55 protein-coding genes, 1 tRNA gene, 1 pseudogene and 2 riboswitches (1 of these 59 cut by a window edge) are annotated in these 56,821 nt (G+C 70.5%); of the genes and pseudogenes, 21 read left to right on the forward strand and 36 right to left on the reverse strand.

The window, feature by feature from the left end; genetic code table 11:
- Window positions 1-358: 358 nt before the first annotated feature.
- The 15 genes from ABT352_RS37540 to ABT352_RS37610 form a co-directional block, all read right to left on the reverse strand.
- Entirely contained in the window at window positions 359-1,306 is a 948-nt protein-coding gene (locus ABT352_RS37540) for a sigma-70 family RNA polymerase sigma factor (RefSeq protein WP_350949804.1), read from the reverse strand.
- A gap of 211 nt (window positions 1,307-1,517) precedes the next feature.
- Complete coding sequence (gene hutI, locus ABT352_RS37545; protein WP_350949805.1) at window positions 1,518-2,690, reverse strand: imidazolonepropionase; 1,173 nt, start codon at window positions 2,688-2,690, stop codon at window positions 1,518-1,520.
- Window positions 2,687-4,060 (reverse strand): formimidoylglutamate deiminase, encoded by a 1,374-nt coding sequence (locus ABT352_RS37550; protein WP_350949806.1) that lies wholly within the window; start codon window positions 4,058-4,060, stop codon window positions 2,687-2,689. The genes hutI and ABT352_RS37550 overlap by 4 nt, the downstream gene beginning before the upstream one ends.
- Window positions 4,048-5,211: an allantoate amidohydrolase gene (locus ABT352_RS37555; RefSeq protein WP_350949857.1), complete on the reverse strand. Its 1,164-nt coding sequence runs from the start codon at window positions 5,209-5,211 to the stop codon at window positions 4,048-4,050. Before ABT352_RS37555 ends, ABT352_RS37550 begins: the two co-directional genes overlap by 13 nt.
- Before the next feature lie 105 nt (window positions 5,212-5,316).
- The gene (locus tag ABT352_RS37560; protein WP_350949807.1) at window positions 5,317-6,003 is read right to left on the reverse strand and encodes an SDR family oxidoreductase; all 687 of its coding nucleotides are present in this window, start codon (window positions 6,001-6,003) and stop codon (window positions 5,317-5,319) included.
- A 126-nt stretch (window positions 6,004-6,129) separates the two neighbouring features.
- Window positions 6,130-6,954, reverse strand: coding sequence for a MurR/RpiR family transcriptional regulator (locus ABT352_RS37565; RefSeq protein ID WP_350949808.1), 825 nt, complete (start codon window positions 6,952-6,954; stop codon window positions 6,130-6,132).
- A 180-nt stretch (window positions 6,955-7,134) separates the two neighbouring features.
- A complete protein-coding gene (gene hutU, locus ABT352_RS37570) occupies window positions 7,135-8,790 on the reverse strand; it encodes a urocanate hydratase (RefSeq protein ID WP_350949809.1) in 1,656 nt (551 codons plus the stop codon).
- A gap of 367 nt (window positions 8,791-9,157) precedes the next feature.
- Complete coding sequence (locus ABT352_RS37575; protein ID WP_350949810.1) at window positions 9,158-10,978, reverse strand: ABC transporter ATP-binding protein; 1,821 nt, start codon at window positions 10,976-10,978, stop codon at window positions 9,158-9,160.
- Between the two features lie 225 nt (window positions 10,979-11,203).
- Complete coding sequence (locus tag ABT352_RS37580; RefSeq protein ID WP_350949811.1) at window positions 11,204-11,401, reverse strand: hypothetical protein; 198 nt, start codon at window positions 11,399-11,401, stop codon at window positions 11,204-11,206.
- 135 nt (window positions 11,402-11,536) lie between these two features.
- A complete protein-coding gene (locus tag ABT352_RS37585) occupies window positions 11,537-11,941 on the reverse strand; it encodes a hypothetical protein (protein WP_350949812.1) in 405 nt (134 codons plus the stop codon).
- A gap of 41 nt (window positions 11,942-11,982) precedes the next feature.
- Entirely contained in the window at window positions 11,983-12,225 is a 243-nt protein-coding gene (locus tag ABT352_RS37590; RefSeq protein WP_350949813.1) for a hypothetical protein, read from the reverse strand.
- A 51-nt stretch (window positions 12,226-12,276) separates the two neighbouring features.
- Window positions 12,277-12,963: a nucleotidyl transferase AbiEii/AbiGii toxin family protein gene (locus ABT352_RS37595; RefSeq protein WP_350949814.1), complete on the reverse strand. Its 687-nt coding sequence runs from the start codon at window positions 12,961-12,963 to the stop codon at window positions 12,277-12,279.
- A complete protein-coding gene (locus ABT352_RS37600; RefSeq protein ID WP_350949815.1) occupies window positions 12,960-13,355 on the reverse strand; it encodes a hypothetical protein in 396 nt (131 codons plus the stop codon). The genes ABT352_RS37595 and ABT352_RS37600 overlap by 4 nt, the downstream gene beginning before the upstream one ends.
- A gap of 105 nt (window positions 13,356-13,460) precedes the next feature.
- Window positions 13,461-14,240, reverse strand: a complete 780-nt coding sequence (locus ABT352_RS37605; protein WP_350949816.1) for a hypothetical protein — start codon at window positions 14,238-14,240, stop codon at window positions 13,461-13,463.
- Window positions 14,241-14,375: 135 nt separating this feature from the next.
- A complete protein-coding gene (locus tag ABT352_RS37610; RefSeq protein ID WP_350949817.1) occupies window positions 14,376-15,098 on the reverse strand; it encodes a FadR/GntR family transcriptional regulator in 723 nt (240 codons plus the stop codon).
- Window positions 15,099-15,161: 63 nt separating this feature from the next.
- Here ABT352_RS37610 and ABT352_RS37615 point away from each other — a divergent pair, with 63 nt between their 5' ends.
- The 8 genes from ABT352_RS37615 (at window position 15,162) to ABT352_RS37650 (ending at window position 25,053) form a co-directional block, all read left to right on the forward strand.
- A complete protein-coding gene (locus ABT352_RS37615; protein WP_502992940.1) occupies window positions 15,162-16,529 on the forward strand; it encodes a glutamine synthetase family protein in 1,368 nt (455 codons plus the stop codon).
- 2 nt (window positions 16,530-16,531) lie between these two features.
- A complete protein-coding gene (locus tag ABT352_RS37620; RefSeq protein WP_350949819.1) occupies window positions 16,532-17,878 on the forward strand; it encodes an aldehyde dehydrogenase family protein in 1,347 nt (448 codons plus the stop codon).
- A gap of 5 nt (window positions 17,879-17,883) precedes the next feature.
- Window positions 17,884-18,660, forward strand: coding sequence for a 3-oxoacyl-ACP reductase (locus tag ABT352_RS37625; protein WP_502992937.1), 777 nt, complete (start codon window positions 17,884-17,886; stop codon window positions 18,658-18,660).
- Between the two features lie 136 nt (window positions 18,661-18,796).
- Window positions 18,797-19,492, forward strand: a complete 696-nt coding sequence (locus ABT352_RS37630) for a gamma-glutamyl-gamma-aminobutyrate hydrolase family protein (protein ID WP_350949820.1) — start codon at window positions 18,797-18,799, stop codon at window positions 19,490-19,492.
- Between the two features lie 73 nt (window positions 19,493-19,565).
- A riboswitch (glycine riboswitch) is annotated at window positions 19,566-19,664 on the forward strand.
- Window positions 19,665-19,759: riboswitch (glycine riboswitch) on the forward strand. It abuts the riboswitch before it with no gap.
- Between the two features lie 33 nt (window positions 19,760-19,792).
- Window positions 19,793-20,884, forward strand: a complete 1,092-nt coding sequence (gene gcvT / locus ABT352_RS37635) for a glycine cleavage system aminomethyltransferase GcvT (RefSeq protein WP_350949821.1) — start codon at window positions 19,793-19,795, stop codon at window positions 20,882-20,884.
- Window positions 20,881-21,270: a glycine cleavage system protein GcvH gene (gene gcvH / locus ABT352_RS37640; protein WP_350949822.1), complete on the forward strand. Its 390-nt coding sequence runs from the start codon at window positions 20,881-20,883 to the stop codon at window positions 21,268-21,270. Before gcvT ends, gcvH begins: the two co-directional genes overlap by 4 nt.
- A gap of 72 nt (window positions 21,271-21,342) precedes the next feature.
- A complete protein-coding gene (locus ABT352_RS37645) occupies window positions 21,343-22,719 on the forward strand; it encodes an L-serine ammonia-lyase (RefSeq protein WP_350949823.1) in 1,377 nt (458 codons plus the stop codon).
- A gap of 141 nt (window positions 22,720-22,860) precedes the next feature.
- Window positions 22,861-25,053, forward strand: coding sequence for a hypothetical protein (locus tag ABT352_RS37650; RefSeq protein WP_350949824.1), 2,193 nt, complete (start codon window positions 22,861-22,863; stop codon window positions 25,051-25,053).
- 227 nt (window positions 25,054-25,280) lie between these two features.
- On the opposite strand, the gene ABT352_RS37655 is transcribed toward ABT352_RS37650, so the two are convergent.
- Window positions 25,281-25,937, reverse strand: coding sequence for a DUF6286 domain-containing protein (locus ABT352_RS37655; RefSeq protein WP_350949825.1), 657 nt, complete (start codon window positions 25,935-25,937; stop codon window positions 25,281-25,283).
- 149 nt (window positions 25,938-26,086) lie between these two features.
- Between ABT352_RS37655 and ABT352_RS37660 the strand changes: the two genes are divergently transcribed.
- Complete coding sequence (locus ABT352_RS37660; protein WP_350949826.1) at window positions 26,087-27,280, forward strand: amino acid deaminase/aldolase; 1,194 nt, start codon at window positions 26,087-26,089, stop codon at window positions 27,278-27,280.
- A gap of 236 nt (window positions 27,281-27,516) precedes the next feature.
- Here ABT352_RS37660 and ABT352_RS37665 read toward each other — a convergent pair whose 3' ends face one another.
- Window positions 27,517-28,023 carry a hypothetical protein gene (locus ABT352_RS37665; protein ID WP_350949827.1) on the reverse strand — a complete coding sequence of 169 codons (507 nt, stop codon included), beginning with the start codon at window positions 28,021-28,023 and terminating at the stop codon, window positions 27,517-27,519.
- 151 nt (window positions 28,024-28,174) lie between these two features.
- Window positions 28,175-28,507 (reverse strand): DUF3618 domain-containing protein, encoded by a 333-nt coding sequence (locus ABT352_RS37670; protein ID WP_350949828.1) that lies wholly within the window; start codon window positions 28,505-28,507, stop codon window positions 28,175-28,177.
- Between the two features lie 111 nt (window positions 28,508-28,618).
- On the opposite strand from ABT352_RS37670, the gene bcp reads away from it, so the two are divergent.
- The 8 genes and pseudogenes from bcp to ABT352_RS37710 all read left to right on the forward strand — a co-directional run bounded on the left by bcp (window position 28,619) and on the right by ABT352_RS37710 (window position 36,619).
- Window positions 28,619-29,083 carry a thioredoxin-dependent thiol peroxidase gene (gene bcp / locus ABT352_RS37675; RefSeq protein ID WP_350949829.1) on the forward strand — a complete coding sequence of 155 codons (465 nt, stop codon included), beginning with the start codon at window positions 28,619-28,621 and terminating at the stop codon, window positions 29,081-29,083.
- Window positions 29,084-29,454: 371 nt separating this feature from the next.
- Window positions 29,455-29,595, forward strand: a pseudogene (locus tag ABT352_RS37680) (HNH endonuclease); the annotation flags it as partial.
- A 28-nt stretch (window positions 29,596-29,623) separates the two neighbouring features.
- Window positions 29,624-29,696, forward strand: a tRNA-Leu gene (locus ABT352_RS37685).
- Between the two features lie 755 nt (window positions 29,697-30,451).
- The gene (locus ABT352_RS37690) at window positions 30,452-31,651 is read left to right on the forward strand and encodes a sensor histidine kinase (RefSeq protein WP_350949830.1); all 1,200 of its coding nucleotides are present in this window, start codon (window positions 30,452-30,454) and stop codon (window positions 31,649-31,651) included.
- Window positions 31,652-31,674: 23 nt separating this feature from the next.
- A complete protein-coding gene (locus ABT352_RS37695) occupies window positions 31,675-32,337 on the forward strand; it encodes a response regulator (RefSeq protein WP_350949859.1) in 663 nt (220 codons plus the stop codon).
- Window positions 32,338-32,346: 9 nt separating this feature from the next.
- Window positions 32,347-32,934 (forward strand): DUF1707 SHOCT-like domain-containing protein, encoded by a 588-nt coding sequence (locus tag ABT352_RS37700; protein WP_350949831.1) that lies wholly within the window; start codon window positions 32,347-32,349, stop codon window positions 32,932-32,934.
- A 396-nt stretch (window positions 32,935-33,330) separates the two neighbouring features.
- Window positions 33,331-34,101: an ABC transporter ATP-binding protein gene (locus ABT352_RS37705; RefSeq protein ID WP_350949832.1), complete on the forward strand. Its 771-nt coding sequence runs from the start codon at window positions 33,331-33,333 to the stop codon at window positions 34,099-34,101.
- 1 nt (window position 34,102) lies between these two features.
- Window positions 34,103-36,619, forward strand: coding sequence for an ABC transporter permease (locus ABT352_RS37710; RefSeq protein ID WP_350949833.1), 2,517 nt, complete (start codon window positions 34,103-34,105; stop codon window positions 36,617-36,619).
- A gap of 23 nt (window positions 36,620-36,642) precedes the next feature.
- Here the strand turns inward: ABT352_RS37710 and ABT352_RS37715 are convergent, their stop codons facing one another.
- The 8 genes from ABT352_RS37715 to ABT352_RS37750 all read right to left on the reverse strand — a co-directional run bounded on the left by ABT352_RS37715 (window position 36,643) and on the right by ABT352_RS37750 (window position 43,704).
- A complete protein-coding gene (locus ABT352_RS37715) occupies window positions 36,643-36,912 on the reverse strand; it encodes an SUKH-4 family immunity protein (protein ID WP_350949834.1) in 270 nt (89 codons plus the stop codon).
- Window positions 36,909-37,664: a toxin glutamine deamidase domain-containing protein gene (locus ABT352_RS37720; RefSeq protein ID WP_350949835.1), complete on the reverse strand. Its 756-nt coding sequence runs from the start codon at window positions 37,662-37,664 to the stop codon at window positions 36,909-36,911. Before ABT352_RS37720 ends, ABT352_RS37715 begins: the two co-directional genes overlap by 4 nt.
- A 158-nt stretch (window positions 37,665-37,822) precedes the next feature.
- Window positions 37,823-39,559: a molybdopterin-dependent oxidoreductase gene (locus ABT352_RS37725; RefSeq protein WP_350949836.1), complete on the reverse strand. Its 1,737-nt coding sequence runs from the start codon at window positions 39,557-39,559 to the stop codon at window positions 37,823-37,825.
- A gap of 105 nt (window positions 39,560-39,664) precedes the next feature.
- On the reverse strand, window positions 39,665-40,318 hold the full coding sequence (locus ABT352_RS37730; RefSeq protein ID WP_350949837.1) for an XTP/dITP diphosphatase: 654 nt from the start codon (window positions 40,316-40,318) through the stop codon (window positions 39,665-39,667).
- Between the two features lie 43 nt (window positions 40,319-40,361).
- Complete coding sequence (gene rph / locus ABT352_RS37735; protein WP_350949838.1) at window positions 40,362-41,078, reverse strand: ribonuclease PH; 717 nt, start codon at window positions 41,076-41,078, stop codon at window positions 40,362-40,364.
- Window positions 41,079-41,083: 5 nt separating this feature from the next.
- Window positions 41,084-41,836 (reverse strand): MBL fold metallo-hydrolase, encoded by a 753-nt coding sequence (locus tag ABT352_RS37740; RefSeq protein ID WP_350949839.1) that lies wholly within the window; start codon window positions 41,834-41,836, stop codon window positions 41,084-41,086.
- 120 nt (window positions 41,837-41,956) lie between these two features.
- Window positions 41,957-42,778 carry a glutamate racemase gene (gene murI, locus ABT352_RS37745; RefSeq protein WP_350949840.1) on the reverse strand — a complete coding sequence of 274 codons (822 nt, stop codon included), beginning with the start codon at window positions 42,776-42,778 and terminating at the stop codon, window positions 41,957-41,959.
- A gap of 134 nt (window positions 42,779-42,912) precedes the next feature.
- Window positions 42,913-43,704, reverse strand: a complete 792-nt coding sequence (locus ABT352_RS37750; RefSeq protein ID WP_350949841.1) for a thioesterase family protein — start codon at window positions 43,702-43,704, stop codon at window positions 42,913-42,915.
- Window positions 43,705-44,021: 317 nt separating this feature from the next.
- On the opposite strand from ABT352_RS37750, the gene ABT352_RS37755 reads away from it, so the two are divergent.
- Complete coding sequence (locus tag ABT352_RS37755; protein WP_350949842.1) at window positions 44,022-45,878, forward strand: DUF3352 domain-containing protein; 1,857 nt, start codon at window positions 44,022-44,024, stop codon at window positions 45,876-45,878.
- Window positions 45,879-45,987: 109 nt separating this feature from the next.
- Here the strand turns inward: ABT352_RS37755 and ABT352_RS37760 are convergent, their stop codons facing one another.
- The 6 genes from ABT352_RS37760 to clpS all read right to left on the reverse strand — a co-directional run bounded on the left by ABT352_RS37760 (window position 45,988) and on the right by clpS (window position 49,125).
- Entirely contained in the window at window positions 45,988-46,935 is a 948-nt protein-coding gene (locus tag ABT352_RS37760; RefSeq protein WP_350949843.1) for a PLP-dependent cysteine synthase family protein, read from the reverse strand.
- Between the two features lie 156 nt (window positions 46,936-47,091).
- On the reverse strand, window positions 47,092-47,370 hold the full coding sequence (locus ABT352_RS37765) for a MoaD/ThiS family protein (protein WP_350949844.1): 279 nt from the start codon (window positions 47,368-47,370) through the stop codon (window positions 47,092-47,094).
- An 89-nt stretch (window positions 47,371-47,459) separates the two neighbouring features.
- The gene (locus ABT352_RS37770; protein ID WP_350949845.1) at window positions 47,460-47,624 is read right to left on the reverse strand and encodes a hypothetical protein; all 165 of its coding nucleotides are present in this window, start codon (window positions 47,622-47,624) and stop codon (window positions 47,460-47,462) included.
- 144 nt (window positions 47,625-47,768) lie between these two features.
- On the reverse strand, window positions 47,769-48,185 hold the full coding sequence (locus ABT352_RS37775) for a M67 family metallopeptidase (RefSeq protein WP_350949846.1): 417 nt from the start codon (window positions 48,183-48,185) through the stop codon (window positions 47,769-47,771).
- Between the two features lie 9 nt (window positions 48,186-48,194).
- Complete coding sequence (locus ABT352_RS37780; protein WP_350949847.1) at window positions 48,195-48,719, reverse strand: DUF2017 domain-containing protein; 525 nt, start codon at window positions 48,717-48,719, stop codon at window positions 48,195-48,197.
- A gap of 118 nt (window positions 48,720-48,837) precedes the next feature.
- The gene (gene clpS / locus ABT352_RS37785; protein ID WP_329091067.1) at window positions 48,838-49,125 is read right to left on the reverse strand and encodes an ATP-dependent Clp protease adapter ClpS; all 288 of its coding nucleotides are present in this window, start codon (window positions 49,123-49,125) and stop codon (window positions 48,838-48,840) included.
- Window positions 49,126-49,165: 40 nt separating this feature from the next.
- Between clpS and ABT352_RS37790 the strand changes: the two genes are divergently transcribed.
- Together ABT352_RS37790 and ABT352_RS37795 are read left to right on the forward strand one after the other, a co-directional pair.
- Window positions 49,166-50,455: a nicotinate phosphoribosyltransferase gene (locus ABT352_RS37790; protein ID WP_350949848.1), complete on the forward strand. Its 1,290-nt coding sequence runs from the start codon at window positions 49,166-49,168 to the stop codon at window positions 50,453-50,455.
- A gap of 4 nt (window positions 50,456-50,459) precedes the next feature.
- Complete coding sequence (locus ABT352_RS37795) at window positions 50,460-51,035, forward strand: isochorismatase family protein (RefSeq protein WP_350949849.1); 576 nt, start codon at window positions 50,460-50,462, stop codon at window positions 51,033-51,035.
- Between the two features lie 7 nt (window positions 51,036-51,042).
- Here the strand turns inward: ABT352_RS37795 and ABT352_RS37800 are convergent, their stop codons facing one another.
- Window positions 51,043-51,720, reverse strand: coding sequence for a hypothetical protein (locus tag ABT352_RS37800; protein ID WP_350949850.1), 678 nt, complete (start codon window positions 51,718-51,720; stop codon window positions 51,043-51,045).
- Window positions 51,721-51,918: 198 nt separating this feature from the next.
- Here ABT352_RS37800 and ABT352_RS37805 point away from each other — a divergent pair, with 198 nt between their 5' ends.
- Window positions 51,919-52,692 (forward strand): hypothetical protein, encoded by a 774-nt coding sequence (locus ABT352_RS37805; protein ID WP_350949851.1) that lies wholly within the window; start codon window positions 51,919-51,921, stop codon window positions 52,690-52,692.
- A 231-nt stretch (window positions 52,693-52,923) separates the two neighbouring features.
- On the opposite strand, the gene ABT352_RS37810 is transcribed toward ABT352_RS37805, so the two are convergent.
- From ABT352_RS37810 to ABT352_RS37820, 3 genes are all read right to left on the reverse strand, one after another.
- On the reverse strand, window positions 52,924-54,675 hold the full coding sequence (locus ABT352_RS37810; protein WP_350949852.1) for a DEAD/DEAH box helicase: 1,752 nt from the start codon (window positions 54,673-54,675) through the stop codon (window positions 52,924-52,926).
- Between the two features lie 166 nt (window positions 54,676-54,841).
- Complete coding sequence (locus ABT352_RS37815) at window positions 54,842-55,708, reverse strand: hypothetical protein (RefSeq protein WP_350949853.1); 867 nt, start codon at window positions 55,706-55,708, stop codon at window positions 54,842-54,844.
- A 99-nt stretch (window positions 55,709-55,807) separates the two neighbouring features.
- Window positions 55,808-56,821 carry the 3' portion of an MFS transporter gene (locus tag ABT352_RS37820; RefSeq protein WP_350949854.1) on the reverse strand. 372 nt of this gene lie beyond the right edge of the window, so the window shows 1,014 of its 1,386 coding nt (coding positions 373-1,386); its start codon lies beyond the right edge, outside the window; the stop codon is at window positions 55,808-55,810.

The following is a 56,821-nucleotide window of genomic DNA, read 5'->3' on the forward strand; positions in this document are numbered from 1 at the left end:
GCAGCGGAGGTGGGCGGGTGTTCCGGCCGGCTTGAAAAGAGCCCGCAACCACCGCGCCCGAGCAGGCCGGAGGCCTGAACCACCAGAGCGCAACTGAGACGGCCGGCCGGAACACCCGCCCACCGCAGCGTGAACGGCGAAGAAACCGGCGACGCACCACAGCCCGAACAAGTATGAGCGGCATCACCGGCCGCCGGCCCCTGATGACATACCGCCGGTGTCCGGACTACGGGGAGGCTCAAGCGATGGAACTCACCACAGCCTGAACGACACGGAACCGCCACAGCGACAGGTCACCGTAAAAGCCGAACCCCACGATCCGGCACGGTCCAAACGAGACCGTGCCGGATCACGAGGCTCAGGCCGCCGTCGCCATCTTCCGCAGCCGGGCCAGAGCGTCACGCTCGATCCGGCGGGCGCGGTCGCGGCCGATGCCGTACCGCTCGCCGACCTCGGTCAGCGTGTGCTCGCGGCCGTCCATCAGGCCGTAGCGCCAGCGGAGCATCTCACGGGTCTGCCCCTCAAGCCCGGTCAGCCACACCTCAAGGCGCTCGCGCTCCAGGATGTCCATCGCCTGCTGCTCGGGGTCGGCCCACGTGTCATCGGCGATCATGTCGCCGAGCTCGGTCTCGTCCTCGTCACCCACGCCCAGTTGCAGGGAGACGGGGTCGGAGGCCCAGCGGCGGAGCTCACGGACCCGCTCGATGGGGAGTTCGAGCACCGTGGCCAGATCGGCGTCGGTCGGCTCGACGTCGAACTCGGCCAGCATGTCGCGGCGGACCCGCATCAGCCTGGTCATCTGCTCGCCCGCGTGGGTGGGCAGTCGCACCGGCCTGGCCTGCTCGTGGATGGCGCGTCCCACCGACTGCCTGATCCACCACGTGGCGTATGTGGAGAACTTGTAACCGCGCCGGTAGTCGAACTTCTCGACCGCGCGGACCAGCCCCAGGTTTCCCTCCTGGACCAGATCGATCAGCGGCATTCCCCGCCCGGAATATTTACGCGCGACGGCCACCACAAGACGTAGATTGGCCTGGATGAATTCATCCTTGGCCCTCTGTCCGGAAACGGCCAGTCGTTCAAGCTCCTCATCGGCCGCGTCACCGATCCGCGGCTCCGTCAATCCGCCCAACCCACCGTCCAGCAACTGCTCAGCGAAGAGACCCGCCTCGATCCGCTTGGCGAGCTCGACCTCTTCCTCCGCGGTGAGCAGGGGCACCCGTCCAATCTCTGCCAGGTAGGTCCCGAGCAGGTCTCGATCAGAGACATGCTGATCCTGCGTCCGATTCCCCGTCGGCCTTGCCATCCGATGGCACCTCGCTCCGCGTGCTTATGACGTGTCCGACCGCTCGCTCAAGGCCCCGTGCGCTCAGACACATCGCTTGTCTTTTCAACGGACGGATCAGGGCAAAGATTCCCTCAAGAAGTACGCCTGGAGAATGGTTTTGGATTTCCTCCTCAAGGAGGATGTTTCCCTGCGCCGCAACGAGGGCCACCACTAACCCCAGCAAAGGGGCTCAAACCAGGCGGCGCCCCTCCTTCCAGACCTGCCTTACCAGCGGTACCCCCGGCCGGTAGGCGAGGTGGACGTAGGTGGGTGTGTCGAGAATCACCAGATCCCCCCTGCTGCCCGCCCGCAGCGTGCCGACGTCCCCGCGGCGCAGCGCCCTCGCCCCGCCGTACGTGGCGGCCCTGATCGCCTCCAGCGGTGTCATCCGCATCTCACGGACCGCCAGTGCCACGCAGAACGGCATGGAGGAGGTGAAGGAGGAGCCGGGGTTGCAGTCGGTGGCGAGCGCGACGGTCACCCCGGCGTCCAGCAGGCGGCGGGCGTCGGGGTAGGGCGAGCGGGTGGAGAACTCCGCGCCGGGCAGCAGGGTCGCCACCACCCCCGACGACGACAGCGCCGAGACGTCGTCGTCGCTCAGATGGGTGCAGTGGTCGGCGGAGGCCGCGCCCACCTCGGCGGCGATCCGCACCCCCGGCCCCTCACCCAGCTGGTTGGCGTGGATCCGCGGCAGCAGTCCCGCCTTCACCCCGGCGAGGAGGATCTCCCTGCTCTGGTCGGCGTCGAAGGCTCCGCGCTCGCAGAACACGTCGATCCACCGGGCGTGCGGCGCGCACGCCTCCAGCATCTCCCCGGTGACGGTGCGGACGTACTCGTCGGCCGAGGAGGCGTCGGGGGGGACGACGTGCGCGCCCAGGTAGGTGGTCTCCTCGGTGAACCTCCGCGCGATCTCCAGTGACCGGCGCTCGTCCTCGACCGTGAGACCGTAGCCGCTCTTGATCTCGACCGTGGTCGTCCCCTGGGCGAGCATCTCGGCGACCAGGGCGGCGGTACGCGCCGCGAGTTCGGCGTCGGAGGCGGCGCGGGTGGCCGACACCGTCGTACGGATGCCTCCCGCCGTGTACGGGCGCCCAGCCATGCGGGCGGCGAACTCGGCGCTGCGGTCGCCCGCGAAGACGAGGTGGGCGTGGCTGTCGACGAAACCGGGGATGACGCAGCGCCCCTCCACGTCCACCCGTTCGTCGGCGTGCGGAGCCCCCTCGGCGGGACCCGCCCACACCACCTCGCCGCCCTCGACCACCAGCGCCGCGTTCTCGATCTCCTCCCGCGCCGGGTCGCCCGTGTAGAGCAGGCCGATGCCGTCGAAAAGGGTGCTCGTCACCGGACGGTCCTCGCTCGTCATACCGACCTCTCCTCCCGCGCCTCGGCGAGTGCCTCGCCGACCGCTTGCGCGAGCATCGCGCCCACGTCGCCGAGTACGTGCCCGCCGTCGACGACCACGTGACGCCCGCCCGACACCACGGAGTGCACGTCGGCGGCGGTCGCGGCGAAGACCACGGTCTCCGCCAGGTGCGCCGGGGATGCTCCGGCCGTACGGACCGAGTCCAGGCGCACCGACACCAGGTCCGCCCAGGCACCGGGGACGAGCATGCCCGCGTCGGCGAAGCCGAGCGAGTCGTGCCCCGCGGCCGTGGCCGCGTTCAGGAGTTCGGCGGCCGACCAGTGACCGCGCCGCTCGGTCGCGAGCCGCTCGTCCAGCTCGACCGCGCGGGCCTCCTCGAACAGGTCGATCACCGCGTGGCTGTCCGAGCCGAGCGTGATGGGCGAGCCCGCCTCGAACAGCCTCCTCGCCGGCCCGATGCCGTCGGCGAGGTCGCGCTCGGTCGTCGGGCACATGCACACGCGCGTGCCGGAGGCGCCGAGCAGCGCGACGTCCACGTCCGACAGGTGCGTGGCGTGCACGGCGGTCGAGCGGGGACCGAGCGCGCCGTGCGCGTCCAGCAGCTGGACCGGGGTCGCGGCGTAGGCGTCCACGCAGGCGGCGTTCTCGGCCCGCTGCTCGGAGACGTGGGCGTGCAGCGGGACCGCGTGGTGCCGGGAGAACTCGGCGACCACGGGGATCTGCTCGGCCCGCACCGCGCGGACCGAGTGCACGGCCATGCCGATCTCCACGTCCCGATCCTCCCGGTATCCGGCCACGAGCGCCTCGGCCCGCGCGGCCCACCCGTCGGCGTCCCCGTCGCCGAAGCGCCGCTGCGCACCGCTCAGCGGGGTGCCGACGCCGCCGGTCAGGTAGCAGGCGTCCAGGAGCGCGATGCGCAGTCCCGCCTCCCGCGCGGCCTGGACGAGCGCGTGTCCCATCGCGTTCGAGTCGTCGTACGGCCTGCCGTCCGGCCCGTGGTGCAGGTAGTGGAACTCCCCCACGCAGGTGATCCCGGCCAGCGACATCTCGGCGAAAGTGGCCCTGGCGAGCCTGAGGTAGGAGTCGGGGTCGAGCGTTCCCGCCACGCCGTACATCCGCTCGCGCCAGGTCCAGAAGCTGCCCTTCTCGCGCTGCGTCACCCCGCGCAGGGCGCGGTGGAAAGCGTGGGAGTGCGCGTTGGCGAGCCCGGGAAGGGTGAGGCCCGCGAGCCGGACGGCTCCGCCGGGCGGGGTCGTCACGCCGGTGACGATCTCGGCGATCAGGGTGTCCCTGACCTTGACGAGTACTCCCGCGACGGCCTCGCCCGGCGGCAGCCAGGCCAGCTCGCACCAGTAGTTCAGCTCCCGCACAGGTCCTCCACGACGGCGGCGAGGGCGGTGACCCCGGCGTGACAGTCGGCCCGGTCCGCGTGTTCCTCAGGAGAGTGCGAGATTCCCGTTGGATTGCGGACGAACACCATCGCGCTGGGCACGCCCGCGGAGGCGAGGATGCCCGCGTCGTGTCCGGCGCCGGTCGGCAGGACGGGTGCGCCGCCCGCGGCCTCGGCGACCCGTTCCCGCAGGGCCGCGTCGAAGTCGACGACCGGGGTCCACGACTCGACCGTGACCTCGGCACCGGAGAAGTCGGTGAGTTCGGCGACGAGCTCCCTCACCGCGTCCTCGTCGCCGCCCCTGGCGTCCAGCCAGGCGCTGACCAGGCCGGGGATGGCGTTGGCGTTGTTGGGCGACACGCGCGTCCTGCCGAAGGTGGCGACCACGCCGCCGCGCTGGGCGGCCTGGCGGGCGTGCAGGACGGTACGGGCGAAGGGCAGCATGGGGTCGTCGCGGTCGGCCAGGCGGGTGGTGCCCGCGTGGTTGGCCTGGCCGTGGAAGTCGAACCGCCAGCGGCCGTGCGGCCAGATGGCCGAGGCGACGCCGACCTCGGCGCCGGTGTGGACGAGGTCCTGTCCCTGCTCGACGTGGAGTTCGACGAAGACGCCGATGTGCCGCAGGGTCTCCTCGTCCCTGCCCAGAGCGCCGGGGTCGCGCCCCGTCGCACGCAGCACCTCGGCGAGCGAGTCGCCTTCGTCGTCCTTCAGGGCGCGGGCCCTGTCGGGGTCGAGGATGCCGGTCAGCAGGCGGGAGCCGACGCACGGGACGCCGAACCTGGCGCCCTCCTCGTCGGTGAAGCAGGCGATTCCCACGGGGCGCGCGGGCCGGAAGTCCTTCGCCCGCAGCAGGTCGAGGGCGGCGAAGGCCGACACGACGCCGAGGGGGCCGTCGAAGGCGCCGCCCTGGCGCACCGAGTCGAGATGACTGCCGGTGACCACGCCGGGCCGGTCCGAGGGGTCACCCCACCAGGCCCACAGGTTGCCGTTGCGGTCCTCCCTCAGGTCGAGGCCGCGTCTGTCGGCCTCCTGCCCGAACCATCGCCGGAGTTCCAGATCCGCGGGCGACCACGCGTCTCGCAGGTAGCCCCGGGTCCGGCCGTCACGTCCGAGGTGCTCTATGGCACCCCACATCTCGTCGAACACCCTCCCATTATGTGAATGAGACCATTCATTGGCGAGCCCGCCGCGCCCTCGGCCCGGCGCCCTCCCAACCTGAGGCGCCTTCGGTTACCGTGCTCAGTTCGAGGGCTTGCCGGTGGGACGGATGGTGATCTCGGTGATGTTGGCGTCCGGGGACGCGGTCAGAGCGGTCAGCACCACCCTGGCCACCGAGTTCGCGTCGAGGTGATCCTCCTGCCGGTAGGGGCCGCCCTCCTGTGCCCGTACCTCGCGCTGCATGTCGGTCGCGACCCGCCCCGGGTAGATCGTGGTGACCTGGAGCTCGGGCTCCTCCAGGCGGAGCCCGTCGGCGAAGGCGCGCAGCGCGTACTTGCTCGCCGCGTAGGAGACCCAGCTCGGGTTCGCCCGCAGCCCGGAACCGGAGTTGATCAGCACCACGTGGCCGTGCGCCGCGCGCAGGGCGGGCAGCAGCAGCCGGGTGAGCTCGGCCACCGCGACCACGTTGATCTCCATCGTGCGCCGCCACACCTCGGCGGGGGTCTCCTCGACACGGCCCAGGTGCACCACGCCCGCGCTGTGCACCAGCACGTCGAGCCGGTCGATGTCGGCGACGTCGGCCTCGGTGACGGCGGTGAGCTCCACCGGCCAAGGCCGCGCGCCGGGCAGCTCGGCGACCATCCCGGACAGTGCCTCGGCGTCGCGTCCGCCGAGCAGCAGGTCGTGCGTGGGGGCCAGGGCACGGGCGATCGCGGCGCCGATCCCTTTGGAGGCGCCGGTGATCAGCGCGGTAGGTCGTTCTGACATGGCGATCACCTTACCCATGGCGAAAACGATCACCACAAGCCCTCAGCGGGACAGTCGAGACGTCGGTCAGTCGGTGGTCGGAGCCACCGCAGCGTCACCGTGACCGTCATCTGACCGTCATCGCCGTCAGTCGAGTTGCTCGGTGAAGACCCCGGCCTGGTCGGTCATCCGCTCGTACTCCTCAAGCCTGGCCTGGGTGCGCAGCGGCGCCGCGTCGGCCATCGCCTCCACCAGCACCATGGCCAGGGCGAGAGGGCCCGCGTGCGAGTCGAAGACGAGCCGCTCGCCGACGGGGGCGGCCAGGACCACGTCCGCCGCGAAGGGCACGTCCCGCCGGTCGGTGATCACCGCCGTACGCAGGCCGAGGTGGCGGGCGTCCCGCAGGGCCTGCACGGCCTCGGCCGGGTAGCGGGGCAGGACGACGGCGACGAGCCAGGCCGCTCCCGCCCTGCGCGCGGCGTACAGGCCGTCGGCCAGCTCGGAGCCGCCGTGGGTGAGCAGGCGGACATCGGGGTGGATCCGCCGCGCGAAGTAGGCGAACGTGGTGGCGAGCCCGCTCGACACCCGCAGGCCGAGCACCGGCAGGGGCTCGCATCCCGCCAGGTTGGCGCCCAGCTCGGAGAGGTCGGAGGGGTCGCTCAGGGCGTCGCGCACGCTCCGCAGGTTGTCGATCTCCACGTCGATCGCGGTCTGCAGGTCGTTGGCCCGCGACGGCCTCCTGCCGCCCACGACCAGGGGGCGCAGCGCCTGCCGCAGCTCGGGATATCCCCCGAAGCCGAGCACCATCGCGAACCTCGTCACCGACGGCTGGCTCACCCCGGCCCGGTCGGCGAGCTCCACGCTGGACAGGAAGACGGCCTCGGACAGGTGGTCGCCCAGGTAACGCGCGATCCGCCGCTGCACGGGCGACAGTCTCCGCCCCTCCAGAAGCCGATCGAGTCCGTCACCCACGCCCCCTCCAACCGCTCGAACCCCCACGAGCATTCCCCTCCCGTCCCGCCCCGCTGTCGTTCATACACCCGCGGAGACGAAAACGAGCGGCACCGGGGGAATTCGCGCACCGCGATCGGGACGCGGCACGCGAATCGGCACCCGTACGTTCCTGCGGGGACCCGGTCGCGGCGCGTCCGGTCAGGACTCGCGCATCGGGACGCGCACACCCCGCTCCTCGGCCACGGTGACGGCCTCGTCGTACCCGGCGTCGACGTGGCGGATGACGCCCGTGCCCGGGTCGTTGGTGAGGACCCGGTTGAGCTTCTCGGCCCCCAGCCTGGTGCCGTCGGCCACGGTGACCTGCCCCGAGTGGATGGAACGGCCGATGCCGACACCGCCGCCGTGGTGGATGGAGACCCACGCGGCGCCGGAGGCGACGTTGAGCATCGCGTTCAGCAGCGGCCAGTCGGCGATCGCGTCGGAGCCGTCCGCCATGCCCTCGGTCTCCCGGTACGGGCTCGCGACGCTGCCGCAGTCGAGGTGGTCACGGCCGATCACCAGCGGGGCCTCGATCTCCCCCGAGGCGACCATGTCGTTGAACCGCTCCCCCGCCAGGTGACGCTCGCCGTACCCGAGCCAGCAGATGCGGGCGGGCAGCCCCTGGAAGTGGACCTTCTCCCCGGCCATCCGGATCCACCTGGCGAGCGGCTCGTTGTCGGGGAACAACTCCAGGATCGCGCGGTCGGTCTTGGCGATGTCGGAGGCGGCGCCGGACAGCGCGGCCCAGCGGAACGGGCCCTTGCCCTCGCAGAACAGCGGCCGGATGTAGGCGGGCACGAAGCCGGGGAAGTCGAACGCGCGGGTGTAGCCCGCGAGCAGCGCCTCGCCCCGGATCGAGTTGCCGTAGTCGAAGACCTCGGCCCCGGCGTCCTGGAAACCGACCATCGCCTCCACGTGGGCGGCCATGGACTCGCGGGCCCTGCGGGTGAAGCCCGCCGGGTCCTTCTCGCGCTCGCCGGCCATGTCCTCGAAGGCCACGCCGACCGGCAGGTACATCAGCGGGTCGTGGGCGGACGTCTGGTCGGTGACGACGTCGATCTCGGCGCCCCTGCGCAGCAGTTCCGGCACGACCTCGGCCGCGTTGCCCTCGACCCCGATGCTCAGCGGCTCGCGCCGGTCGCGGGCCTCGTACGCCAGGCGCAGCGCCTCGTCGAGGTCGGCGGCGCGGACGTCCAGGTAGCGGTGCTCGATGCGCCGGTCGATCGACCTGGGGTCGCAGTCGACGCAGATCACCACGCCGCCGTTCATCGTCACGGCGAGCGGCTGGGCGCCGCCCATGCCACCGAGCCCGGCGGTCAACGTGATCGTCCCGGCGAGGCTCCCGCCGAACCGCTTGGCGGCCACGGCCCCGAAGGTCTCGTAGGTGCCCTGCAGGATGCCCTGGGTGCCGATGTAGATCCAGGAGCCGGCCGTCATCTGCCCGTACATGGTGAGCCCGGCGGCCTCCAGACGCCGGAACTCCTCCCAGTTGGCCCAGTCGGGCACCAGGTTGGAGTTGGCGATGAGCACCCGGGGCGCCCACTCGTGGGTGCGGAACACTCCGACGGGGCGGCCCGACTGCACCAGCAGCGTCTCGTCGCCCTCCAGGGTGGTCAGCGTACGGGTGATCGCGTCGAAGGAGCGCCAGTCGCGGGCGGCCTTGCCCGAGCCGCCGTAGACGACGAGCTGCTCGGGATGCTCGGCGACCTCGGGATCGAGATTGTTCTGGATCATGCGGAGCGCCGCCTCCTGCGGCCACCCCTTGGCGGTGAGCGTGGTGCCGCGCGGCGCGCGCACGATCCGGCTGCCGGACATGCCCGACCTCCCCCTCAAGAATGAATGAACGTATTCATACTTGGTCACCCGGAGGCCACCGGTCAACCCGGCAAAAGGGGTGCCGCGGGCAGCACGCCCGTGGCACCCCCTGATGTAGCCGTAACGATCGCCACGCCCCGGCTCCTCCGTCCCGCACGGACGGGACCGGGTGATCGAATGCGGCGCGCGCCCGATGGGCGCTCCGATGCGAAGGAGAGGCTCCGCACAGGCGGGGATGCCCGGTTCACCGGACGGCGAATCAGCCCCTCGACTCAGCGTCCGAATTATTCCTTTATGAACGATATGAATTTACGCAACCAAGCCGATCCCCGCAGGACCAGGTGGGAAAGGGAACGGGCAGGCGGCCTCAGCCGGGCAGCAGGAACTGGGTGGTGGCCAGCTCGCGGTAGAGGGCGTCGTCGGCGAGCAGCTCGTCGTGGGTGCCCACGGCCCTCACCCGGCCCGCCTCCATCACCACGATCCGGTCGGCCCCCGCCACGGTGGAGAGGCGGTGGGCGATCACCAGCACGGTCGTCTCCGCCGCCACCTCCGCGACCACCTCCCGGAGCCTCAGCTCGTTGACCGCGTCGAGCTGGGAGGTGGCCTCGTCGAGCAACAGGAGCCGAGGACTGCGCAGCAGTGCGCGGGCGATGGCGACCCGCTGGCGCTCGCCGCCGGAGAGCATGATCCCTCGATGGCCGACCCGGGTCTCCAGGCCCTCGGGGAGCCGGGAGACCAGATCCTCCAGCCGGGTACGGGCGAGCACCCGCCAGATGTCGGCCTCGGCCACACCCGGCGCGGCGAAGACGAGGTTCTCCCTGAGCGTGCCGTCCAGCACCGGCGCGTCCTGCTCGACGTAGCCGAGGCAGGCGCGCAACTCGGCGAGCGGCCAGTCCGCGATGTCGCGACCGTCGATCGTGATCGTCCCCGCCTGCCGCTCGTAGAAGCGCTCCAGCAGTGCGAAGACCGTGGACTTGCCCGCTCCGGAGGGGCCCACCAGGGCGGTCAGGCCGCCCGCGGGCACCTCGAAGGAGACGTCGTCGTGGACGACCGGTCTGTCGTCGCCGTAGCGGAAGGCGACGTTCTCGAAGACGACCCCGGCGGGGGCCCTGCCGACCTCGTACGCCGCACCGTCCGCTCTCTCGGCGGGAAGCTCCTCGATCTCGCGGATCCTCTTCACCGCGGCCAGGCCGTTCTGCACCTGCGTGAAGCCCTGAACCAGCTGGCCGATGGGGGCGACCAGATAGAACAGGTACAGCAGGAAGGCGATCAGCGAGGAGACCTCCAGCACGCCGGAGGTGACCCGCGCGCCGCCCACGCCGAGCACGGCCACGAACGCCAGTTGCGCGGAGACCCACGCCGAGACGCCGGCGATCGACGTCAGCCAGGCGACGGCGATCCCCCGGTCACGCGCCTCGCGGGCCGCCTCGCCCACCGCGGCGATCTCCCGCTCCTCCGCGCCGCTCGCCTTCACGGTACGGAACGCCTGGAGCACCCGGTCGAGGACCGCGCCCATCTCGCCCACCGCGACCTGCGCCTGCATCGAGGCCCGCTGGATGCGGGGCATGATCAGGCTGACGAACCCGCCGACCACGACCATCACTCCCAGCGTGATGAGCAGCAACATCCCGTCGATGATCGCCATCATCACCACGGCGCCCACGAGCATGAACAGTGAGCCGACCGTCTCGACCACGCCGTTGGTGAACACCGCCCGCAGCAGCGTGGTGTCCGAGGTCACCCTGGACATCAGGTCACCCGGCTTGAGCCGATCGACCTCGGAGACCCGCAGCCGCAGCATCCGGTCGACGAGGGTACGGCGGGCGGAGAAGACGATGCCCTCGCCCATCCGTTCCAGCACGTAGTTACCCAGCGCGCCGATGACCGCGCCCAGGAGCACGGCGGCGGTCAGGCCGAGCACCGGACCGAGCAGGGAGCGCTGCTCGCCGAAGGCGTCGATGACCGTCTTGGCCAGGAGTGGCATCGCCAGCCCCGCCAGCGAGCCGACCAGACTGAGCACCCCGCCCAGCAGCAGGGCCCTTCTGTGGGGCCGTATGTAGGCGACCAGCAACCGCCAGGAGGCGGACTCCGGCACGGTGTTGCCGAATTCCCCCGGTTTCCCCGGTTCGCCGGGCTCTTCGGGGTTTCCCGCGTCGTTTCCCGCGTCCCGCAATACGACCCCCGCCAACGTGTCCCCCTCAGAAACGACGCGATCGGCCTTCGGCCGCTTTTCCTGTCTACCGCGCACGAATCCATCTCGGGCGGCTCGCCCTGGTCGGAGATGAAAACGATGACGTCAATGTAGGTTGACACTCTCGAGAATGTCAACCTACATTGACGTCATGCGGCGGGAAAGGCGCCGGAAAACCGATCGGAAGGGAGTTGGCGAGCGGCAGGACACCCGGGGCGGGAGTCAGCGGCGGCGGACGCCGTACTCCCTGCGCATCTCCGCGACGGTGTCCAGGATCTCGTCCTTGGTCTTCAGAAGCCTCGCCTCGGCCTCCTCCGTCCTCGCCTCGGCCACCTTGCGGCGGTCACCCACCCGACCGGCCAGTTTCAGCTTGGCCTTGGCCTTCATTTCACGCAGGTTGAGCTTCTCCATAAGACCCATGATCAGCACCCTTCGGCAGAGAGGACCCCCACCTGCCCCGCGAGGGGCCGAGTATGCGTCACAGGAACCCCCTCCCCCCCTCGGGTCCCCGGCCTCACCGTCGGCCCGATCCCGGCGCCTTCCGGATCAGGGGCGTCAGAGGGGAACCCAGCCCAGCGGAGAAGTCCGCCTGAGCTTGGCGGCCGCGATCAGTTTGGGCACGTGTGAGGCGTCACCGGACGTCACCTTCGCCGGCCCGCTTCCGGTCGCGGCGGTCGCGACCACGAGGGCGTCGACCACACATTCGCGCCCGTCCAGGCCGGCGTCCTCAAGCAGCAGGGCGGCGAGGTCGGCGACCGCCTCGGAGGCGGGGATCACCGTGAGGCGGGATCGCTGCCAGGCCAGACGTCTTCCCACCTGGCCGGTACGGCGTACCTCCGCCAGGGTCACAGTGCTGATGGCGGGGACGAATCCTTCCTGCCGGGCGATCGCGATACGTGCCACGATCCTGGGATCGTCCTCGGCGAGAAGCGAGAAGGGCTGGGCGTCGAGAACGAACAAAGGTGTGGGAAAAGCGACCTCCGGTGGCGTGTTCCGTCCTCTCACTCTCCGTGCCACGCGCGCCTGGCCTCTTCCAGATCCGCCTCGGACAGCGGGGCGATCCTGGTCTCGTGATCCTCCACGATCTCCTGGGCCTTCAACAGCGCGAGCCCGTACTCGACCGACTGGTCGACGAAGTGCGAGAAGCCCCGAGGGCCCGTTCTGGACTCCACCTCCTCGGCGACGGATCGACGCAGGGTGACCGACTTCTTGACCGTTGGATCCACGGGCTGGGGCATCGCCATACACCAACTATGCCACTCATGGTGGCATAGCCGGTGTCCTTTCCGGTCTTCTCAGTCGGGGTCGGGAACGTCGTCGTAGTCGACGTCACCCTCCTCGGCGCGGCGGAGACCGATGTCCTCCACCCAGGCGCGGGCGAACCGGCGGATCTCCGTGATCCGCTCGTCGTCCACGCCGTAGGCCTCGAAGTCCTCGTCCGCGATCAGGTCGACGAACTCCAGCCTCATCACCAGCTCGGCGAGCTCGAACTCCTCGTTGTGCAGGCGGGCCAGGTGTTCGAGCTCGCGGAAGCCGTACAGGTGGGAGATCGAGGCGATGTCGATGACGTCGCGGGCGAGGCTGCGCTCGTGCAGCGCCCGCATCTTCAGGCCGACCGCGTCGTCCAGGGAGACGACGGAGATGTCGCCGACGATCACGGGCTGCTGCTGGAACGCCTCCCTGAGCAGGTCGAATTCGCAGCTCTGCTCGGTCACCGGGTCGCTCACCACGAGGCGGCCCATCCGGGGCGTCACCTCCGTCATGGTGACCTCCAGCCCGGCCTTCCTGAACGCCTCGGCCATCCCCTCCGCGACCTCGGGCAGCGGCGTCTCGGCGGCGGTGGCGAAGTCGAGGTCGTCGCTCGGGCGTTCGGTGAAGCCATGGGCGTTCATCGCGTAACCGCCCGCCAGGACAAGCCCGAACCGGGTGCAGGCGGGTAGCGCGGCCTCCAGCATCCGCTGCTGGAACGGAGGCAGGATCACCGTTCCCACCCCGGCGCCGCGGTGCCCGCCTCGGCGTCACGGTCGCCCGGCCCGCTGTCGCGGCCCGTCCCTGTCCCCCACCCCAGGGCGGTGATCTTGGTTTCCCAGGCCCTCCGGTAACTCGGCCCGATGCCCCGGCGCAGGGTCGGCCAGTCGGCGACGAGATGCTCGGCGTTCAGATACGACTCGGCGTCGGAGCGGCCACCGCCGGTGATGACCGTGCGGTAGAGGCTCATCCGTAGCAGCGGGTTCACCAGATCGAACTCGGTGAGCCCGGACCAGCCGAGGTGGACGGGCAGGGCGACCGTCCCCGTCGCCGGGCCGCGCAGGTCGGCCAGCGATTCCGGGACGCGCCGCTCCACGCCGTCCCATCGGGAAGGAAGCGTACTCACGTCCCCCAGTATGCCCGCCGTTCGCCCGAGGTCCACGGGGCGCGCGGGCCCACGACGGACTCAGCGGCGGGCTCAGGACGGGCTCAGGACGGGCTCAGGACGGGCTCAGTGACGGGAACGAAGGCGGGTGGAGGGGAGGTCGTGGCGGCCGGAGAGGAACTCCTGGAAGGCGATCTTCCCGCGGATCACCGGGCGACGCCAGCGCTCCTCGCGGCCCTCCGCCCTCGCCATCTTGCGGGGCTGCGGACGCCGGGAGCCGGGCGCGAAGAACCAGTGGGCCCAGGGCGATCCCGGGCGGGCGAGCCGTATCGCACCGACCACCAGGAGGATCGGGACGAACAACCCGACGAGCCCCGTCCAGATCTTGCCCTTGAGCAACGTGATCACGGCGAGCACAAGGTTGGTCACGATGAAACCGATCGTGAGCCACAGGCCCTGGGACTCGCCGGCGTAGTCCTCCCAGCCGAGGGGACGCAGGCCGATCAGGAGCAGGGCGGTGACCGCGACGGCGACGAACACGGCGTCGACCGAGGCTCTGCCCTCCTCCTCCCAGTAGACGTCGTGCAGGTGCAGGATGAGCGCGAACTCGTCCAGGATCAGGGCGGCCCCGGCGCCGAAGACGGCCGCCGTCACCGCGTACCAGCCTTCCGAGACCCCCGAGACGATGAGGCCGGCCACCCCGCCGAGCAGGGTGAGCACCACGCCGAACACCACGTGGTGGATGTGCATCTCGCCGACGTTGACGTTGCCGAACCAGCCGATCCTGGCGCGGATGAGCCGGACGTTGATCCTGGTGAGCAGGAAGACGACGATCAGCGCGACGAAGAAACAGAACAGCGGCAGCCGCCCTGTGTCCATGATCCGCTCTCGGAACAAATCCCCCACCGTCCCCCAGGCTATGCGAGGAACACCGCCGGATCGGCGCGGGAGTCACCCGGCGTCACGACGGCACGGCGGTCTCCCCGGCGCCCGCGAGGCGCCGTACGAAGCACAGGTCGCCCGTACGAGGCGCGCCGCGCTTCAGGCGAGGAACCCCCGCAGCAGCGCCGCGGTCCCCTCAAGGTGCTCGGCCACGGCGCGGCGCGCGGCCTCGGGGTCCCCGGCCAGGATGGCCGTCACGATCGCCTGGTGCTGGAGGGCGGCGTGCTCGATGTTGCGCTGGAGCACCGGGATCGCGTTGAGCAGGTCGGTGACCCGGAGCCTGGCGTCGGCGCAGGCCCCGGCGAGCAGGGCGGAGCCGGTGAGCTCGGCGATGGCGAGGTGGAAGGCCGTGTCGAGGCGGCGGTAGTCCTCGGGGCCCGCCGAGTTGACCTCGCGCAGCCTCTCGCGCAGGGTTTCGCGCCGCTCCGGGGTGAGGGGGGTGGTGGCGAGCACCTGGGCCGCGCCGCACTCGACCGCCATCCTGAAGGTGAGGGCGTCGGACAGGTCGTCGGTGCCCATGTCGGCCACGGCCCGGCGCAGGTCGTCCCGATGCGGCTGCGGCGGGACGTTGTGGGTGAGGAAGGCGCCGCCGTACCGGCCGCGGCGCACCTCCAGATAGCCCGCCTCCTGCAGCTCGCGGATGGCCTCGCGCAGGGTGACCCTGCTGATGCCGAGCTGGGCGGCGAGCTCCCGCTCGGGCGGCAGTTTCTCCGACACCAGCCCCAGCTTGATGACCTGGAGCAGACGCTCCACCGTCTCCTCGAACGCGTTGCCGGCCCGCACCGGCCGCAACACGGCCGTCAACCGCGACAGCTCGTCCAATTATCTCCTCCGGCCCTTGACAACGCTCCCCCCGCTGCACGTCAATGGTCTAACACTAGCCCAATAAGACCCCGACGAGGAGGGCGTGTGGACGTCACCGAGCTTCATGACGAGGTGCGGGCGGGGCGGATCGACACCGTGCTGCTGGCGGTCGTCGACATGCAGGGTCGTCTCCAGGGCAAACGCCTGTCGGGGCGCTACTTCCTGGAGGAGGTGCTGCGGCACGCCTCCGAGGGCTGCAACTACCTGCTCGCGGTCGACGTCGACATGAACACGGTCGACGGCTACGCCATGTCGTCCTGGGAGCGCGGATACGGCGACTTTGTCATGAAACCCGATATGTCCACCCTGCGCCGCGTGCCGTGGCAGGAGGGGACGGCCCTGGTGATGGCCGACCTGGTGTGGGAGGACGGCTCCGACGTGACCGCCTCGCCGCGCCAGATCCTGCGCAGGCAGCTCGCCAGGCTGGACGAGCGGGGCTGGGGCGCATTCGTCGGCACCGAGCTGGAGTTCGTCGTCTTCGGCGACACCTACGAGGACGCCTGGCGCCGCGGCTACCGCGACCTGACCCCCGCCAACCTCTACAACGTCGACTACTCCCTCCTCGGCACCGCGAGGGTCGAGCCGCTGCTGCGCAGGATCAGGCTCGGCATGGAGGGCGCGGGCATGTACGTCGAGTCGGCCAAGGGCGAGTGCAACCTCGGCCAGCACGAGATCGCCTTCCGCTTCGCCGAGGCCCTGTCCAGCTGCGACAACCACTCGATCTACAAGAACGGCGCCAAGGAGATCGCCTCCCAGGAGGGCATGGCGATCACCTTCATGGCCAAGCCGAACCAGCGCGAGGGCAACTCCTGCCACATCCACATCTCGCTCAGGGACGCGGGCGGGGAGCCGGTGATGGCCGGTTCCGGGCCGCACGGGCTGTCGGCGACAGGAGCGCACTTCATCGCCGGGCAGATCGCGCTGATGCGCGAGCTCACCCTGCTGTACGCGCCGAACATCAACTCCTACAAGCGGTACGTGCAGGGCAGCTTCGCCCCCACCGCGGTCAAGTGGGGCGTGGACAACAGGACGTGCGCGTTGCGCCTGGTCGGCCACGGCCCCTCGCTGCGGATCGAGAACCGGGTGCCCGGCGGCGACGTGAACCCCTACCTGGCGGTCTCGGCGCTGATCGCGGCCGGCCTGCACGGCGTCGAGAACGAGCTGCCGCTTGAGGACGCCTTCACGGGGAACGCCTACTCCTCGGGCGCGGAGACCGTGCCGAGCACGCTGCGCGACGCGCTGGAGCTCTGGGAGACCTCCGAGTTCGCGGCGGCCGCCTTCGGTGAGGACGTCGTGGCGCACTACGCGAACAACGCCCGGGTCGAGCTCACCGCCTTCGACGCGGCGGTGACCGACTGGGAGCTTTTCCGGGGATTCGAACGGATGTGAATGTGAAGATCATCAATCCGGCGACGGAAGAGGCGGTCGCCGAGATCGAGATGGCCGACGCCGCCGAGATCGACAGGGCCGTGGAGCGTGCCCGGCGCGCCTTCGCGCACTGGAGGAACGTCGCACCGGGAGACCGTGCCCGGCTGCTGCGCCGTTTCGCCTCGCTGGTGCGCGAGCACGCCGAGGAGCTCGCCCTGCTGGAGGTCGCCAACGCCGGGCACACGATCGGCAACGCCCGCTGGGAGGCGGGCAACGTCGCCGACGTGCTCGACTTCTACGCGGGGGCGCCCGAGCGCGATCACGGCCTGCAGATCCCGGTGCCCGGCGGGCTCGACGTCACCTTCAAGGAGCCGCTGGGCGTCGTCGGCGTGATCGTGCCGTGGAACTTCCCGATGGTCATCATGACCTGGGGGGCGGCCCCCGCACTGGCCGCGGGCAACACCGTGATCGTCAAGCCCGCCGAGTGGACGCCGCTCACCGCCCTGCGGGTGGCCGAGCTGGCCCTGGCCGCCGGCCTGCCCGAGGGGGTGTTGCAGGTCCTGCCGGGGGCCGGGGAGGTCGCGGGTGCCCGGCTGGTCGAGCACCCGGGGGTGGCGAAGATCGTGTTCACCGGCTCGACCGAGGTCGGCAAACAGATCGCCGCCACCTGCGCCGGACAGGTCAAGCGGCTCACCCTGGAACTGGGCGGCAAGAGCGCCAACGTGGTCTTCGCCGACGCCGACCTGGAGAAGGCCGCGGCGACCGCGCCGTACGCGGTGTTCGACAACGCGGGCCAGGACTGCTGCGCGCGCTCCCGGATCCTGGTCGAGCGCTCGGTCCACGACGAGTTCCTCGCGCGGTTCGGCGAGGCGGTGCTGAACGTCCGAGTCGGCGACCCCCGCGACGAGGCCACCGAGATGGGCCCGCTGATCAGCGCCGAGCACAGGGAACGGGTGGCCTCCTTCGTCACCGAGCCGCCCCACCTGCGGGGCGTGTGCCCGTCGGGGCCGGGGTTCTGGTTCCCGCCGACGGTCCTGACGCCCCGGTCGGCCGGCGACCGGGCGTTCACCGAGGAGATCTTCGGCCCCGTGGTGTCGGTGGTGCCGTTCGACGACGAGGCGGACGCCGTACGGATCGCCAACGACACCCCGTACGGCCTGAGCGGGTCCATCTGGACCCGCGACGTCGGCCGGGCACTCCGGGTCGCCAGAGCGGTGGAGGCGGGCAACCTCAGCGTCAACTCGCATTCGAGCGTCCGCTACTGGACCCCGTTCGGCGGCTTCAAGCAGTCGGGCCTCGGCCGCGAGCTGGGTCCCGACGCCCTGTCAGCGTTCACCGAGACCAAGAACGTCTTCATTTCCGAGGAGTAGAAGCGATGCTGCGTTTGCAGGAACGTTTGCAGGACAGGGTCGCCGTCATCACCGGCGCCGGAAGCGGGATCGGCCTCGCCACCGCGCGCCGGTTCGCCGCGGAAGGCGCCCGCGTCGTGTGCGTGGACCTGGACGAGACGACCGGTCCGGCGGCCGCCGAGGAGGTCGGAGGGTTGTTCGTGCGGGCCGACGTGACCGACGAGGACGACGTCGCCCGGGTGTTCCAGACCGCGTTCGACACCTACGGCAGCGTGGACATCGCGTTCAACAACGCGGGCATCTCGCCGCCCGAGGACGACTCGATCCTGGAGACCGGCATCGACGCCTGGCGCCGGGTCCAGGAGGTGAACCTCACCTCGGTCTACCTGTGCTGCAAGCACGCCATCCCGTACATGCGGCGGCAGGGCAAGGGGTCGATCATCAACACCGCGTCGTTCGTCGCCGTGATGGGGTCGGCGACGAGCCAGATCTCCTACACCGCCTCCAAGGGCGGGGTGCTCGCCATGTCCCGCGAGCTGGGCGTGCAGTTCGCCCGCGAGGGGATCCGGGTGAACGCGCTGTGCCCGGGGCCGGTGAACACGCCGCTGCTGCAGGAACTGTTCGCCAAGGACCCCGAGCGGGCGCAGCGCCGGCTCGTCCACATCCCGGTGGGCCGCTTCGCCGAGGCGTCCGAGATCGCCGCCGCGGTGGCGTTCCTCGCCTCGGACGACGCGAGCTTCATCACCGGCTCCGAGTTCCTGGTGGACGGCGGCATCTCCGGCGCGTACGTCACCCCGCTGTAGACCCGCTGCAGACCTCGCCCCGCCACCTTCGCGACCGGCGGTGGCGGGATTTGCCCAGGCCATACCCCGGCCCCGATAACGTGCGAGGACGTGGGCCCATCTCCCATGTCCCCGGCGTCCGCGTGAGAAAGAGATCATGTCCCGTCCCGTCATCGGCATCACCTGCTACGTCGAGCCCGCGCGCTTCACCGTCTGGGAGACGACCACCGCGCTCCTGCCGTACGACTACGTCGACCACGTGGCCCGCGCGGGCGGGCAGCCGGTGATCCTGCCCCCGGCGGGCGACCCCTCGGCGCTGGTGGAACGCCTGGACGGGCTCATCCTCGCCGGAGGCGGCGACGTCGGCCCCGAGCGGTACGGGCAGGAGTCACACGAGCGGACCGGCTACGTCCGGCCGTTCCGCGACGACGCCGAGCTGGGACTGGTCGAGGCGGCGCTGGAGCGGGGCACCCCCTTCCTGGGGATCTGCCGGGGCATGCAGATCCTGAACGTCTCGCTGGGCGGCAGCCTCCACCAGCACCTGCCCGACGTGGTCGGCCACGCCGGGCACGCCCCGGCCCCCGGCCACTACGGCAGGATGCCGGTGCGGCTCGCCCCCGGCAGCCACACCTCGAAGATCTTCGGGACCGAGACCGTGGAGGTGGCCCACTACCACCACCAGGCCCTCGACCGGCTCGCCGAGGGCCTGACCGTGACCGCCCACGCCGAGGACGGCACGGTCGAGGCCGTGGAGGTGGACGGCCACCCCTTCGCCGTCGCCGTCCAGTGGCACCCCGAGACCGACGACGAGTCGGCTCTGTTCGAGGCGCTGGTCCGGCACGCCGCCCCCTGACCGGCACGGATCGGGGCCGCGAGGGGATTTCGCTCGGCCGGTGCGGGCGGTTAGGCTGGCCGATGACACCGATGAATCCCGTGCGGGAGAGCGTCCTGACAGCCAGCCCAGGACCCCTGAAGGAGCAAGCCCTCCCCGCGAACCTCTCAAGGCAAAGGACCGTGCGGGTAGGTGCCCTCTGGAAAGCAGGTCCCACGACCTCGCCGAAGGTGAAAGTCCGGTAAAACCCGGATGAAACTCTCAGGCACCCACGACAGAGGGGGAGGATGCTCTCATCTGTCCCTTGTCTGAGGTGCGCACATGTCCCGACCTACGCCGCTGCGCGGCGTGCACGAGTCCCTCGGCGCGACGCTGACCGACTTCGCGGGCTGGCTGATGCCGCTCCGCTACGGCAGCGAGTCGGCCGAGCACAACGCGGTCCGCCAGGCGGCCGGCCTGTTCGACCTCTCCCACATGGGGGAGATCTTCGTGACGGGGCCGCAGGCCGCCGAAGCCCTCGACTACGCGCTGGTCGGCCACCTCTCCGCGCTGGAGCCCGGCCGCGCCCGCTACACGATGATCGTCGACGCCGAGGGCGGCGTGCTGGACGACCTGATCGTCTACCGGCTCGCCCCCGCCGAGTTCATGGTCGTCGCCAACGCCTCCAACTACCCCCGGGTGGCCGCCGAGCTGACCGGCCGCGCCAAGGGCTTCGACGCCGCGGTGGAGGACCGCTCCGAGCGGTACGCGCTGGTCGCGGTCCAGGGTCCGCGCTCCGTGGAGATCCTGGGCTCGCTCACCGACGCCGACCTCGAAGGGCTCAGGTACTACGCCGGTCTGCCCGCCGTCGTCGCCGGTCGCGAGGCCCTCGTCGCCCGTACGGGATACACCGGCGAGGACGGCTTCGAGTTGTTCGTCGCGGCCGAGGACGCCGAGCCGCTCTGGGCCGCCCTCACCGAGGCGGGCGCGCCGCACGGCCTGATCCCCGCAGGCCTGTCCGCCCGCGACACCCTCCGTCTGGAGGCCGGGATGCCGCTGTACGGCAACGAGTTGTCGGCCGCCCTGACCCCGTTCGACGCCGGGCTGGGCCGTGTGGTGAGGTTTGACAAACCGGGCGACTTCGTCGGCCGGGCCGCCCTCGAACCCCTCAAGGACGTCCCGCCGTCCCGCCGCCTGGTCGGCCTCGTCGCGACCGGCCGCAGGGTGCCCCGGCACGGGTATCCGGTGGTGGTCGCCGGTGACGGCGCGGTCGTCGGCGAGGTCACCAGCGGGGCGCCCTCCCAGTCACTGGGCAGGCCCATCGCGATGGCCTACGTGGACAACGGCCTGTCGTCAGGACTGGCCGTCGACATCAGGGGCAGCCACGAGCCGGTCGAGGTCGTCGCACTGCCTTTCTACAGGAGGAAAAAATGAGCAGCATTCCCGAGGACCTGCACTACACCAAGGAACACGAGTGGATCTCCGGCATCGATGACGGCCTCACCCTCACCGTGGGCATCACCGCCTACGCCGCCGAGGCGCTGGGTGACGTGGTCTACGTGCAGGTGCCCGAGGTCGGCGCGACGGTCGCCTCCGGTGACGCCGTCGGCGAGGTCGAGTCGACCAAGTCGGTGAGCGACATCTTCGCGCCGGTCGACGGCGAGGTCGTGGAGGTCAACCAGGCCGTCGTGGACGACCCCTCGCTGGTCAACAGCGACTCCTACGGTGAGGGCTGGCTGTTCCGCGTACGTCTTGAGGGCTCCGCCGACGACCTGCTGTCGCCCGAGGAGTACGCCGCGCTCACCTCGGGTGAGTCCTAAGCCTTTCCCCCCTCGCGTCACGGTCACGCGCGCCGGAGGGCGCGCGTGGCCGTCCACGCTGGAAGGATTCAGATGACGATCAGCGTCTTCGATCTCTTCAAGATCGGAATCGGCCCGTCCAGCTCGCACACCGGCGGCCCGATGGCCGCCGCCCACAAGTTCGCCCGCGGTCTCCACCAGGACGGGCTCCTGGAGAAGACGGCCAGGGTGCGCGCCGTCCTGTACGGCTCGCTGGGCCTGACCGGCAAGGGGCACGGCAGCGACAAGGCCGTGCTGCTCGGCCTGTCCGGTGAGAAGCCCGAGCTCGTCGACGTCGACGCGGTCGAGGGACGGCTCGCCGCCATGCGCGAGTCGGGCACCATCTCCCTGTACGGCTCGCGCGAGATCCCCTTCGTCATCGGCGAGGACCTCGTCTTCGAACGCAAGATCTCGCTCCCCGGCCACCCCAACGGAATGCGCTTCACCGCCCTGTCCGAGTCCGGCGAGACGGTCCGCGAGAAGGTCTACTACTCGGTCGGCGGCGGCTTCGTCGTCGACGAGAACGCCACCGGTGCCGACCGGATCAAAGCCGACGACACCGTCCTGCCCCACCCCTTCACCACGGCCGCCGAACTGCTCGCCCAGTGCGCGGAGACCGGGCTGTCCATCTCCGGGCTGATGCTGGAGAACGAGCAGGCGTTCGGCCGCACCGAGGCCGAGGTTCGCGACCGGTTGCTCGTCCTGTGGCAGGTCATGAGCGAGTGCGTGCGGCGCGGCATCGACAAGGAGGGCATGCTGCCCGGCGGCCTGAAGGTCCGCCGCCGCGCCCACCAGCTCCACCGGCAGCTGCGCAGCGAGTCGGGAGAAAAGGACTCGCTGCAGACGATGGACTGGGTCTCGCTCTTCGCCCTCGCGGTCAACGAGGAGAACGCCGCCGGCGGCCGGATCGTCACCGCGCCCACCAACGGCGCCGCGGGCATCATCCCGGCCGTGCTCACCTACTACGACCGCTTCACGAAGGACGCCGACGACGAGGGCGTGATCCGCTTCCTGCTCACCGCCGGGGCGATCGGCGTGCTGTTCAAGGAGAACGCCTCCATCTCGGGCGCCGAGGTCGGCTGCCAGGGCGAGGTCGGCTCGGCCTGCTCGATGGCCGCCGCCGGGCTCACCGAGGTGATGGGCGGCACCCCCGAGCAGGTCGAGAACGCCGCCGAGATCGGCATCGAGCACAACCTGGGGCTCACCTGCGACCCGATCGGCGGCCTGGTGCAGATCCCGTGCATCGAGCGCAACGCGGTCGCCTCGATCAAGGCCATCGCCGCCGCCAGGATCGCGATGCGCGGCGACGGCCGCCACTTCGTCTCGCTGGACAAGGCCATCAAGACGATGCGCGACACCGGCCGCGACATGCTCGACAAGTACAAGGAGACCAGCCGGGGAGGGCTCGCGGTGAACGTCATCGAGTGCTGACCCCGGGGTTTGGGCGGTGGGGCCTCTGACGGGCGCGCGGGAGACTCGGGACCGCGGAACCTTGACGACATACAACTCGATCGCTACCAAATTTCGCATCACGTGCAGCCTCCTCCGATCCCACGCCTATGCTGGGTGGCCATGCGCGGGATTCGGGAGGTCGCGGTGGTCACGGGAACGCCCCCGGCAAGCCGCTCCCGCCGCTCTCCTGCTCCGGAGACTCCTTCCCGCTCCCTGCGGGCGCTCCGCTTCCTCGGGTCGCACTGGCTCTTCATCACCGCCCTGCTCGCGGGTGGCGGCCTGCGCCTCCTCGCCATGCTCGGCTACCGGCCCGCCCTGTGGTTCTGGGCCGACTCCTTCGTCTACCTGAACGCCGGGCTCGCCCCCCGCCCCCTGGAGTCCCGTCCCGCGGGTTACTCGCTGTTCCTGTGGATCCTCAAGCCGCTGTCCAGCATCCCCGCGGTGGTCGCGGTGCAGCACCTGCTCGGACTGGCCGTGGCCGTCTGCGTCTACCTGCTGCTGCGCAGGCTGGGCGGGCTGCCGGGGTGGGGTGCGACGCTCGCCGCGCTGTCGGTGCTGTTCGACGCCTACCAGATCCAGCTCGAACACCTCGTCATGGCGGACCTGCTCTTCCAGTTCCTCGCGGTGCTCGCGGTCACGCTGCTGCTGTGGCGGCGACGCCCGGCGGCGTGGGTCGCCGCGCTGGCCGGGGCGCTGCTCGCCGCGGCGACCGTCACCCGCACGATCGGGTTGCCGCTCATCGCCGTGGCGCTGGTCTGCATGGTGATCCGCCGAGCCGGGTGGCGGGCGGTCCTCTCCGCGACGCTCGCCGCCGCGATCGGCCTGGGCTCGTACGCGGCCTGGTTCAGGGCCGAGCACGGCAGTTTCGCTCTGACCAGGGGAAACACCTTCCTCTGGGCCCGGACGATGACCTTCGCCGACTGCGCCGCGATCCAGCCGACCGGCCCCGAGGCGGCCCTGTGCCCCGTCGAGCCGCTGGGACAGCGCGCGGCGCCACCCGTCTACATCTGGGACGGCGAGTCGCCGCTGAACAAGGTCAAGGGCAGCTGGGCCGAGCGCGACGCCCTCGCGGGCGCCTTCGCCACCCAGGCGATCATGGCCCAGCCGCTCGACTTCCTGCGGGCGGGCCTGGAGGACGCGGCCCACATCTTCGACTGGACCCGGCGCGTCTACCCGGCTCCCGGCCCGCAGAGCGCCTACGTCTTCCCCGACACCGTGCGGCCCTTCACCTCCGGTGCCGCCTCGCAGGGCAAGACCGCCGAGCAGCTGACCGTGGCCTACCAGGGCTCGTCGGGAGCGCCGACGATGGCCGAACCCTACGCGGGCCTGCTGCGTAACTACCAGGAGTACGGCTTCGTGCGGGGTCCGTACCTCGCGGTGATCCTGCTGGTCGGCCTGGTCGGCGTGCTGATGCGGCTGCGGAGGTTCGGCGGCGCGGTGCTGCTGCCCTGGGCGGCGGGGACGATGCTGCTGATCCTGCCGCCCTTCATCGCGGCCTTCGACCACCGCTACGTCGTCCCCGCCCTCCCGCTGCTCTGCCTGGCCGCCGGACTGGCCTTCGGCGTCAGGCACGAGAAGCACACAGGGAACACAGGGAACGCTGAGAACGCGGCCGAGGTCGCGGCGGGGAGAGCGGACGAGGGGTCTTCGGGCGAGGGACCCGGCGACGAGGCCCCTTCGCGCGGCGCGACGGCCGAGCGACCGGTGTACGCGAGCCCCTTCGACGAGACGGCGCACGGGTCGTACGACGGGCGGGCTCCCGAGGAGAGCACGTCCGTGAGGACCTCGTACGGCGAGGCGGCGGACCGGCCGGGGCACGGCACGACGGGCGAGACACCCGCGTACGGAAACACGGCGGACCGGATGGTGTACGGAGGGACGGGTGAGCGCCCGGCCTACGGGGAGCCGGAGCGACGGCCGGCGTACGGGGCGACGGGCGAACGGCCCGTGTACGGGGGGACAGGCGAACGGTCGGCGTACGAAAGGGCGAGTGAGCGGTCGGCGTACGGAGGCGCGGCAGGCTCGCCGGAGTACGGGGAGTCAGCGGCGGCGAACGTGAAGGCGAACCACCACGCCGAGTTCTACCTCCCCGAGCGCCCGTCGGACCTTCCCCACCGCGTCTCTGTTCAGCCGGGACACGAGTCTGCCGACATCGGTCGCGGGCGCGCAGCCCACCCCGATGCGCAGCCGCTCGTGCCGTACGTACCTGACGCGGACACGAGCGAGCCCTTCGACTTCTTTAAGAGCGACTCCAAGCATGGCGGTCCCCGTCCCGGTCCGCCTGCCCCACCGTCCCCATCCCAGGGCGTGTAGCAGCCACCGCAGCGCCGCGAGAGCGAGCGTCACCAGCAGCAGCGCGACCAGCCAGCCCGGCAACGGATGCGCGGCCAGCCACCCGGGGAACCCTCGGGGCACGAGCCTGGCACCGGGCGCCTGTCCCGGCAGGTCACCGCGTCCCCGCAGGAAGGCGTAGAGCCCGGCGCACACCAGCACCGTCCCCGTGACGGCCAGGCCGATCCGATTGCCCAGGTAGGGCCTCATCAGGCCCCCTTCCTGCGCAGCCGTACGACGACCTCTCCCGCGCACATCGCGCCCAGGCCCCCGAGCCGGTCGCCCACCGCCGCACCCACCCGGCGCAGCACGGGGCCTGTCCGCTCGGCGTCGGTGAACACGGTGACCTCGACGATCCGCGACGTGAGCCGGACCCGTGCCCCGTTCACCTCCTCCACCGACTCGGCGGCCTCCCGCAGCGTGCGGCGGAGTCCGGACCTGGTGATGCCGATCACCATGTGCGGGTCTCCCGCCTCCAGCGGCACCAGCCGTGACCGCCCCGGCAGCACGGCGAGCGCGAGCATCACCAGGCCCATCGCGACGGCGAGCACCGAGGCGGCGAACACGGCGGGATCCGACCAGTTCCACGCGCCGACGCCCTTGACGATCCGCCGGTAGGGCACCCGCGCGAGCGGGGAGTCCATGAGCAGGCCCACCGTCACCGCGGCCGAGGCCGCCAGCACGGCGGACACCGTCAGCGCGGTGGGGACACCCGCGAGGGTCCTGCCCGGCCTGAGCATCCGCACCGACCTGCGCCGGACGTCCTGGAACCGCTCGGCCCCCGCCTTGCCTCCCGAGCCCGGGGTGTTCCCCGCGGCACCGGTGCCTCCCGAGCCCGCCAGGACGTCCTGGAGAGTAGTCGTCATCCGGCCATGTGTACGCGTTCCCGCAGGGCCGGGCCGGGGATCAACCGCCCACTTGCACGATCTTGAGCCCTCCCTGGCGGGAGCATTGATCACCGATACAGCAACATGAACAATGCTCATCTTCTCCGTATCGGGGTTATCCTGCGGACATGGACGACCGCCAGCGCTACGACCGGGCCACAGCGCACCTTGACCCTCCCTTCGCCGTCCTCGACCTGCGGGCCCTGCGCGCCAACGCCGAAGGCATGGCCCGCCGCGCCCGGGGCAAGCCGATCAGGGTCGCCAGCAAGTCCATCAGGTCCCGGGCCGTGCTCGAACGCGTCCTCGCCATGGACGGCTTCACCGGGATCATGGCCTTCACCCTCCCCGAAGCCCTCTGGCTCGTCTCCACCGGGATGCGCGACGTGCTCGTCGCCTACCCCACCGTCGACCGCGCCGCGCTCGCCGAACTCGCCGCCGAGCCGATCGCGGCGCGGGAGATCACGATCATGGTGGACCGGGCCGAGCACCTGGACCTCGTCGAATCCGCCGTCGCCGGAGTCCGCGACCGCCACGAGATCCGGCTCTGCCTGGACGTCGACGCCGGCTACCTCGCCCTCGGCGGCCGGTTCAGGGCGGGCGTCCGCCGCTCCCCCGTCCACGAGGTCGACCAGGCCGCCGACCTCGCCACCGAGATCGCCAAAAGGCCCGGCTTCCGGCTCGTGGGCCTGATGGCGTACGAGGCCCAGATCGCCGGGGTCGGCGACGACCCGCCGGGCAACCCCGCCCTCACCCGGGCCGTCCGCCTGATGCAGGCCAGGTCCCGCCGCGAGCTGATCACCCGCAGGGGCCGGATCGTCCAGGCCGTCCGCCAGGTCACCGACCTGGAGTTCGTCAACGGCGGCGGCACCGGCAGCATCGAGAAGACCACCGAGGAGAGGGCCGTCACCGAGATCGCGGCCGGATCCGGTTTCTTCCATCCCCGCCTGTTCGACTTCTACCGGGGATTCACCGGCCGGCCCGCCGCCCTGTTCGCCCTGCCCGTCGTACGCCGCCCCGCCCCCGGCGTCGTCACCGTCCTCGGCGGCGGCTACCCCGCCTCCGGCGCCCCCGGCGACGACCGCCTGCCCCAGCCCTACCTGCCGTGCGGGCTGCGCTACGACTCCAACGAGGGGGCCGGAGAGGTCCAGACCCCCCTCATCGGGCAGGCGGCGGAAGACCTGCGCGCCGGCGACCGGGTCTGGTTCCGGCACGCCAAGGCGGGCGAGCTCTGCGAGCGCTTCGCGCGCCTGCACCTGATCGACGGGGACGAGGTCGTGGACGAGGTCCCCACCTACCGCGGCGAGGGCCGCACCTTCCTCTGACCCTGCCGTGATCCTGCCGCCAACTGTGCCTCCAGCCGTTGCCCGGTACGCCCCTGACCCCGGGCAGGGCACGCCTTCGATCGGGTCCGGCGCGCCTCCAACCTGGCCCGGCATGCGAAACGGGCACCCGCCGCTCCACGGCGAGTGCCCGTTCCCCCTCACATCTCGACCCCGCCCTCCGGGCACGACGGCCCGCGGTGCTCCCGCGCCCGGAGGTGCCTGACCTCGGAGAGATCTCAGAAGCCCAGGTCGAGTTCCTCCCACCTGCTGCACTTGTAGGTCGACCAGCCGCGGTACTTGACCTGGCAGGTCTTGACCCGCACCTCGCTCACGTCGTGCGCCGTGACGCGGAAGCGCTTGGTGTCGTCGTAGCTGCACAATTTGACGCGCTTGGCGACGTCCCAGTCCTCGTCATCGGACGAGGTGACCTGCACCTCGGCGTAGGCGCAGCGACCACCCTGGCGGAGGGTGCGCCTGTCACCGTCGTACAGATCGCCCCGCAGCCTGAAGGTGTTGTCCTCCTCGTCGTCACCCCTGACCGAGTACACGGCCTCCAGCGTGGCCAGGCCGTTCCTGGACTCCTGCTCGAAGTTGTCGTCGAAGTCTCGCGCAGAGGACGCCGAGGACGCCGAGGACGCAGCCGACGCGGACGTCGGTGTCGCGGCGAAGGCGGCCGGAGCCACGGTCAGCATGACGCTCGTGGTCGCCGCCACCGCGATCGCGGCGCGAATGATGTTTTTCATGGATTTACCCCTCCTTTTTCCTACTCGCGATGGTCCGCGAGCGGGAAAAAGGTCACATGAGTAAACCCCTACTCAATTCCGGGCAGCCGATCGGTCACCGGCGACATTCGCTCCCTCGGCCGGCGACATTCGCTCCCTCGGCCGGCGACGGTCAGCGACGACGGCGCCGCCACAGCATGACCACCGCGCCGAGCGCCAGCGCCGCCCCCACCCCGATCAGGATCGGCGCCAGGTCCGGCCGCTCGTCCGCCCACAGGTCCTCGGGCTCGCCGGCGAGCCTGACCGGCTTCGGCCCCGCCGCGCCCCCCACCAGGTCACCGACCTGAGCGGCGAGATGCTCCGCGTTCGCCCGGACCTTCGCCACACCACGCGCCGCGACCCGCTTGGGGCTCACCCGGTCCGCGATGGCGTCCACCGTCTGGGCCAACTCCGCGCGCGTGCGCTCGATCTGTCGTTCCAACTCCGCGGGATCGGTGTCCGCCATGGCTATCCTCCCCTACTCCTTGACATTGATCAGTCTGTCAGGTCCTACCCACCCACGGCACTTCGGGCAGGCCGGTAAGTTGACCGGGGAACCATTCCTCGGAGGAACACCATGAAACTTGAGCCGGGCGACGCCGCCCCGGACTTCACCCTTCCCGCCGCCGACGGCACCACCGTGTCGCTGGAGAGCCACCGCGGTAAGCGCGTCATCCTCTACTTCTATCCCGCCGCGATGACCCCGGGCTGCACCAAGCAGGCCTGCGACTTCCGCGACAGCCTCGCCTCACTCACCTCGGCCGGATTCGTCGTGCTCGGCGTCTCGAAGGACAGCCCGGCCAAGCTCGCCAAGTTCGTCGAGCACGACGCCCTCACCTTCCCGCTCCTGTCCGACCCCTCCCTTGAGGTCCACAAGGCCTACGACGCGTACGGGGAGAAGACGATGTACGGCAAGACGACCCTCGGGGTCATCCGCTCCACCTTCGTCATCGACGCGGACGGCAAGATCGAGAAGGCCCTCTACAACGTGAAGGCGACCGGCCACGTGGCCCGCCTCCGCCGCGAACTCGGCGTCGACTGACATCCGATTTTCGCCATTTAATATGACATGAGCACGCCCCAAGAATTGTCGGTCCCATTACCTAGGCTTGGGGCGTGCCCACCAAATACAAATACACCCCGGAAATGCTGGCGGAGGCCGCGGCCGCATCCCTCAGCATCGCCGACGTCCTCCGCCGCCTCGGCATCACCGTCGCGGGCGGCAACCACGCCCATATCAGCCGCCAGTTGAAGCGCTTCGAAATCGACACGTCGCACTTTCGCAGGGTCTCCCCCAACAGAGGGAAGCCCTCGCCGCGACGCGGCCGTCCGGAACAGGTTCTCGCCATGCGACCGGAGGGCAGTCCACGCCCAGACCCCGGGCAGCTCAGGCGCTGCCTGATCGAGACCGGGATGCCATACCGCTGCGCGGGATGTAGGATCGAGGGCGCCTGGCGAGGTCAGGCATTGACGCTGCACGTTGACCATATCAATGGCAACTGGCTGGACAACAGAAAAGAAAACCTGCGTTTTCTCTGCCCCAATTGCCATTCACAGACAGAGAATTTCGCAGGAAAGAATAGGGGTCGTAGCCCAACGGTAGAGGCCGCGGTTTTAGGTACCGTCCAGAGCGGGTTCGAATCCCGTCGACCCCACAAAACAATTAAGAATCAATCGATCGACATAAAGTCAACAGACACCAGCGTGACAATATCGGCCCAGGATCTATTTTTCATAGAATACTGTCGGAGCGAAAGACGCTTCGCGTCGAGATCCGCGGTCATACGCAGAGCCATTCAATTACTGCGCGAATCCGTCCTCGCGGAGGACCGTGCCGTCGCGTCTGATCCGGCGGGTTGAGGCCGGGGACCCGGGGGCGCGCGTTCGGCCGGCTTCGCCGTGGGTGGTGGATTCGGCGAGTCGCCCCCGTGAGCCCAGGTCGACCGCCCGCGGGGCCGGCGTCGCCCAGGACCACACGAGACGGCACGATGTTCACCGCCGGAGGGAAGACCCCTGTGGATCCGCGCGGGTAGCGGGTAGGCAGGTGCGCGGGTAAGCCGACGATCCCGGTGAGACCGCCGAAGCGGCCGGGAAGGCCATGAGCGGTATGCGGCGAGGGAGCTCTGTCCGATGTGGCGGCTATCCGTCGCGGCGGGGGGACGGGAGAGAAAACGTCAGGTCGCGCGGCCTGTCTTCCTAGCCGCGCGACCCGGCGTCGTTGTGATTGATCACCACAAACTATCTCCCTTTACTCACCCCGGAGGGCGCTCCCAAAAACCATGGTGCCCCAGAGACCGTAAAGGCTGTGTAAGCCAAGCCGAATGTGCGGCCCGGTGTGCGACCTGAGTCGTACATTGAGCTCCACCTTGAGGGGGAAGGGCGCTGATCTGCGCATACGTATCGTAGTGATGTGTTCGGCAGATTGCGCGCCTGGAGCGTGCGCCATCCCAGGATCACGGACGCCCTGTGGCTGACTCCGTTCCTGCTGGTCTCGCTGCTCAATGTCTGGGCCGTCGGGGTGGTCGACCTGGTGGCCTGGGGGGCGGAGAGGCTGGGGCTGTGGGGGTTCGCGGGGCTGACGCTGCTGTTGTTCGTACCCCTGTTCTGGATGCGCGAGCGTCCGGTCGCGGTCTTCGCGACCGTCTCGTTCGCCTCGTTCCTCCAGTGGCTCGCCGGGGTTCCTCCCCTGTTCTTCAACGTCTCCGTGCTCGTCGCCATGTACGGGGTGGCGTCGCGGCGCCCGCTGCGCTGGGCGGTCGGGGCGGGGCTGGTGGTGGAGCTGGGGTTGTTCCTGGTGTTCGGGCGGGTGCCTCAGGGACTTGACCTGCGTGCCTTCGCCACGGCCTCGGCGTTCGCGGCCGCGATCTGGATGACGGGGATCTACGCGAACACCCGCCGCCGTTATCTGGAGGGTCTGGAGGAGCGGGCCGAGCGAGCGGAACGGGATCGCGATCAGCAGGCCAGGCTGGCGGCGGCCGCGGAGCGGGCCAGGATCGCCCGTGAGCTGCACGACGTGGTCGCGCACAACGTGAGTGTGATCATCGTTCAGGCCGACGGGGCGGGGTACGCGATCGACCGCGACCCTGAGCAGGCGCGCAGGGCGATGGAGGCGGTCTCGGCCACGGGCCGCAGGGCGCTGGCGGAGATGCGGCGGATGGTGGGCGTGTTGCGGGCCGACGGTGTCCAGGAGGAGTACGCTCCGCAGCCGAGCCTGTCGCAGTTGGACGATCTGGTGACGCAGGTGCGGGAGTCGGGTTTGCCGGTGGAGTTGCGGGTGTCCGGTGTTCCCGCGGAGCTTCCCGAGGGGGAGCAGCTCACGGTTTACCGGATCGTTCAGGAGGCGCTCACCAATACCCTCAAACACGGTGGCCCGGAGAGCAGGGCCACGGTGGAGATGGAGTACGGCGTGCGGGAGCTGCTCGTGCGGGTGACCGACGACGGTCGTGGCGCGGCGACGCCGGAGCGTGAGGGTGGGCACGGCCTGGTCGGCATGCGCGAGCGGGTCGCGATGTTCGGCGGGAGTGTGAAGGCGAGCCCCGTTCCCGGTGGCGGGTTCCAGGTGGTGGCGCGGCTGCCGATCGGCGATACCGGGGCGGGGCGGGCGGCTTGACGGAGTACGCGGTGGGTGACCAGGTGATTCGGGTGATGCTGGTCGACGATCAGGAGTTGCTGCGAACCGGTTTCCGCATGGTTCTCGACGCCCATCCCGGCATCGAGGTCGTCGCTGAGGCGGGTAACGGGGCCGCGGCGGTGGAGGCGGTGCGGACGGTCGCCGTGGACGTGGTGCTGATGGACGTGCGGATGCCGGTGATGGACGGGGTGGAGGCGACGCGGCTGATCCGTTCGACGGCCGGTGGGCCTCGGGTGCTGATCCTGACCACGTTCGATCTGGACGAGTACGCGTTCGCGGCGTTGAAGGCGGGCGCGTCGGGGTTCCTGCTGAAGGATGTGCCGCCCGCCGATCTGGTGAGCGCGATCCAGTCGGTGCACAGCGGGGACGCGGTGGTGGCGCCGAGTACGACGCGGCGGCTGCTGGAGCGTTTCGCGGTGCATCTCCCCTCCGCGGTGGCCGAGCCCGCGGTGCTGACCGGGCTGACCGCGCGGGAGCGGGAGGTGCTGGTGTTGGTGGCGAGGGGGTTGTCGAACACGGAGATCGCCGGTCGTCTGGAGCTGGCGGAGGCGACGGTCAAGACGCATCTGGGCCGGATTCTGGCGAAGCTGAGCCTGCGGGATCGAGCACAGGTCGTCGTATATGCCTATGAATCGGGAATCGTAACCCCGCATTCCGCCGATTAGCATCGTCGTATGACGAACCTTGACGGTCGGCTCCGCGCGTCGCACTCCGATCGTGACGCGGTCATCGAGCGGTTGCGCGTGGCCACCGGAGAGGGACGGCTCTCCCTGGAGGAGTTGGAGGAGCGGATCGAGCGGACGCAGGTGGCGAGGACGTACGACGACCTGAGGGCCATCACCGCCGACCTGCCGCGAGACGACGCGGGGCTCGCCATGCTGGGCGTCGGGGGTGCCGGGGGCGTCGGAGGCGCCGGAAGCGGAGTCCTGGAGCTGCGGACGAAGCACGGGGAGGTGCAGCAGAAGGACTACTGGGTGGTGCCCCCGCGCATCGTGGCGAGTTGCAGCTCGGGCACCGTGAAGATCGACTTCACCGAGGCGGTGTGCTCGCACCGCGAGGTGTTGCTGGAGGCGACCTGCGGGATGGGCACCATCCTGGTGACCGTGCCGCGTGGGTGGACCGTGTGGATCGACTCGCTGACGACGAACATGGGCACGATCAAAAACAAGGCCACCGAACCCGGGCACCCTGACGCGCCGGTGCTGCGTGTCACCGGCAAGGTCGGCCTGGGCACCTTGAAGATCAAATACCCGCGGAGGTAATACCGGTTGAGGGCCGGGAACCTTCCCCGCCGGAGACAAGAACCGCGCGAGTCTCCCCATCGGACACGAGAACCGCGCGAGCCTTGACCGAAGGCGAGAGCCTCGGCCGGAGACAGAGCACCGGATCGGAGGCGAGAGCCTCGGGAGAACCCCGCTGGATCGGAAACCCGCGAGCGCCCCGGCCTTCGGGCAGGAATCCCATCGAGGGTGAGGCCCCGTTCGCCTCGCCCGCCTCGTCCGAATGGCCGAGGCCGCACTACGGCGGAGGTCGCGCCCCTCCTTCTCCCGACCCCCTCCGTATCGCCATAAGTCAGGCCTAACGCCTGATGGATCCCTCTTTCCCCATCAATACCGTTTGGTGCGTCATAACATCACACGTTGTTGAGGAGAGCTGTCGTGACCATCACCGGAGAGGTCGGCGCGTGGGACGCGCGGGAAAGCGCGGCGCCGGCCGTGACGGCCAGAGGTCTCACCAAGGTGTACGGCCGGGGGGACACCGCCGTGCACGCGCTGCGAGGAGTGGACGTCTCCTTCGCGACCGGCGCCTTCACCGCGATCATGGGCCCCTCGGGGTCGGGCAAGTCCACGCTGATGCACTGCCTGGCCGGACTGGACACGGTGAGCGGCGGGCAGGTGCGCGTCGGGGACGTGGAGCTGACCGGACTCAACGACAAGAAGCTCACCATGCTCCGCCGCGAGCGGATCGGCTTCGTCTTCCAGGCGTTCAACCTGCTGCCGACGCTCACCGCCGAGCAGAACATCCGGCTCCCGCTGGAGATCGCCGGGCGGCTGGCCGACCCCGCGCTGTTCGACCGGGTCGTGGAGACCGTGGGCCTGCGCGACCGGCTCGGCCACAAGCCCGCGGAACTGTCGGGCGGACAGCAGCAGCGCGTCGCGGTCGCCCGCGCCCTGATCAGCAGGCCGCAGGTCATCTTCGCCGACGAACCCACCGGCAACCTCGACTCGCGCAGCGGCGCCGAGGTGCTCTCCTTCCTGCGGACGTCGGTGCGCGAACTCGACCAGACGATCGTGATGGTCACCCACGACCCGGTGGCGGCCTCGTACGCCGACCGTGTGGTCTTCCTCCGCGACGGCCTGCTGGTGAGCGAGCTGACGGGGCCGACGCCGCAGTCGGTGCTGGACACGCTGATGAAGCTGGAGGCGTGAGGTGCTGAGGACGACGCTGGCCGGGTTGCTCGCGCACCGGCTGCGCCTGATGCTGACGTCCCTCGCGATCGCGCTGGGGGTCGGCTTCATCGCGGGGACGTTCGTGCTGACCGACACCATCGACGCGGGGTTCACCGAGAAGTTCTCCGCGGCGGCCGACAAAATCGACGTCGCCGTACTCCCGGCGTCCGGCGGGAACGGCGACGAGCCTCCGGTCGTCTCCGAGGCCACCTTGGAGAAGGTACGCGCCGTGGACGGGGTGGCCGACGCACAGGGGCTGGTACGGGGCACGTCCGCCCTGATCGGCAAGGACGGCAAGGCCGCCGGTGACTTCCCCACCGCGGGGATCTCCCTGCCCGAGGGCGACCTGAACCGTATGCCGATCGTGAGCGGTACGGCCCCGAAGACCGCGACGCAGGCCGTGCTCGACGAGGGCACCGCCAGGACCAGGGGATTCAAGGTCGGCGACACCATCGCGGTGCTCGACGCGAGCAACGCCAGGCACGAGTTCACCCTGGTGGGCCTGTTCGACGTCGGCCTGGACCAGGAGCTCGGATACTTCGGCGCGGTCGGCTACACCACGGACACGGCCAGGAAGATGACCGGGCAGAAGGGGTATCGGGAGGTCGACGTCGCCGCCGCCGAGGGGGTCACCCAGGAGGCGCTGCGCGGCTCGGTCGCCGCGGTCGTGGGTTCGGGTCACGAGGTCAAGACCGGTGAGCGCTACGCGGCGGACCTCGCCAAGGGCAACGGCGCCAACGGCGACTTCCTGAAGCTGGGCCTGCTGCTGTTCGGCGTGGTGGCGATGTTCGTGGCCGCGCTGGTCATCTACAACACCTTCAACATCCTGGTGGCCCAGCGGACCCGCGAGATGGCGCTGCTGCGATGCGTCGGGGCGACGCGCGGGCAGGTCTTCTCCTCGATCATGCTGGAGTCGGCGGTGGTCGGCCTGCTGTCGTCGGTGTTCGGCCTGCTGCTCGGCTACGGCCTGGGTGCGGGGGCACTCTCCGTGCTGGCGGCGTTCGACGCGCCGCTGCCCACGGCCGCCGCCGCCACCCTGACGCCGACCACCATCGTCCTTGGCCTGGTGATCGGCCTGACGGTCACGGTCGGCGCGGCGCTGCTGCCCGCGCGGGCCGCGACGCGGGTGGCGCCGATCGCGGCGCTGCGCTCGCAGACCGAGGAGCGGACCTTCAGGGCCGGCCTGGTACGAATGATCTTCGCGGGGCTGTTCCTGCTCGCGGGCGTGGGCATCGTGGTGGCGGGGATCTCCACGGATCCCGGCGAGACCGCCTTGGTGACGGTGATGGCCGGATGCTCGTCCGTCTTCCTCGCGGTGCTGATCCTCGGGCCGGTGATCGTCAGGCCGCTCTCCGCCTTCGCGGGGTGGGTGCCGGCCAAGCTCTTCGGCGTACCCGGCAGGCTGGCCGTGGACAACTCCCGGCGCAACCCGAAGCGGTCGGCGACCACCACCGTGGCACTCACCGTGGGGGTGACGCTCATGACGGTCATCTCCGTCGTCACCGGCACCGTTCGGGTGACGTTCACCCAGCAGCTCGACGAGCAGTTCCCCTTCGACTACATGGTGCAGACCCAGGGGCGCGACTCGGGCCTGCCCCGCGCGATCGCCGAGGACCTCCGGAGCCGGTCCGAGCTGGACTCGGTCATCGCCTTCCGTGAGACCGGCGCGAGGCTCGCGACCGGGACCACCCGGTACGACGTGGGAACCTTCACCCCCGTCCCGGGCTTCAAGCCGCCGCTCGACGCGGGCTCGCTCGACCGGCTCGTCCCGGGGACCGCGCTCGTCGCCGACCGCGTCGCCGAGCGGCTCACGCTCGGGGTCGGTGACCGGATCACCGTACGAACGTCGAAGGCGGGCACGGTCGACCTCTCGATCGTGGGCATCTCCAACGTCGACGCGAGCCTCTCCGACGTGACGGTGCCCCAGCGGGAGTTCGACCGCTACTTCGGCGAGGTCGGCGACAGCCGCGTGATGATCAAGCACCGTGACGGCGTCGACCCGGACCGGGCGCTCGCGGCGGTCGAGGCGTCGACGGAGGCGTACCCGACGGCGAAGGTCGCGAGCTCGACGGAGCTGCGGGGCCAGTTCGACGAGGCGCTCGACATGATATTGATGATCATCACGGGGCTGCTCGGTCTGGCGGTGCTCATCTCCCTGCTGGGCATCGCCAACACGCTCTCCCTCTCGGTCCACGAGCGCACCCGCGAGTCCGCGCTGCTGCGTGCCCTCGGCCTGACCCGGCCCCAGCTGCGGCGGATGCTCTCGGTCGAGGCGCTGGTCCTGGGCCTCATCGGCGCGCTGGTCGGTGTGGCGCTGGGGGTCGCGTTCGGCTGGGCGGCCGCGCAGACGATGACCGACGACGTCGTCTTCCAGTTGCCGGTGCCGCAGATCCTGTCGTTCGTCGCCCTGTCGGGCCTCGCCGGGGTGCTCGCGGCCGTCCTGCCCGCCCGGCGCGCGGCCCGCGCCTCGGTCGTGGGCTCACTCGCGAGCGGCTGAGCGTGGTGGCCGGGACGCCTTCGTCATCGGGGGCGGCGTCCCGGCCACTGCTCCGCCACGGTCTCGGGGTTGAGCAGCGGCCGGATCACGATCTCACCGGTGGCCCTGTCGATCACCACGCAGCCGGACCCGACGGTGTCGGGCAGCACGCTGGGATCGTCGGGCTCGGGCTCGTTCGCCCAGGCGACATAGCCCTCCTGAAAGGCATAAATCCTGATCTCGACGGCGGCACCCGCGCCCCGGACCCCGTTGAAGTACTCCTCCGCCACGGCCCTCGCCTGGTCCGGGTTCACAGACGTCGTCCCTCCCTGTCGATCACGACGCAGAACACACCCGTCACCGACTCGTACGGCGGCTCCACCGCCATGTGCCCCCGCTGCGCGTCGATCCAGATCACCTCGCCATCGAAGTTCACCGCGTTCCAGGCGTGACTGCCCCCGGCCGGCCACCGGTTGATGATGAGCGCCGAGGAGCCGTGTCCCCCGGCCAGCAACGCCTGCGCGATCGGCAGGTAGGCGTGGCGCCCCTGCCCCACATAGTGGAAGCGCTGTCCCAGCCACCGCTCCGCCCTCGCCACTCCCCCGGCCTCCCCGGTGAGCAGCGGCCTGCCCACCCGGTCGTACTCGGGTCTGCGCGGCGCGGCCACCGCGGGAGTGCCGTACCAGGTGGAGAGCACCGACAGCGCGCAGTCGATCGCGTTGGTCGCCCGGAACGGATCGTCGGCCGGGCCGCTCCCGTTGATCAGCCTGATCCACATGCCGCGCGGGTCGGGGAAGCGGCGCGGGGTGCCCTGCTCGGTGAGGGGAACGGCCCGCAGCATGTCCTCCTCGGTCTGCGGATCGGGCCTGGCCAACCCGCCCGCCAGCCCGTACGGCCTGCACTGGTCCAGTCGCGCCGGACCCCAGCGCATCCGCTCCCGCTCGCTCTCGCGCGGCGCGGGTGTCACCACCGGCACCTGGACCTCCAGCTCGAAGTCCCGCCACCGCTGCCCGTCCATCGTCACCACGGGGTTGTAGACCCCCGACGCCAAACTCCACTCGCTCACGGCTCCCCCGTCCCCAACCCCCTGGGAGCCAGATAGTAGGACGGCCCACCCACCCGACACGAAGGAGTTGACCGTTTAAAGGCTCAACCCCCACCTGTCGTTCCAGTCCTCGTCACAACGGCATCGAGGTCAGTGATCGCGAAGCGTCACAGCCAGGGTCAGCCGACCCGTACCCGGATGGTGTGCCAGCCGGTGGCGCCGTCCGGGGCGACAGAGGTGCGCTCGGCGGTCTGGGTGTAGCCGGTGGTGTCGGTGGCGCGGACCTCGATGGTGTGCTCGCCGGGGGTGGCGTCCCAGTCGTCGAGGACCCACTGGCGCCAGGTGTCGGCGGTGGGGGCCTCGGCGAGGCGGGCCTGGCGCCACTCGCCCTCATCCACGCGGACCTCGACCGCGTCCACGCCCTTGTGCTGTGCCCAGGCGACCCCCGCGACGACGGTCTTGCCGGCGGGGACGCTCGCGCCGTCCCTGGGCAGGTCGATGCGCGACTGGGTCTTGATCGGCCCCTTCGCGGACCAGCCCCTGGGCGTCCAGTAGGCCTCGTCCTGGTCGAAGCGGGTGACCTTGATGTCGGTGACCCACTTGGTGGCCGAGACGTAGCCGTAGAGCCCGGGGACGACCTGGCGGACCGGGAAGCCGTGGTCGACGGGGAGCACCTCGCCGTTCATGCCGAAGGCGAGCAGGGCGTCGCGGCCGTCCATCACGACGTCGACCGGGGTTCCCGCGGTCCAGCCGTCGGCGGAGGTGCTGAGCAGCATGTCCGCGTCCTTGCGGACGCCCGCGTCGCGGAGCACCGCGGCCAGGCTCACGCCCAGCCAGCGGGCGTTACCGATGTAGGGGCCGCCGACCTCGTTGGAGACGCAGCAGAGCGTGACGTCGGCCTCGACCACGGCGCGTTTCATCAGGTCGGCGAAGGTGAGCTCCACGGGCCGATCGACCATGCCGTGGATCGTGAGGGTCCAGTCGCGCGGGTCGACCTGGGGGACCGACAGGGTGGTGTCGACCCGGTAGAAGTCGTTGCTGGGGGTGACGAACGACGACAGGCCCCTGATCCTCAGGTCGGCCCCGGCGGGCAGCGCGGGGAGGGGTTTCGCGGGCAGCGGCAGCGTGATGCCGCTGCGTGCCGCGTTCACCTCGGCCCGCCCGGAGAGCGCGCGCCCGGCCAGCCCCGCCACCCCCGCGAGAGCCACGCCGCCGACCGCGCCGGTCAGCAGGCCTCGGCGGTCGAAGGCGCGCAGGTCGTTCCCCGCCCGCATGACGGGTGGCACCTGCGGGCCGGTCCGCTCCCCGGCCTCCGATGAGGACTCGGGCGAGACCGGTCGCGGGCGCTCGGGCCCGGTGTCGTGCGAAATCTCTTCCTGGCGACCCGGCCCGGTGTCGTGCGCGGCCCCCGCCGCACCCACGACATAGGCGCCCCCGGACGCCCTCGCGTACGACCCGGCCGAGGCGTCGTCGGGTACGAGGGCGCGACGGACGAGCCACCGCAGAACGAGCATGCCGGTGCCCACCCCGACGAGCGTCGGGACGACGTCCACCGGCCCGGCCCCTGGCCGGGTCAGCACGGCGACGACGCCGACGAGGCCGAACGCGGCCAGACCTGCCATCCCGTACCGAAGGTCGCGGACGGCGGCCCTTCCCAGCGCGACGGCGATCGCGGCCATGACCAGCAGGATCCCTGCGAGCAGCACGGTCTTGTCGTTCTCGCCGAAGGTGCGGATCGCCCATTCCTTGAGCGGCGCAGGGGTGAGGTCGACGACGGAGTTGCCGACCGCGACGACCGGGAAGGCGACGGGGTTCACCAGGCCCGCCACGAGCAGTGACACCGCCACCGCCACCGCGCCGGACACCAGGCCGATCAGCGCCGGGGCCCAGGAGGGCACACGCTTGTTGCTCTGCATACCCCGACGCTACGCCCATAAGGGGTCGCGGGTTCTTACGCGCTGATTACAGGCGCGACCTGGACGTCTCGGGCTCCTCGGCCGTCGTCCGCGCGGCTCTCGCCGTCAGGCGATCATTTCGGCGATGACGGGGGCGAGGGCGCGGAAGGCTCGGCCACGGTGGCTGATCGCGTCCTTCTCCGCGGCGGACAGCTCGGCGGTGGTCCGGGTCTCGCCTTCGGGGACGAGGATCGGGTCGTAGCCGAAGCCGCCGCTGCCGCGCGGGGCGTCGATGATCACGCCGCGCAGCGCCCCCTCGGTCACCCGCTCCTCCCCCGAGGGGAGTGCGAGCGCGGCGGCGCAGGCGAAGTGCGCGCCCCGGTGCTCGGCGGGCACGTCGGAGACCTGGGCGAGCAGCAGGTCGAGGTTGGCCTGGTCGTCGCCGTGCCTTCCCGCCCAGCGGGCGGAGAAGATGCCCGGCATGCCGTTCAGGGCGTCGACGCAGAGGCCGGAGTCGTCGGCGATCGCGGGCAGGCCGGACTGCTGTGCGACCGCGTGCGCCTTGAGCAGCGCGTTCTCCGCGAAGGTGAGGCCGGTCTCGGCGACGTCGCCGATCTCGGGGAACTCCTCGAGCCCGACGATCTCGACCGGGATCCGGGCGTCGGCGAGGATCCGGCGCAGCTCGGCGATCTTTCCCGAGTTCCTGGTGGCGAGGACCACACGGGCCGCACCGGACCGGGCCGCACCGGTCTCGATCTCGGTCGTACCGGATTCGCTCATGCCGACCGCCTCGTTCCTGAACGATTCACCGTGAGAAAGCGGCTCATGCCAACGCCTCCCGCTGGAGGCGGGTGAGCTCGGCGCAGCCGGCCGCGCCGAGGTCGAGCAGTTCGTCGAGGGCGGCGCGGTCGAACGGCTTGCCCTCGGCGGTGCCCTGGACCTCGACGAACTCGCCGGAGCCGGTCATCACCACGTTCATGTCCGTCTCGGCGGCGACGTCCTCGGTGTAGCAGAGGTCGAGCAGCGCCGTGGAGCCGACGACGCCGACGGAGACCGCCGCGACCGAGTCGACCAGCGGGTCTCCGCCGCACATCTTGCGCTTGCGCATCCACGCGACCGCGTCGACCAGTGCCACGTACGCGCCGGTGATGGCGGCGGTGCGGGTGCCGCCGTCGGCCTGGAGCACGTCGCAGTCGATGACGATCGAGTTCTCGCCCAGCGTCTTGTAGTCGACGCAGGCGCGCAGGGAGCGGCCGATCAGGCGGGAGATCTCGTGCGTACGGCCGCCGATCTTGCCGCGTACCGACTCGCGGTCGTTGCGGGTGTTCGTGGCGCGCGGCAGCATGGCGTACTCGGCGGTGATCCAGCCCTGGCCGCTGCCCCGGCGCCAGCGCGGGACGCTGTCCTGCACGGAGGCGGCGCAGAGCACCTTGGTGCCGCCGAACTCGACGAGCACCGAGCCCTCGGCGTGCGCGAGCCAGCCCCGGGTGATGGTGACGGGGCGGAGTTGATCGGGAGTACGTCCATCTGCGCGAGCCATGACGTTCACCCTAGGTCATACCGGGCCCCGCTCCGTGCCAGTTCCATCCGTCCGGCGAACCCCCCGCGGGAGGCGTCCTCCAGGACGCGGTCGCGGTCGTTCCAGGGCACCAGGTGGGTGAGGACGAGGGTGTCCACGCCCGCCCTGGCCGCGTGCTCGGCCGCCTGGCGGCCGTTCAGGTGCAGGCCGGTGGGGAGTCCTGGCTCGTCGAGGTACGACGCCTCGCACAGGAGCACGTCGGCTCCCGAGGCGAGCTTGACCAGTTCGGCACTCTCGCCGGTGTCCCCGGAGTAGGCCACCGAGCGCCCGCCGTGGGAGACCCTGAACCCGTAGGTCTCCACGGGATGGTTCACCGGGGCGGCCGTCACCTCGAAGGGGCCGACCTCGAACGTCCCCGGCATCAGGCTCACGAACTCGAAGGCCTTCTCCAGCGGCGGTTCGTCGGGCATCGCGTAGGCGGAGTTCAGGCGCTCGCGGGCGTCGGAGGGCGCGTACACCGGGACCTTGGGCAGCGGGCCGCCGGGCGAGTAGGTGCGCACCACGTGGTACGGGCACATGTCGAGGCAGTGGTCGGCGTGCAGGTGCGACAGGCAGATCGCGTCCACGTCGTACAGGCCGATGTGCCTCTGGAGCGCGCCGAGCGCGCCACTGCCGAAGTCGAGCAGCATGCGGAACCCGTCGGCCTCCAGCAGGTAGCAGGAGGAAGGGCTGTCGGGCCCGGGGAAACTCCCCGAGCATCCAATGATCGTCAACTTCACGGCGGCCTCCTACGGTTACTGTGCGGCGCCGCGTGTCACGGCGCGGGCGCCGGTGGCCGGTGTCCGTCCCCCTTCGTCCGCCGATCCCCGGCGCTCCCCCTACGGAGCGCCCGGGCACCGTCACACGCGATGCCCGTTGTTCGGAACATCCCCTACCACTGCCACCTCGACCGCCTCGATCTCCGGTCCGAGGAACCGTCGTCCGAGGTCGGTGAAGAGTCCCGCGTCACCGGTGGCGCGGAAGCGGTGCCTGGGCGCGTCCCCCACGGCGGCCAGGCCCCGGTCGTGCAGGACGCGGTAGACGTCCTTGGCCGTCTCGTCGGCGCTGGACACCAGCGTCACGCCGTCGCCCGCCACATAGGAGATCGGTCCGGTGAGGAGCGGGTAGTGCGTGCATCCCAGGATCAGCGTGTCGCACCCGTCGGCGAGCACCGGCTTCAGGTATTCGCGGATGACGTCGATGAGCTCGTCGCTCATCGTCTCGCCCCGCTCGACGAACTCCACCAGGCGCGGCGCGGCCACCCCGGTGAGCCGGACGTCGGGAGCGGCGGCGAACGCGTCGTGGTAGGCCATCGACTCGATCGTGGCCCTGGTCCCGAGCACCCCGACCCTGCCGTTGCGGGTGGCCCGCACGGCGCGGCGGGTGGCCGGCTGGATCACCTCGACGACCGGGACGGCGTAGCGTTCCCGCGCGTCGCGGAGCACCGCCGCGCTCGCGCTGTTGCACGCGATCACCAGCATCTTCACGTCGCCCTCGACGAGGTGGTCCATCACCTCCAGCGCGTAGGCGCGGACCTGCGCGATGCTCTTGGGGCCGTACGGCTGCCTCGCCGTGTCGGCCACATAGAAGATCGACTCGTTGGGCAACTGGTCGATGATCGCCCGAGCCACCGTGAGGCCACCGACACCGCTGTCAAAGATTCCAATGCTCGCTTGCGACACAGTTCCCCAGGCTAGGCGACCCGGGGCGGCCGATCACGGTAAGAATCCTCACAACGCCGAATACCAGCTCAGCCATGTATTTTTCATGACATTCAGTCGTACGGTGTCTGTTACTACGTCCCGTGGCGCGGACGTCAGCCCCGCCCGACGCGGGCCAGCTGACGGGACTGGGCGACCAGGCGGCCCGCGGAGTCCCACACCTCGACCTCCTCGTCGAACCAGCCGTCACTGATCAGGCGGCCCCCGCCCAGGAGGGTGAGCCAGCCGGGTGCGGGCAGGGCGCGCAGGTGCCAGGTGAGGTCGACCGTGGGCGCCCAGCCGCGCGCCCCCGCGGAGAACACCACCGGCGGGAGGGCGTCCACGGCGAGCGCCAGCACGTACGGGTCGGGGTCCTGCGGCTCGGCCAGCCGGAAGTAGGCGCGGGCCTCGGGCCTGCCGGTGGGACGGCCGTCGACCCAGCCGACGGTGGGAGGGTCGAAGGCGAGTTCCACCTGGGCGCTGAACGTCAGGTTCGACGCGTCCTTGGGGGCGGGCAGCGAGACGCACCGCTCGATCGGCGGCATCACCGCCGAGGGCCCGTCCGTCCAGTCGGGGACGGCATCGTTGAGCGTCGCGGTCGTGACGAGCCCTTCGATGAAGGACGTCCCTTCCTGGACGAGGGTCACCCTGGTCATCGTGGCGGTGCGGCCGGTCTTGATCTGCTCCAGGCGCACCCGCGCGGGGCCGGGTCTCGCCGCCCGCAGGAACTGGACACTCGTGCTCACCGGGTGCTCGTGGGGGGAGGCGTCCACGACCGCGCGCAGCAGCACGGCCATCAGATAGCCGCCGTTCAGGGGGCCGCCGATGGAGTATCCGGGGTCGAGGCACACGTCGTAGGTGGTCTCGTCCACCTTGGTCACCGCTGTCGCCTCGTCGAACTTCGCCATCCGCGCCCCCGAATCTTGTTCTAGAGGGGTCACTTTACCCATTCCATGCCACCGTCGCCTCCCCGGGTCCTCGATGTCACCTCCCCTGGATCCGCCGGGGCACCGAAGCCTCCGGGAAACCAAGATCTGCGGTGAGGAAGGGACGACAGTGACCTGCGGGAACAAGGCGACAAAGGCCACGATGGGCGAAGAAACCGCGCTGAGCAGGGGATGGTCCCGCTTAGACGTGACAATCACATAGTTAGTTCAATGCAAGCGGGTTGCTAGCAATGTGCACTAACTTCTCCCTGTCCGCGAAGTCCACATTGTGAGTGATCATGCCTGCCAACAATCCCCCAAACCAGTCGCCCGATCCGGGTCAGCAGCCCGACAGGACGATCGCCTACCGTTGGAACGAGGGCGCACAGCCGAACGACCAGCCGCACACGCAGGCCTACCCGCAGAACGGCCAGCCCGGATACTCGCAGCCATCCGGCGGTTACCAGCAGGGGCAGCCCTACCCGCAGCAGGGCCAGCCCTACCAGCAGCAGTCCGGCCAGCAGCAGGGCTACGGCCAGCAGGCGTACGGACAGCAGAACTACGGACAGCAGAACTACGGCCAGCAGGCCGGTCAGCCGTACGGGCAGCAGCCCGGCTACCAGCAGCAGGGCTACGGGCAGCAGGCGTACGGACAGCAGGCGGGGAACTGGCAGCAGGGACCCGACTTCCTGAGCGCCGGACCTCCCCCGGGACCTCCCGCGCGCAAGGGCGGCAAGGGCTGGCTGCTCGCGGTGGTCGCCGCGCTGGTCGTCGCCCTCGTGGGCGGTGGCGGCTTCTTCGCGATCAACCTGCTCAGCGGCGGCGGCGCGCAGCCGCACGACGTACTGCCCGGCAACGCCGTCGGTTACATCCGCCTCGACCTCGACCCGGCCGCGAACCAGAAGGTGGCGCTGTTCAACATCGCCAGGAAGTTCACGGTCACCAAGGACTCCTTCAGCGGCGAGGACCCGCGTAAGGCGATCTTCGACCTGATCAAGAAGGACGCCGACGACCTCGGCAAGGTCGACTACGCCACCGACATCGAGCCCTGGCTCGGCGTCCGCGTCGGTGTGGCCGCGCTGACCCCGGCCAAGGCCGGAGCCGAGCCCGGCGTCGTGGTGGCCGTCCAGGTCACCGATCAGGACAAGGCCACGGCGGGCATCGCGAAGCTGATGGGCAAGGAGAAGTACGGCATCGCGTTCCGCGAGGACTACGCGCTGCTCACCCCGACCCAGGCCGAGGCCGACAAGGCCGCCACCGCCGAGCCGCTGTCGGGCAACGCCGACTTCTCCGACGACCTGAGCGCCCTCGGCGAGACCGGCGTGCTCTCCTTCTGGGCCGACGCGGGCAAGCTCGCGGAAATGGCCCCCGAACTGGCCGCCCAGGACCCCACCGTCCTCGCCCAGGTCAAGAACGCCCGCGTGGCGGGCGCCCTCCGCTTCGACAGCGAGTACGTCGAGCTCGCGGGCATCAGCCGCGGCGTCGAGAACCTGGACATGGGCGATCCCGAGCCCTCCAGGATCAGCACGCTTCCCGCCTCCACCGCCGGCGCGATCTCGATCTCGGGTCTCGGCGAGGTGGTCGGCAAGCAGTGGGCACAGCTCATGAAGTCGGCCGACCAGGCCGCGGGCGGCGGCGTCCAGCAGTTCGCCGACCAGGCCAAGCAGAACTACGGCCTCGCGCTCCCCGACGACCTGGTGACGCTGCTCGGTAAGAACATCACCATCGCCATCGACTCCAACGGCCTCGACGGCAACCAGCCGAAGTTCGGCGCGAAGATCGTCACCGACCCGGCCAAGGCGCAGGAGGTCGTCGGCAAGATCGAGAGGTTCCTCGCGGACTCCGGGACGGCCGTCCCGCAGCTCGCCAAGGTTCCCGGCGACGGCGTCTTCGTCCTGGGCAGCGCGCAGGACTACGCCGCCGAGCTCAACAAGGACGGCGCCCTGGGCGACAGCGAGACCTTCCAGCTCGCGATCCCCAACGCCGGTGAGGCGACCTTCGCCCTCTACGCCGACCTGGACAAGGTGGAGAACCTCTATCTCGGCAACCTCCAGGGCGACGAGAAGGCCAACCTCCAGGTGCTCCGCGCCGTGGGCGTGAGCGGCACCCAGTCGGGCAACGAGGGGACCTTCTCGATGAGGCTCCTGTTCAACTGATCCTGTTCAACTGATCCACCCGGGCTCCCCGATCTCGTTCGGACCGGACCTCCCCAGATCCCCGGCAGGGCTCCGCCCCGCCGGGGATTCGCCTTTCAACAGGCGGCGGTCAGGCCCAGAGCTGGCCTTCGAGCCGCTCCTCGGCCTCGTCGAGCGTCCCCTCGTAGGCGCCGGTGGACAGGTATTTCCAGCCGCCGTCCGCGACCACGAACACCACGTCGGCCCGCTCCCCCGCCTTGACGGCCTTCGCCGCCACACCGAGCGCGGCGTGCAGGGCGGCACCGGTGGAGACCCCCGCGAAGATGCCCTCGCCGGACAGCAGCTCCCGGGTGCGCCGCAGCGCGTCGGCCGAGGAGACCGAGAACCGCGTGGTCAGGACGTCGGCGTCGTACAGCTCGGGAATGAAGCCCTCGTCCACGTTGCGCAGCCCGTACACCAGCTCGCCGTAACGCGGCTCGGCGGCGACGATCCTCACACCGGGAACGTGCTCGCGCAGGAACCTGCCGACACCCATCAGGGTGCCCGTGGTGCCCAGACCGGCCACGAAGTGGGTGACGGACGGCAGATCCTCCAGGATCTCCGGCCCCGTCGACTCGTAGTGCGAGCGCCAGTTGGCCGGGTTGCCGTACTGGTAGAGCATCACCCAGTCGGGGTTCTCCTCCGCCAGGCCCTTGGCGACCCGCACCGCCTCGTTGGAGCCGCCCGCCGCGGGCGAGGAGATGATCTGCGCCCCCCACATGCGCAGCAGCTGGCGACGTTCCTCCGAGGTGTTCTCCGGCATCACGCAGATCAGCTTGTAGCCCTTGAGCCTGGCCGACATCGCGAGCGAGATGCCGGTGTTGCCGCTCGTGGGTTCGAGGATCGTGCAGCCCGGCTGGAGAAGTCCGTCCTTCTCCGCCTGCTCGATCATCCACAGCGCCGGACGGTCCTTGATCGAACCTGTCGGGTTGCGGTCTTCGAGTTTGGCCCAGATCCGTACGTCCTCCGAGGGCGAGAGCCTGGGCAGGCCGACCAGCGGGGTCCGGCCGACCGATTCGATCAGTGAGTCAAAACGCATGGTGTACGGCTTCCGCCTCGGGTTGACCTTGTGATGACAGACCTGGCGCCTCGGGGTGACAGCCCGAAAACCGCGGCGCGCGCCGCCCGGCCCGGGAGAGCTCTCCGATCTCGCGAAAGATCACAAAACTCCCGCGGTACGGGCGGCGCCACGCGGCTAGCGGGATCCGCCGGCCACGGCGGGCAGGACGGTGACCGTGTCGCCGTCGGCGACCGGAGTCTCCAGCCCGCCCAGAAAGCGGACGTCCTCGTCGTTCAGGTAGACGTTCACGAAGCGGCGCAGCGCGCCCTTGTCCACCAGGCGCTCCTTCAGCCCGGGGTGCCGGACCTCCAGATCGCCGATCAGCTCCTCGAGCGTGGCGCCCTTGGCGTCGACGGCCTTGGCGCCGTCGGTGTAGGTGCGCAGGATGGTCGGAATGCGAACCTCGATGGCCATCGCGGGTCAGTCTCCTTGTGTCGTCATGGGAGTGAGAGGCCCACCGGATCAGAACACCGGTGAGCACCGGGGGATTCCAGAAAAGCCGGTCAGCGACAGTCGTAGACGACGACGAAGGGCGTGTGCGCGAACAGGAAGTTCTGCACGGGCGCGACACCCGCGCGCCGTGCCCGAGGGCCGGGACGCGAGAGCACCACGTCCTCCTGGCTCGGGGCGGCGGTCAGCATGCCCACCAGCTTACCCAAAGGGTTCATTCGTCCTACGGCCGTACCGGACACCGGCCCCGTACGAACCCCGGATGCCACCCGAACACGGAGACGAGGGAGCCGGGACACCAGGGCACGGAGGTAAGGTCCCCACCCCGGAGGCCCCGGCGCCAGGACCCGAAAAGGTGACGGTCACCCAGAGGTGATCGTCACCTCCTCCTCGCTCACCACGCCGTCGATGATCCGGTACGAGCGGAACTCGGCCTTCTCCCCCAGTTCCTCGCGGGTGGAGACCAGCACGTAGTGGGCGTTCGGCTCGGCGGCGTAGGAGATGTCGGTGCGGGAGGGGTAGGCCTCGGTGGCGGTGTGGGAGTGGTAGATGACCACCGGCTCCTCGTCGCGGTCGTCCATCTCCCGCCAGACACGCAACTGCTCCAGCGAGTCGAACCGGTAGAACGTCGGCGACCGCTCGGCGTTCTCCATCGCGATGAAGCGTTCGGGGGAGTCGGAGCCGACGGGCCCGGCGATCACGCCACAGGCCTCGTCGGGGTGGTCCGCCCGAGCGTGCGCGATGATCCTGTCAACCAGTTCCCGAGAGATGGTGAGCATGACTGGAAGTTACCAAAGGGCGCGGACCAGGGTGTCCTGAAGGTAGGTGAGCCAGTCGTAGATGACGTACGCCGGATAGCGGGGATCGCTCTCCGGCATGTCGGCGATCTCGTCGTGCACCTCCTCGGTCACCTCCAGCCGGGTGCCGAGCGCGAGGCGCACGTCGTTCAGCGCGCGCATCCACGCCTGCGCCTGCTCCCTGGTCAGCTCGACCCTGCCGGCCTCCGCACTGTCGAGCATCGCCTTGGCGTCGGCCCGCTTACCCTCGCGCAGCGTCGCCTCGGTGTATCTGCGGAACTCGGCGGCCGCCTCACCGTCCTCGTACGCCGAGGGGAAGAGCCGGGCCAGCACCGGATCGTCGGACTGCTCGGAGGGGCCGATGCCGAGCGCCTTCTCCAGGGGGTCGTCACCGGTCTCCCCCGGCTCGATCAGGCCCAGGATCTGCGTGACCAGCGAGCGCAGGATCGACACCTCGGCGGCGTCGAAAACCGTGATCACACCGCCCTCGTGCCCCGGCTTGAACCCCGAACTCATCTCTCGCCCACCATTTCTCGCGGGCACCGCCCGAGACCCGCCCGCCGTTTCGAGTCCTGCCGCTTCGGGCCCGGCCGGTCACCGCGCGACGACAGATGGCGCCCGGCCGCTCGCGCGCTCACGAATCCCGCTGGACGGTGGCCCACAGCCCGTACGAGTGCATGATCTGCGCGTCGCGCTCCATCTCCTCGCGGGTGCCGCTGGAAACCACGGCCTTGCCCTTGTGGTGCACGTCGAGCATCAACTTCTCCGCCTTCTCCTTGGAGTATCCGAAAACGGACTGGAAGACGTACGTCACGTAGGACATCAGGTTGACCGGGTCGTTCCAGACGATCGTCAACCATGGCAGATCGGGCCGTACGTCGATTGACGGACGCTCGACCTCCGTTGGAGCGGTGCTACCCACATTCACCAGTCTGCCCTACCCCGGGCTTAGTCTTCGACTCGTGACAAAGAGCATGAGCACCGCGTTGCTTACCGATCACTATGAGCTGACGATGCTTGAGGCGGCGCTGAGAAGCGGGGCCGCCTCCAGACGGGCGGTTTTCGAGGTGTTCGCGCGCCAGCTGCCCGGCGGGCGGCGCTACGGGGTCGTGGCGGGAACCGGCCGGGTGCTGGACGCGCTGGAGTCCTTCCGCTTCGAGGAGGAGTCGCTGGCGTTCCTGCGGGACAACGAGGTGGTCGACGAGCCCACCCTGGAGTTCCTCGCCGGATACCGGTTCTCCGGGAAAGTGGACGGCTACGGCGAGGGCGAGTGCTACTTCCCCGGTTCCCCGATCATGACGGTGGAGGGCACGTTCGCCGAAGCCGTGCTGCTGGAGACCGTGATCCTGTCGATCCTCAACCACGACTGCGCGATCGCCAACGCCGCCACGCGCATGATCCGCGCCGCCGGGACCAGGCCCCTCATCGAGATGGGCTCGCGGCGCACCCACGAGGCGGCGGCGGTGGCCGCGGCGCGGGCCGCCTACCTGTGCGGGTTCTCCTCCACCTCCAACCTCATGGCGGGCCACGAGTACGGCATCCCGACCGCCGGGACCGCCGCCCACGCCTTCACCCTGCTCCACGACTCGGAGGAGCAGGCCTTCCGGGCCCAGATCGCCTCCCTCGGCGCCGACACCACGCTGCTCGTGGACACCTACGACGTGGCCGAGGCCGTGCGGACCGCGGTGGAGCTCGCCGGCCCCTCCCTCGGGGCGGTCCGCCTCGACTCCGGCGACCTCGGCCAGGTCGCCCACGAGGTCCGCGAGCAGCTCGACGCGCTCGGCGCCCACAAGACCCGCATCATCGTGACCGGCGACCTCGACGAGTACGCCATCGCCGCGCTCGCCGCCGCGCCCGTGGACGGCTACGGCGTCGGCACGTCGCTGGTCACCGGCTCCGGCTCGCCCACCGCCGCCCTGGTCTACAAGCTCGTCGCCCGCGAGGACGCCGAAGGGGTCATGCGGCCGGTGGCCAAGAAGTCGGTGGGCAAGCCCAGCCGGGGCGGACGCAAGGAGGCGTTCCGCGAGCTCGACGCCGAGGGCACGGCGGCCGCCGAGGTGGTCACCGTCTCCGGCGAGCACCCCTCGAACGCCCGCCCGCTACAGGTTTCGCTGGTCAGGGAGGGGGAGGTCGTGGGCCGCGAGAAGCTGGAGGAGAGCCGCGCGCGGCACCGCGAGGCCGTCGCCGAGCTGCCCTCCAACGCCTATCAGCTGTCCCGGGGCTACGCCGCGATCCCAACCGTGTTTGACTGATCGCATGCCAACAGCGCTGATCATCGTCGACGTCCAGAACGACTTCTGCGAGGGCGGGAGCCTCCCGGTCGGCGGCGGCGCGGAGGTGGCCGCCGCCATCTCGGCACACGCCGCCTCGCACGGCTACGACCACGTCGTGGCCACTCGTGATCATCACATCGACCCCGGCTCCCACTTCGCCGCCGAACCCGACTACGTGACCACCTGGCCCGCCCACTGCGTCGCCGGGACACCCGGCTCCGACTTCCACCCCGCCTTCGACACCTCACGCGTCGAGGAGGTCTTCAGCAAGGGTGCCCACAGCGCCGCCTACAGCGGCTTCGAGGGCGTCACCTCCGACGGGACCTCTCTGGCCGACTGGCTCGGCGAACGCGGCGTGGACGCGGTGGACATCGTCGGCATCGCCACCGACCACTGCGTGCGGGCCACCGCCCTGGACGCGGTCGCGCACGGGCTGTCCGTTCAGGTGCTGCTGGACCTCACCGCCGGGGTGTCCGCCCCCACCACCGAGACCACCCTCGCCGAACTCGGCTCCGCCGGAGCCCGCCTCACGGGCACCCCCGTGGTCCGATCGGCCTGACGATCTCTCAGCTCTTCGGCATCCCCAGGAAGAGGATCATCCGGTCGAGCTTCCCGTCCATGGTCCTGTAGTTCTCCTTGAGCTCGCCGATGTCGTATGCCATGGCCCTCATGTCCTGCTTGACTCCCACGACCTCCTCCTTGACCTCGGCGAGCTCCTCCTTGGTGGCGCACTTCGCCACATCGAGCCGAAGCTCGGCGACATCCTCCTTGACCTCCGCGAGCCCCACCTTCAGCTCAGCCACATCCTCCTTGACCTCCGCGAGCCCCACCTTCAGCTCAGCCACATCCTCCTTGAGCTCGGCCACATCCCGCTTGACCTCGGCCATCTCCACCTTGAGCTCGGCCACCTCCTCCTTGACCTCCGCGAGCCCCACCTTCAGCTCAGCCACATCCTCCTTGACCTCAGCCACCTCGGTCCTGAGCTCAGCGACATCCCGCTTGACTTCAGCCTTGAACTCAGCGATGTCCTGCTTGACCTCAGCCTTGAACTCAGCGATGTCTTCCTTGACATCGGCGAGCTCCTCCTTCGTGGCGCACTTCGCCACATCGAGCCGAATCTCGGCGACCTCCTGCCGGAGTCCGGCGACGTCGTCCTTGGTGGCGAGGGTGTCCATCCTCGCCATGATCTGCTCGAACATCGGAGCCACGTACTCCATGATCTCGGTACGGATCATCTCGGCCAACACTTGTCCTCTTTGAAAGCGTTGCGGGGGAACCCGGTGGCGGGCCCGGGGTAGTGACAGCGACACGCTACCAGCGACGCCCACTCTGAGCATTCGAACGATTACCGGATCGGCATGGATGGGCAAACAGCACCATCACCGGTGGCGGCAGGAGTATCACGGAGAGTTGATACCTCTTACTACCGGTGGTGATCTCATATGTTCGTGCTCGGCGTCTCCTGGCTGATCCTGACCCCGCTGTGCCTGTGGAATTTGTTTCGCGGAGGGACGCTGGTACGGCTGACGAGCGTGCTCTCGCTGGTCGCGCTGGAGGCGGCCACGGTCTGGGCCACCACCGTCGTCCAGGTTCCCGCCCCAACTCCGATCACCGCGCTCCCGCGCCCGGCGGCCCTGACCGGCTCCCTGGCAGGCCCTCCGGCCGGATCCCGGATCGCCCCCCGGACCGAGTCCTGGATCCGGCCTCGGTCCCCGCTCGCGCCGTCCCGGGTGCCCGCACCGCTTCCGGACGCGGCGCGGCAGGGTATGTGGGACACGCGGGGAGCGCAGGCGGTGCGAGGGGAGCGGGTACCAGGCAACGGGCCCGGTGTCTCCTCCGGCAGGCGGGGCCTCTCCTGCCGGGGACGGATGCCCGCTCCGGAGCGGGTGCGGCTGGCTCGCCGTCAGGGCGCACCACGGGGCGTGACGCTCTTCTGGAAGGCCAGAGCCGACGAGTGCGACACCGCGACCGTGGTCCTGCACCACGAAAATCGCACGATCAAGGTCTGGATGCGGGAGGACAGGGCACGCAGACGCTCCTCCGGCGCCACCACGTGGCCCGTGAGCGTCGCCGGCGGCGTCGCCTCCCTGGAGGTGCCGCTCACGGTACCGGTGCGCGACACGGGGGCGTTCAGGGCGATCGACGGGCGGACCGGCAGGCCGATCGCCCTCGCCAGGCCGGGGCGCGTACCGGAGGAGCCGTCCACGGCGCGGTGATCCGGGGCTCCGGCTCGCCCGAACCGCTCGGCCCGCCGTTCAGGGCGACCCGGACCGCCCGGACCGCCGGACCGGACGCCTTCTCGTCCGGACAGGTCATCGGGCCGAGGGTACGTCCGGCTACCGGCCCTCGCTCGAACCGCCGACCGGATGACCGGGCCGGGGAGCCCCCTGGGTGATCGAGATCGAGTCACCGGATCAGGTGGAAGGCCACCCGACCCGGTGACCAGGTCAGTGGGAGCGCTGGGTGGCCCAGTGGCGGATCTTGCCGATCCGCTCCTGGATCTGCTCGGCGGAGGCCTGCGCGATGGCGGGTCCGCCGCAGGCCCTGCGTAGCTCTGCGTGAATGACTCCGTGAGGCTGGCCGGTGCGGTGGTTCCAGGCGCCGACGAGACCGTTGAGCTCCCTGCGGAGGTTGGCGATCAGCTCGTGCGGGGCGAGCTCCGGCTCCTTGGGCTCGGGATTTTTCCGCTTGGCCTTCAGCTGGTCGGACTGGCGCTTGCTCAGCAGGGTGCGGACCTGGTCGGGCTCCAGAAGGCCCGGCAGGCCGAGGAAGTCCTCCTCCTCGGGGGATCCGGTCTCCGCGGCGCTGCCGAACTCGCCGCCGTCGAAGAGGACCCGGTCGAACGTGGCGACCGCCTCCAGGGTCTCGAACGGCAGCTCATCGCCCACGACGTCGGGATTGTCCTTCTTACGCTGGGCGTCCTCCAGCAGGAAGTCGTCCAGCCCCTCCTCGGCGGGCTTGCGGTCGAGCACGTGGTCGCGCTCGGCCTCCATCTCCCCCGCCAGGCCCATCAGGGTCGGCACGGAGGGCACGAAGACCGACGCGGTCTCGCCCCGTTTACGGGCGCGGACGAAGCGTCCGACGGCCTGGGCGAAGAACAGCGGGGTCGAGATGCTCGTCGCGTAGACGCCGACGGCGAGGCGCGGGATGTCGACCCCTTCCGAGACCATCCGGACCGCGACCAGCCAGCGCTGCTCGGAGGCGGAGAACTCCTTGATCTTCTTGGAGGCCGTGGGGTCGTCGGAGAGCACGACCGTGGCGCCCTCTCCGGTGATGGTCCGGATGTGGCGGGCGTAGGCGCGTGCGGTCTCGTGGTCGGTCGCGATGACCAGGGCACCGGCGTCGGGCACGCCCCTGCGCACCTCGGTCAGGCGCCGGTCCGCCGCCCGGAGGACCTGGCGGATCCACTCGCCCTTCGGGTCGAGTGCGGCCCGCCACGCCTGGCCGAGCTGGTCCTTGGTGAGCGGGGTGCCGAGGGTCGCGGCGATCTCGTCGCCCGCGCGGGTCCGCCAGCGCATCTCACCGGCGTAGGCGAGGAAGATGACCGGCCTGACGACGCCGTCGGCGAGTGCCGGGCCGTACCCGTAGGAGTAGTCGGAGACGCTGCGCCGGACCCCGTCGCCGTCCTCGGCGTAGGTGACGAAGGGGATCGGGTTGACGTCGGACCTGAAGGGGGTCCCGGTCAGGGCGAGGCGTCTGGCGGCCGGCTCGAACGCCTCCCGCACGCCGTCGCCCCAGGATTTCGCGTCGCCCGCGTGGTGGATCTCGTCGAAGATCACGAGCGTCTTGCGAGCCTCGGTGCGGGCGCGGTGCAGCGCCGGGTGCATGGAAACCTGGGCGTAGGTGATGGCCACCCCGATGTAGTCACGGGAGGTCGCGCCCTGACTGTTCTTGAACTCGGGGTCGATCGCGATGCCGACCCTGCTCGCGGCGTCCGCCCACTGCTGCTTGAGGTGCTCCGTGGGTGTGACGATCGTCACAGCCCGGATGATCCCTCGTGACAGGAGGTCGCTGGCGATGCGGAGCGCGAAGGTCGTCTTGCCCGCACCCGGTGTGGCGACCGCGAGGAAGTCGCGCGGCGCACGGCTGGAGTACAGGTCAAAGGCCTCCTGCTGCCACGCGCGAAGCTTCGGCGCGGTGCCCCAGGCGGCACGGTCCGGATATGAGGGCGAGAGGTGGGATGCGGCGAAAGTGCTCACAGTGTCCCCAGGGTAATCTGCGCCGCCGACAAGACGTGCCGATCGGCCGAGATCCTCGCCAAGGTCGTCCCTTCGTGCTATTGGCCCGCGGAGCGGAGATCGTCGAATCGCGGAGCCGGACTCGCACGGCGCCCGCTCACCGCAAACCCGCTCGACACAAGCCCGCTCACCGCAGGCCCGCGATCACCGTGTCGATCTCGGCCCTCGACACGGGGTCGTCCGGCTGGGTCATCGCGACCACGACCACCGGGCGCTTTCCCGCCCCCGTGAGGAAGACCACACGCAGGTACGCCGGCCGGTTCACCACGTCCAGGTACTCCGCGCGCAGGGCGCGGGTGTGCCCGGTACGCGCGCCCACGGTGATCTCCGTGTCGTCCACGACCTTCACCTCGTCACCGTGGAGCAGGAGCCGCGCGTACAGGTCGCTGAGTTCGGTGGTGGTGGCGCGCGCGTCGTTCGCGGGCTCGGCGGGCATGACCATCACGGTCGTGTTGACGCCGTCGCCCGCGGCCGAGGTGAACTCCGTGACCGGCGGCACCGTACCGGTGAGCCAGCGCTCCGGCAGCGGGTAGCTCACCCCCGCGACCGGATCGTCCACCCGCTCCGGCGGCGGGGAGGGCAGTGCCCGCAGGGACAGTACGGCCACCACGGCGATGACGCCGGCACCGGCGGCCAGGGTGAGCAGTACGAGCAGCACACGGCGCAGGCGCCCGGGGCGACGCTCGGGAGGGGCGATGGGCGTGCCGTACCAGCGGGCGGAGGGCGGCAGGTCGTCGCCGGGCTCGGGGATGCGGGGAGGCCAGGTCAGACTGGAGCGGGCGTCGGACGGCTCGTCCTCCGGCGGCGGCCAGGGGCGATACTCGTCGTCCTCGGGCGCCGGCCAGGGGCGGCGCTCGTCGTCGAGGTCCGGGTCGGTGGGCGGCCACACCTGATCCTCGGCCGCCCGCGCGGCCCTGCGGGCCCGCCTTGACCGGCGCCCCCCGCCACGGCCGGGCTCGTCGGGCGGGTCCGACCGGCGAGGTCGTTCGTGCACGGGACCTCCTCCCCGGCGGCGACGGTCCTACCGTCCTACCACGCATCGGGGGGCGTGACCCGGCTATGGGTGATCGCTGTTACGAGAGTGACCAATGAGTCATGAGATGTCCCTCATACGCCGGGCGACGACGACCCCGAAGAGGCCGATGGAGGCCATCAGGGCGACGATCGTGGTGTAGCCGGTGGCGATGTCGTCGTGGCCGATCAGGTTGACCAGGACTCCGCCGAAGCCGATGGTGATCGCGCTGCCCAGGGTGTCGACGACCTGGAGGGCGGCGGAGTTGGCGCCCTGCTCGGCGTCGGGCGACTGACGCATCGCGGTGACGTTGACGCTGGTCACGCCGATGCCCATGCCGAATCCCGCGATGACCCAGGCGGGCACGGTGACCCAGCCGCTGACCCCGGGCACGAGCGCGAGCAGGGTCGTCAGGATGCCCACGGTGATCGCGACGGCGCCGATCCGCACCAGCAGCGGCCTGTCGTACGAGCGGCGGGTCTGCAGGTAGGAGCCGCTGGTCCAGCCTATGGCGCCGAGGGTGAGCGCGACCCCCGCCCCGGCGACGGAGAAGCCGTGCACCTCGGTGAGGAGCAGCGGGATGAAGGCGTTGACCCCGAAGAACGCCGAGGCGAGCACGCCGCGCATCATGACCGTGGTGGGCAGGCCGCGGCCGAACCTGAGGGCACGGGGAGGCAGCAGTCTCGGCAGGCCCGAAGCGAGGAGGGCGAGCCCCGCGGCGGTGGCGATCCCTCCCGGTGTCGGGGCCTCGTGGAGACGGCCCACCCCGTACAGCAGGATCCCGCCGCCGCACGCGGTGGCGGTGGCGGCCAGGGTCATCGCCAGCGGCCTGGAGCGGGGTCCTGAGGAGGGCTCGGGCATCGGGCCGCCGACGCGCAGGGCGGGCAGGAGCATCACGAGGGCGGGGACGACCAGCGGCACGATGCCGTAGAAGACCCACCTCCATCCCGCGGTCTCGGCGATGATCCCGGTGAGACCCGGCCCGATCAGGGCGGGAAGCACCCAGGCCGCCGAGAGCGCGGCGAATATCCGGGGCCTGGTCGCCGGAACGTAGACCCGCGCGATCATCACGTAGATCGCGACGACGACGGCGCC

Source organism: Streptosporangium sp. NPDC000563 (assembly GCF_040299985.1).
Taxonomy (GTDB): Bacteria; Actinomycetota; Actinomycetes; order Streptosporangiales; family Streptosporangiaceae; genus Streptosporangium.

Bases quoted from the DNA above. Each gene is read 5' to 3' on its own strand.
- ABT352_RS37540 (WP_350949804.1), bottom strand. From the start codon at position 1,306: ATGGCAAGGCCGACGGGGAATCGGACGCAGGATCAGCATGTCTCTGAT.
- hutI (WP_350949805.1), bottom strand. From the start codon at position 2,690: ATGACGAGCGAGGACCGTCCGGTGACGAGCACCCTTTTCGACGGCATC.
- ABT352_RS37555 (WP_350949857.1), bottom strand. From the start codon at position 5,211: ATGTGGGGTGCCATAGAGCACCTCGGACGTGACGGCCGGACCCGGGGC.
- ABT352_RS37560 (WP_350949807.1), bottom strand. From the start codon at position 6,003: ATGTCAGAACGACCTACCGCGCTGATCACCGGCGCCTCCAAAGGGATC.
- hutU (WP_350949809.1), bottom strand. From the start codon at position 8,790: ATGTCCGGCAGCCGGATCGTGCGCGCGCCGCGCGGCACCACGCTCACC.
- ABT352_RS37580 (WP_350949811.1), bottom strand. From the start codon at position 11,401: ATGGGTCTTATGGAGAAGCTCAACCTGCGTGAAATGAAGGCCAAGGCC.
- ABT352_RS37590 (WP_350949813.1), bottom strand. From the start codon at position 12,225: ATGGCGATGCCCCAGCCCGTGGATCCAACGGTCAAGAAGTCGGTCACC.
- ABT352_RS37625 (WP_502992937.1), top strand. From the start codon at position 17,884: ATGCTGCGTTTGCAGGAACGTTTGCAGGACAGGGTCGCCGTCATCACC.
- ABT352_RS37630 (WP_350949820.1), top strand. From the start codon at position 18,797: ATGTCCCGTCCCGTCATCGGCATCACCTGCTACGTCGAGCCCGCGCGC.
- gcvT (WP_350949821.1), top strand. From the start codon at position 19,793: ATGTCCCGACCTACGCCGCTGCGCGGCGTGCACGAGTCCCTCGGCGCG.
- gcvH (WP_350949822.1), top strand. From the start codon at position 20,881: ATGAGCAGCATTCCCGAGGACCTGCACTACACCAAGGAACACGAGTGG.
- ABT352_RS37645 (WP_350949823.1), top strand. From the start codon at position 21,343: ATGACGATCAGCGTCTTCGATCTCTTCAAGATCGGAATCGGCCCGTCC.
- ABT352_RS37650 (WP_350949824.1), top strand. From the start codon at position 22,861: ATGCGCGGGATTCGGGAGGTCGCGGTGGTCACGGGAACGCCCCCGGCA.
- ABT352_RS37655 (WP_350949825.1), bottom strand. From the start codon at position 25,937: ATGACGACTACTCTCCAGGACGTCCTGGCGGGCTCGGGAGGCACCGGT.
- ABT352_RS37660 (WP_350949826.1), top strand. From the start codon at position 26,087: ATGGACGACCGCCAGCGCTACGACCGGGCCACAGCGCACCTTGACCCT.
- ABT352_RS37665 (WP_350949827.1), bottom strand. From the start codon at position 28,023: ATGAAAAACATCATTCGCGCCGCGATCGCGGTGGCGGCGACCACGAGC.
- ABT352_RS37670 (WP_350949828.1), bottom strand. From the start codon at position 28,507: ATGGCGGACACCGATCCCGCGGAGTTGGAACGACAGATCGAGCGCACG.
- bcp (WP_350949829.1), top strand. From the start codon at position 28,619: ATGAAACTTGAGCCGGGCGACGCCGCCCCGGACTTCACCCTTCCCGCC.
- ABT352_RS37700 (WP_350949831.1), top strand. From the start codon at position 32,347: ATGACGAACCTTGACGGTCGGCTCCGCGCGTCGCACTCCGATCGTGAC.
- ABT352_RS37725 (WP_350949836.1), bottom strand. From the start codon at position 39,559: ATGCAGAGCAACAAGCGTGTGCCCTCCTGGGCCCCGGCGCTGATCGGC.
- ABT352_RS37730 (WP_350949837.1), bottom strand. From the start codon at position 40,318: ATGAGCGAATCCGGTACGACCGAGATCGAGACCGGTGCGGCCCGGTCC.
- rph (WP_350949838.1), bottom strand. From the start codon at position 41,078: ATGGCTCGCGCAGATGGACGTACTCCCGATCAACTCCGCCCCGTCACC.
- ABT352_RS37750 (WP_350949841.1), bottom strand. From the start codon at position 43,704: ATGGCGAAGTTCGACGAGGCGACAGCGGTGACCAAGGTGGACGAGACC.
- ABT352_RS37755 (WP_350949842.1), top strand. From the start codon at position 44,022: ATGCCTGCCAACAATCCCCCAAACCAGTCGCCCGATCCGGGTCAGCAG.
- ABT352_RS37760 (WP_350949843.1), bottom strand. From the start codon at position 46,935: ATGCGTTTTGACTCACTGATCGAATCGGTCGGCCGGACCCCGCTGGTC.
- ABT352_RS37765 (WP_350949844.1), bottom strand. From the start codon at position 47,370: ATGGCCATCGAGGTTCGCATTCCGACCATCCTGCGCACCTACACCGAC.
- ABT352_RS37770 (WP_350949845.1), bottom strand. From the start codon at position 47,624: ATGAACCCTTTGGGTAAGCTGGTGGGCATGCTGACCGCCGCCCCGAGC.
- ABT352_RS37775 (WP_350949846.1), bottom strand. From the start codon at position 48,185: ATGCTCACCATCTCTCGGGAACTGGTTGACAGGATCATCGCGCACGCT.
- ABT352_RS37780 (WP_350949847.1), bottom strand. From the start codon at position 48,719: ATGAGTTCGGGGTTCAAGCCGGGGCACGAGGGCGGTGTGATCACGGTT.
- ABT352_RS37795 (WP_350949849.1), top strand. From the start codon at position 50,460: ATGCCAACAGCGCTGATCATCGTCGACGTCCAGAACGACTTCTGCGAG.
- ABT352_RS37805 (WP_350949851.1), top strand. From the start codon at position 51,919: ATGTTCGTGCTCGGCGTCTCCTGGCTGATCCTGACCCCGCTGTGCCTG.